This window comes from Clostridium sp. OM02-18AC (genome assembly GCF_003481825.1).
Lineage (GTDB): Bacteria > Bacillota > Clostridia > Lachnospirales > Lachnospiraceae > Brotaphodocola.
In genome coordinates this window covers 1-57,671 of sequence record NZ_QULW01000015.1, presented here as the reverse complement: position 1 = coordinate 57,671, position 57,671 = coordinate 1, and the positions used below count along the sequence as shown (strand labels likewise).

The following is a 57,671-nucleotide window of genomic DNA, read 5'->3' as shown; positions in this document are numbered from 1 at the left end:
CGGAGCGTAGGAAACGCCGTCTGCACCGTAGATCTCGGTGGCAATGGTCTTGACCTTATCCTTTAAGCTCATCTCATCCGGGTACAGGGCATGGTAATGGCTCTCCTTGTTTGCCAGAGTCTCCAGCACCTTGTTTGCCAGGGCTTCACCGCCCTCGCCGCCTTTTGCCCATACCTCAGAGAGCGCGAATTCACAGCCGCGTGCCTCGCAGAAATCGCGGATGAATGCGTACTCTGCCTCGGTATCGGTCACAAAGGAGTTTAAGGTTACTACAACCGGAACACCAAACTTCTGCAGGTTCTCGATGTGCTTCTCCAGGTTTACGATACCTTTCTTCAGCGCATCCAGATTCTCTGCCGCCAGTTCCGTCTTCGGCACACCGCCGTTGTACTTTAATGCACGCACGGTTGCCACCAGAACAACTGCATCCGGCTTTAAGTCTGCCTTGCGGCACTTGATATCCATGAACTTCTCTGCACCCAGATCTGCGCCAAAGCCTGCCTCGGTTACCACGATATCCGCCAGCTTTAACGCGGTCTTGGTCGCACGCACGCTGTTGCAGCCATGTGCGATGTTTGCGAACGGTCCGCCGTGTACCAGGGCACCGGTATGCTCCAGGGTCTGGATCAGGTTCGGCTTGATGGCATCCTTTAACAGCGCTGCCATTGCTCCTACTGCATGCAGCTGTGCTGCAGTAACCGGCTCTCCGGCATAATTATATGCAACGATGATCTTGCCGAGACGCTCTTTCAAGTCGTTCATATCGTTTGCCAGGCAAAGGATTGCCATGATCTCAGAAGCAACCGTGATCACGAAATGATCTTCACGCACAACACCATCTGCCTTTGCGCCAAGACCTACCACAACATTGCGGAGTACACGGTCGTTCATATCCAGGCAGCGTTTCCAGAGAATCTGTCTGGTATCGATCTGAAGGGCATTGCCCTGCTGGATATGGTTGTCTAACAGTGCTGCCAGTAAGTTATTCGCAGATGTGATCGCATGGAAGTCTCCGGTGAAGTGAAGGTTTAAATCCTCCATCGGAACGACCTGGGCAAAACCGCCGCCTGCTGCTCCGCCCTTAATGCCGAAGCACGGTCCAAGGGACGGCTCACGCAGGGCGATCATGGTCTTCTTGCCAAGTCTTGTAAGGGCATCTGCCAGACCAATGCTGGTCGTAGTTTTGCCTTCTCCGGCCGGAGTCGGGTTGATCGCAGTGACCAGAACCAGCTTTCCGTCCGGACGGTCCTTCACCTGCTGCCACAGCTCATCAGTGATCTTTGCCTTGTACTTGCCGTACAGTTCCAGATCATCCTCAACGATTCCATAGCTCTCTGCAACCTCTTTGATTGGAAGCTTTACCGCCTCCTGCGCGATTTCAATATCTGTCTTCATATCCAGTATCCTCCCTTTCTTTTTCCTGTGGTCTGAATGAAACTGTCCGCTGGTGATTTCCTGTCTGCGCACAATGCGCCCGGCAGCCTGTACCGTTTCATCCTGGGTTAAATGATCTGGTCAAATTCTTCCATAGTCATAAGGACTTTACGGGGCTTTGTTCCCTCTTCCTCGCCGACCACACCGGCCTCCGCCAGCTGGTCCATGATCCTTGCGGCACGGTTGAATCCGATCTTGAACATACGCTGCAGCATACCAATGGATGCCTTTTCTTTTTCTATTATGAAACGGCCAGCCTGCTCAAAGTACTCGTCCCGGCTGTTAGACGGGTCGGAGCTTGTCGCAGAAGGAGCCGCGTTCATACTGTTTTCTACTTCCGGACTGTACTGGGCTGTCAATCCCTGCTCGGTTAAAAAGTCCACTACCTGCTGAACCTCCGAGTCGGAGACAAAAGCGCCCTGCACACGCTGAGGTTTCGGGAACCCTGCCGGATAAAAGAGCATATCGCCCTTTCCGAGAAGTTTCTCTGCACCGTTCATATCGATGATGGTACGGGAATCCACGCCGGAAGAAACGGAAAATGCGATTCTTGACGGTACGTTTGCCTTGATCAGTCCGGTAATGACATTGACCGACGGTCTCTGGGTCGCGATGACCAGATGAATGCCTGCCGCACGCGCCAGCTGGGCCAGACGGCAGATTGCATCCTCCACCTCGCCTGGAGCCACCATCATCAGATCCGCAAGCTCGTCCACGATAATGACGATCTGCGGCATCTTCTTCGGTTTGTTTGCGTCACCAATATCCTGAATCGTCTCAATCTTTGCATTGTAGCCTTTTAAGTCACGCACACCGTATTTCGCGAATTTCTTGTAGCGGTCTGTCATCTCGGCTACTGCCCAGTTCAAGGCACCAGATGCTTTCTTCGGATCGGTCACAACCGGAATCAGCAGATGCGGAATGCCGTTATATACGCTCAGCTCCACGACCTTCGGATCCACCATGATGAGCTTGACATTCTCCGGGTCAGCCTTGTAGATGATGCTCATGATAATGGTGTTGATGCAGACCGACTTACCGGATCCGGTCGCGCCCGCGATCAGAAGATGCGGCATCTTGGCGATATCGGTTACCACGACCTGACCGCCGATATCCTTTCCGACTGCGAAAGCCAGTCTGGACGGATGCTTCTGGAACGTATCGGACTCCAGAAGATCGCGCAAGAATACGGATGTCTTCTCTTTATTCGGCACCTCGATACCCACTGCAGACTTGCCCGGGATTGGTGCCTCAATACGGATATCCTCTGCCGCCAGGCTCAGCTTAATGTCATCAGCAAGTCCGACGATCTTGCTGACCTTTACGCCCTGCTCCGGGTGCAGCTCATATCGGGTGACGGAAGGTCCGCAGCTGATATTGGTCACGGTAACGCCAACGCCAAAGTTGCGCAGCGTCTGCTGCAATTTCACTGCGGTTTCCCGGTATTCCTGTTCCGAATAACCGCCCAGATTGCGGCTGCCGCGCTTTAACAGGCTAAACGGCGGAAAGATGTATTCCTTTTTCGGTTCTTCTTCTTTTTCCTGAATCTGCTGCTCCACTGACACTTTGCTTTCGGCCTGCTCTGACTCGTGTTTTGCTGCTTCTGCCTTTTTGGCAGATTCCAATTTCTTCTGAAGCGCCTCGGTATCGGTCTCGATGACCTTGCCTCCCGCAGTGACCACACGTTTGCTTTCCTCCGGGATCGCAAAGTCGGTGTTCTGCTCCGTTTTTACGGTGTATGCCACATCCGGATCTGGGAGATACTCCTCCGGGGCAGGCTCCTGCATGTACGGAGATGGCTCCTGCATCTGCTGCACTGGCTCCGGCTGTGGTTCCTGCACGGTCTCCCACATCTGCTGCGCTGATTCTGTCTGCAATTCCCGCCCGGTTCCCTGTGCTGGTTTCTGCATCCGGTTCAGCGTCGCATTTTCTGCGGAAGCTGCCTGGACTGCTTTCGTCTGCTCCTGCTGCATATTCCGCCCGTTCTGCATTTCAGTCTGCTGCTGTACATAAGCATCTGCTGTATACTGATTTTCTTTATAAGGATTTTCTGTGTATGTATCCGGCTCATCCCACGGAGCCACATCCGCATAAACATCCGTGTTATCGGTCTGCCCTGCTTTTCCCTTTTCCGGCTCGTCAAGTTTCCTTGCACCGCCGGTGAAAACTTCTCCGGTTTCTTCAAAACGCCCAAAACCAGACTCAGTCAGTTTTCTGGCCGCAGCCTCCAGATCGTAATCATCCTCCGGCTCCGGCGGTACCACTTCCCCGGTCGGAAGATTGGTTGAATAAGCAGGAACATCCGGCTTTTCATTCCGGTATTCATCCGGCATGGAAATACTTCCGGTAAACAGATCTGCCTGGTCCGGTGTCTGCCGCTTCGGACGCGGACGGCTTGCAGCATGCTCTGCCCTTCCACGGGTGCCATAACTTTCATCATAGCTGCCGCTATCGCTGTCACCATAACCATAGCTGTCATCGTAATGTTCCGCATGACCGTCAGCATAGTTATCATGATAGCCACTGTCATGATTGTCGGCACTGCCATCATCATAGCCGTTATCATAATCATCCTCGTAACGCTCGCCGTAATCCGCCTCCGGATCTTCCTCCAGGTACTCGTCTTCTTTCGCCGGCAGATACGTGGAACCAAGATTCACACCGCGCACCCGCTGTTCTTCGCGAAGTCTCCTGCGCTCTTCCTGGCGCTCAGCATGGATTTCCCTGCGGCGCTCCATGTCCTCCCTGGCATACTGATAAGCCACATCGCTGTGCCGTTTCACTGCTTTCACAAACGAGCGTCCCGTGATGCACACCATACATAAAATCATGCCTACAGCCAGGATCAGAAATGCACCGATGCTTCCCAGCACAGAGCGAAGTACTCCAAATAAAAGTCCTCCTGCCAGACCGCCGCCCATACCGGATGCCGCAGACAGACGGTAATATTCCAATACACCCTTCCCGGCTTCCGGCTGCTGTCCAAATATCATCTGTGAAAAGCCGCAGAGCAGAAAAAAAGCTGCTGCAGAAGCAACTGTCTTGTGCAAAGCCACGCGATTTCCCCGGTTTGCCTGGTAAAAACAGGTCCCTACGAACAGGACCAGCGGAGCAATGTATCCTGGAAGACCAAACAGTCCCAGCTGAACACCGCGCAGAAAATCTCCGGCAAAGCCACAAAGATGAAAATTGCTTAAAAATAAAAGCACTGCGGCCGCAAACGATCCCAAAACGATCACTTCTGCGCGTACCAGGCTTTCCTCTTCCTGAACTGGCTCCGGTTCCTGGACCTTTCTCGGTCTTCCGGCTTTTTTTCTGCCGTCTGCCGCATTCTTCGCCCCGGTTCCTGCAGCTTTCCGGCTGCCCGTTGTTCTTGCTGTTTTATCTGAATTTACTTTGTTTTGTTGTTTCTTTGCTGCCACAAAAATTCAGCCTCCTCTTTCCCAATGTAGTTAGTATACAAAAAATTATCAGGAAATGCAAGACGCGGACATACTCCACAAATTCAAGATTCGTTCCTGTGCACACGTTGCGCAAACAGGAATGGATTTTGCCGGTTCTTCAGAACATTCCTACCTGTGTACCGTATCTTCTTCTCCTTCTTCAATTTTCCGGTACAAATACCCCAGTGCCTCCCGGATCCCCCCGACCTCATCGATGAGTCCGGCTTTTACGGTTTCACTTCCTACTAGCACCGTTCCCAGGTCCCGGGTCAGCATTTCCGTATTCAGCATCAGCTGCTTCACCTGGTCATATGCGATCTGCGCATGGTCGCTGACAAAGGTCAGGATCCGGTCCTGGATCATTTCAAAATACTCGTAAGTCTGCGATGCCCCGATTACCGTTCCGCTCATGCGCACCGGATGCACCATCATCGTCCCGGTCGGGACAATAAAAGAGTGATCGGTTGAAACAGCAAGTGGTACCCCAATGGAATGGCTGCCGCCCAACACCAAAGAAACGGTTGGCATGGAAAGGGAGGCGATCATCTCTGCAATGGCAAGCCCTGCATCCACATCCCCACCGGACGTATTCAGAAGAACCAGCAAGCCTTCCACACTGTCATCATCTTCCAGCTCGGCAAGCCTGGGCAGAATCTGATCGTATTTGGTAACCTTCGTATTTCCGGACAGATTTTCGTGCCCCTCTACTTCCCCGATGATGGAAAGCAAATGAATTTTATGTTTGCCATTTCCACCATCCAGCGTAGCCTGCGCATAGCCCAGACCAAACGCTTCATTTCCGCCGCCCTGAACCCGCTCGCCTCCATTTTGCATTCGTTCCGTTCCATTCACTGGCACATCTGTTTTTTCCCTTTTCCTGGCATTTTTTTCGTTCATGCGATTGACTTCAGACATTTGTTTTCCACCATCTTCCGCATTCCAATTTTCTGTCTGTTTGTTTCTATTTTTCATTTTCCGTTTGCCCATCTGTGATTTCATTCCTTTCTGCCTGCAAGCATTGATAAAATTCTTTTACACACCAACTGTGCTTGGAATTTTCCATACGGAACATCCTTGCTGCAAATTATTATCATAATCCAATATTCCCCATAACTCAGGAAGTATTCGCATTTTTACAGGAAATACGCTATACTAAACACAGTTCTGGCATTCCTGTTTCCATATTCAGATTTCACAGACTGCCGGAAAGCTTGACATTTCGAAACATATTCAGAATAAAACACGGAGGACTTTTTATTATGTCAGATTATACCGTCAGCAGAATATCTCCCACTGATAAACGCGCTGTGCGCCAGATGGACGCATTATTGGAAAAAGAAGGAATCGAACGCGACAAAAATCTCGATTACAGCATCGGTCTGTTCGACGATGACTACAACCTGGTCGCAACCGGTTCCTGCTTTGCCAACACACTGCGCTGCATGGCTGTATCCTCAGAGCATCAGGGCGAAGGCCTGATGAATCAGGTGATCTCACACCTGATCGAATACCAGTACAGCCGTGGCAACACCAGTCTCTTCTTATATACTAAGTGTAATACGGCCCGGTTTTTCAGTGATCTCAGTTTTTACGAAATCGCCCGTGTGGAAGGAAAAGTTGTTTTTATGGAAAACCGCCGGACTGGCTTTGCTGATTATCTGAAACAATTGCAGCAGGAAACCGCTGCTTTCTTAGCAGCTCAAACTGCCCCCGTTGTTCTGACACAGACAGAAAACCAGGACACACACAACGACAAAGACGGCGCGGATGCCTCTGTACCAACCAGCACACAAAAAACCGGCGCTGTCATCATGAATGCCAACCCATTCACACTCGGTCACCGTTATCTGGTTGAGCAGGCGGCTGCTTCGGTAGACTTACTTCATGTATTTGTAGTCTCAGAGGATGCTTCCCTGGTTCCATTCTCCGTCCGCAGACAGCTGGTTGCAGACGGCTGCGCAGACCTTTCCAATGTGATCTGCCACGAGACCGGTCCTTACATGATCTCCAATGCGACCTTCCCGTCCTACTTTTTAAAGGACTCCGACACGGTCATCCGCTCTCATGCCAAGCTCGATATCCAGGTGTTTCTGCGCATTGCCAATGCGCTTTCCATCACAGACCGTTTTGTCGGGGAAGAACCCTTCAGCCAGGTAACCGGCATCTACAACCAGGTCATGGCTGAGGAGCTGTCCGCCGCCGGCCTGACCTGCAATATCATTCCAAGAAAAGCCGACGCAGATGGTGCCATCAGCGCGTCCGACGTGCGCTGTCTGATCAAAGACGGAGATTTTGAGGCATTAAAAAAGAAGGTGCCAGCATGCACCTTCCAATATTTCACCTCCGCAGCCGCCGAGCCTGTCATTCAGAAGATCCGGGCAGCCGCCGAGGTACGGCATTACTAATAGAAGAAATCCTGCATCTCTGATACGCACTGTGCGATATTGCTGTTTTACATCAGGGGAGCAAACAGCCGCAGCACCTTTCCCGCGATTTTCTTCGGGATCGGATAATTTCTGCAGTCCTGCTGTGTGATCTCCTGGCACTGTTTTAAGGTTGCCTGGAAATCTGCCTCTGCCTGCTGCACGGCCGGATTCCGGTACAGATAAACTGCACATTCAAAATGCAGGTGCAGGCTCCGGTAGTCCATATTGATGGAACCAACCACCGCCTTGGTGTCATCGCTAGTAAATACCTTTGCATGGACAAAGCCCGGTGTATACTCATAAATCTTTACACCTGCCTGCAAAAGCTCCGCGTAGTAGGAACGCGCCAGCAGGTAGGCATAAATCTTATCCGGGATGTGCGGCATGATGATGATCGTCTCAATGCCGCGCTTCGCCGCAAAGGTCAGCGACGTGATCATATCACTGTCCAGGATCAAGTAGGGTGTCATCATATGCACATAGTAACGGGATTCATTTAAAATATCCATGTAAACATGCTGTCCTACCGGCTCATTATCCAGCGGACTGTCCCCGTACGGCATCGCAAAGCCCGAGCGGTCCAGTCCTGCCGGGTACTGGTAATCTGGCTTGCATAGATATCTGACATAATCATCCGCCTGGTGTTCCGTAATGTTCCACATCTGCAAAAACATCATCAGAAATCCGGTCACGGCATCGCCCTTTAACATGATCGCCGTATCCTTCCAGTGTCCAAAACGGACCTTCCGGTTGATATATTCGTCTGCCAGATTGATTCCTCCGGTGAATGCAGTATGTCCGTCGATCACCGTGATCTTTCTGTGGTCCCGGTTATTCTGTGCGGAAGAAAGGACCGGGCGCACCGGGGAGAACATCTTGCAGCGGATCCCATACTGCTCCAGCTGCTTCGGATACCCGTACGGTACTAAGGTCAGGCTGCACATCCCATCGTACATAAAGCGGACTTCCACACCGGATGCCGCCTTTTCTTTTAATATCTCCAGGATAGTGTTCCACATTTCTCCTTTTTCCACGATGAAATACTCCATGAAAATGTAGCGCTCTGCTTTTTTCAGTTCTTCCAGAAGCACCGGATACATATCATCGCCCAATGGAAAATACTGTGCACTGGTGTTTTCCCAGATCGGATACCCGCCATATTCGTTCATATAATAAGCCAGCCGCGCAGTTCCCCTGCTTTCCCGGTACAGACGTTCCATAACCTGTGTCTGCTGTTTTAAAAAAGGCCTGGTTTCTTCGATGTTCGCTTTCAGTCTCCGGTCGATCATTCTGGTTCCTGGCTGTGCTTCCACAAAAAGATAAAACAAAGCACCGAATACCGGAAATACCAGAACCGGGATGATCCAGGAAAGCTGATAAGACGGATTCTGGTTTTTATTGATGATGTAGATCACAACGACAGCACTTAAGCCTACAAAACCTCCATATAAGTAAAACACATGCTCACTCAGCCACTGAAAGCTGTACAAAAGCGTGATAAACTGGATCAGAAGTGCCGTAATCACAAACGTGGTACGACCAAATATGACCCGCAGGAATCGTCCCCAGGTTTTCTTTTTCGGCTTATGCAGCTCCCATTCTTCCTGAATATTCATCGTTTTATCGTCTCCTGTCTCTTTCTTGCTGTTCCCAGATGAATCTTATCACGTCCAACCTGCTGAACGGTAATTTCTTCTCCGTCTTTTTTGGAAACTCCCTTTGCAATCAGCCTGGTCTTTGAATAATACTGGGTATCCACCGCTTTTCCATCTATACAGATTTTGGAGTAGCTGTTAAAGGGGCCGCCAAATACAATAACCTGATCCGTATTGTGCAGCGTTGTTCTCTGAATGATCGGAGTGACGCCAAATTCCAGTTTTGTCGCCGGATAAGGCGATTCCCCTCCATATACTTCGTGATCCCCATAAAGAATGTCATACTGCAGGATCTGCATGGCATCCAGATATTCCTGCGTGTCTGTATCATACTGGTCTAAATGACGCTGGTGGAACCGGATCATGGTGCCCTCATGGATATCCAGCATATTCAGGACATGGGCAGCAAGCTGGTAAGCTTCTACATCGCGCTTCACAGCAGGAAGGTTGACATTGTTCCAGACAACATACTTGGTCTGGAAAAGTGAGCCGTTCTCCATCTCCTCTGCCGTCCATTCAAAGCCCGGCAAATGATCGCCATACATCACCAGAACCGTCGGCTCCATGCGTGTATTCAGCATATTGATCAGCTGTCCGATAAATTCATCCATCTCATGGATCTGCTCACAGTAATATTCAAACGAAGGATATTTGCCATGTCCCTGCACGGAAATCGTGTATACAAAGTCGCTTCCCATAGTGGAGTCCAGCACCTTTTCGATCTCTCCGACCAATACCTTATCTTTGCACCAGCCGGTTGGATTCCGCTCGATGTCATACATATACTCAATCGGCGTAAAAGTATCGAACCCAAGCTGGGAAAACACCTTGTGGCGATCATAAAACGTTGCTTCATTATTATGCACCGCATGCGCCTTATACCCCAGATTTTTCATATCAAATGCCATGCTCTCACAGGATGTCTTCTGGAGAATGGTCTTATACGGATACTCTCCCGGTCCGAAGAAATCCAGATTCATGGCGCTGTTACACTCAAACTCCGTATTCGCCGTTCCGGCACCCACCGAAGGAACACTCAAATAACCAGATGGGAAATTCCGCTCCAGGAAATGAAACATCGGGATGGGATCTCCCTGTACCGGATTGTTCTTCCACAAAAGCGGATCAAAAAAGGATTCCAGCTGCAACATAATGATATTCGGGTAGCGGCCTTCTATGTTTTTTGCATCTTCGGTCTGTGTCTGCTCTTCGCTTTCCAGTTCCTCCACAGCCGCCTGGTCATAGCTTTGCGGTTTCTCAATTCCGGTATTCAGAAGTGAATTGGAAAAACAATAGGCAAATCCATAATCCTTATAAGCCTGTCCGATATTTCCAAAATGAAGCGCCACTGCGCCTGTCGCAATGGAGAAATTTAAAACCCCCCAGATCACCAGCATGGAAACCGCCGATACACAGACAGATTCTGTCAGATTCACCTTTCCTGGATCCAGCGGCGCTTTTTTCCAGAGCACTGCACAAAATAAAATCGCGGCCACTGCAGCCACTGCCATCAGCACGATCTGCCACCAGGTCAGATACGTTGTCAGAAGTGTGGCTGCATACTTTACCAGGCGAAGGTCCGCTGCCGTAAACGGTGTAGTCCGGAATACCAGAAGAACACTGTTGGCAATCGCCATCGTCAGGCCGGTCACCACAAGCACAACCGCCAGAAACACCTTCCGCCTGGTAAAGAAAACCAGCAAAAACGGCGTCAGAAACAACAGACTGTTCAGCAAAAATACCAGCGGTGTATGCAAGGCAAATCCAATTGCACCGATCAGCGATTTCCGGTTCAATATTTCTGTTACTACGTTCAGTAAAATTGCCGTTGCAACCAAAATTCCCAGTATTTTCCACAGCCGTTTCATAACTTTATCTTCCGTTCCTTTCTATATCTGTCCTGTATCTATAACCGTACTTTTCATTTTAGCATACTCTGCGAGAAATCTACATAGTATTTTTTTATAAACGAGTAGGCAGAAGCAATTGAATTTTTTTGTGTTTTCTCCTATAATGAAGCGTATGTGGCTTTTTACGGTCAATGCAACAGTCCTGTTACAGTTCACGCATCGCGCAAACGCGATCACAATTGGCCGCAGAATTGTCACAAATTCATACAATTTTATACAGAAAAGTGAGGATATGTTATGACTGATACTCTGGTACAGGGTCTGGCTTCCCTTCTCGGTGGAAAAGTATCCGGGGAAGCCATCATCTTTATCATCTCCATGATCCCGATCCTGGAACTGCGTGGCGGACTGCTTGCTGCATCTCCCGCTCTTTTGAATGTTCCGATCTTAAAGGCAATTCCAATCTGCATCATTGGAAACCTGCTTCCAATCCCGTTCATCCTTCTTCTCATCGAAAAGGTTTTAAACGGTATGGAGCGTGTACCGGGCTTAAGCAAAGTAGCAATCTGGGTCCGCCAGAAAGCAGATAAAAACAAAGGCCAGATTGAGAAATTTGGTTTCTGGGGTCTCGTTCTCTTCGTAGGGATTCCGCTTCCCGGCACCGGCGCCTGGACTGGCTCCCTGATAGCCGCCCTGCTCCACATGAAATTCGGCAAAGCCATCGGCGCGATTTTCTGCGGAATCATCATGGCCACCGTAATCATGTCCCTGTTATCCTACGGACTGCTTGGCGCACTCTTCGCCTAGTGGTACAAAAAAGCTCCCGCACCTGCTTTCGCAGGCCGGGAGCTTTTTTTCTGTTACAGCACAAGCCATTCCATCCGGAACTGACCCGCTCACGTCCGCCCCGGCGAACCGGGGACAGTCATGAACGATTTATATTGATTTCTTCACGAACGATTACTCGTTGTCGTCACCGTACAGCTTAACCAACTTGGTCAGGTACTCGTAACGCTCCTTAGCCTCTGCCTCGTTTCTAGCGAACAGGGTAGCTGCTCTCTCCGGATTCTTCATAGCCAGAGATGCGTAACGAACCTCGCCCTTTAAGAAGTCCTGATAGCCTTCCATGTTCGGAGCCTTGCTATCCAGGGTGAACTTCTTCTCAGCAGCCGGGTTGTAACGGAAGTTGTTCCAGTAACCGGTCTCAACTGCCAGTTTCTCCTCGGTCTGTGCTTTGCTCATGCCCTTCTTGATACCGTGGTTGATACACGGAGCGTAAGCCATGATCAGGGACGGACCCGGATATGCCTCTGCCTCAGCGATAGCCTTAACAGTCTGAGCATAATCAGCACCCATGGAGATCTGAGCTACGTATACATAACCGTAAGACATTGCGATGCTTGCAAGGTCTTTCTTCTTGGTCTCTTTACCGCCAGCTGCGAACTGAGCTACAGCACCAGTCTTGGTAGCCTTAGAGGACTGACCGCCAGTGTTGGAGTAAACCTCGGTATCGAATACCATAACGTTGATGTCCTTACCGGAAGCAAGGATATGGTCTACGCCGCCGAAACCGATATCGTAAGCCCATCCGTCACCACCGAATACCCACTGGGACTTCTTAGCCAGGTAGTTCTTGTTTGCTACGATGTACTTGCAGGTCGGGCAGTCAATGCCTTCCAGAGCTGCAACTAACTTATCGGTAGCGGTACCGTTGGTAGCACCTACGGTGAAGGTATCTAAGTAGTCTTTGCATGCAGCCTTAACTTCCTCAGAAGCGTTCTCGTTTGCTGCAACCTGCTCAACCTTCTCCTTTAACTCATCACGGATTGCGTTCTGAGCCAGTAACATACCGTAACCAAACTCAGCAGCATCCTCGAACAGGGAGTTATCCCATGCCGGACCCTGACCCTTAGCGTTTACGGTGTAAGGAGTAGACGGTGAAGAGTTACCCCAGATAGAAGAACATCCAGTTGCGTTGGAGATGTACATTCTGTCACCGAACAGCTGGGTGATCAGCTTAGCGTACGGAGTCTCACCACATCCAGCACATGCGCCGGAGAACTCAAGTAACGGCTGTTTGAACTGGGAACCCTTAACGGTGGTCTCTTTGAATTTAGCAACAACATCCTCTTTGATCGGCAGGGTTACTGCGTAATCAAAGGTCTTCTGCTCGTCAAGGTGCTTGTCAAGCTTATCCATGGTAAGAGCCTTCTCGCCCTTCTTGCCAGGACATACGTTTGCACAAGAACCACAACCGGTACAGTCAAGTGCAGATACAGCGATGGTGAACTTGTACTGCGGCATACCGGTTAACGGTAAGGTAGCGCCCTCAACCTTAGCAGCCTCTTCCTCGGTCATAGCAACCGGACGGATTGCAGCGTGCGGGCAGACATAAGAACAGAAGTTACACTGGATACAGTTCTCGGAATTCCAAACCGGAACGTCTACAGCGATACCACGTTTCTCGAATGCTGCAGAACCGGACGGGGTATTACCATCTACATACTCTTTGAATGCAGATACCGGTAAGTTGTTACCTTCCTGAGCACTAACTTTGGTCTGGATGTTGTTAACGAAATCAACAACGTCTTTTCTGTCGCCGGAAACGGTCTTGTAATCAAGTCCCTCATCCTCGCAGTTCTTCCAGCTCTCCGGAACCTCTACCTTAACAACGCCGGTTGCACCAGCATCGATAGCAGCCCAGTTCTTCTTAACAACGTCCTCACCCTTACGGCCGTAGGTCTTCTGAGCAGCAGCCTTCATCAGGTCGATTGCTTTCTCCTCCGGAATGATACCGGTCAGTTTGAAGAATGCGGACTGTAAGATGGTGTTGATACGGGTCGGGCCCATGCCGGTCTCGATACCGATCTTAACACCGTCGATGGTGTAGAAGTTGATGTTGTGATCAGCGATGAATTTCTTCATCTGACCCGGAAGGTGCTTGTCCAGCTCCTCGTGAGTCCACGGGCAGTTTAACAGGAAAGTACCGCCGTCAACCAGCTCCTGAACCATGTTGTACTTACGAACGTATGCCGGGTTGTGGCATGCTACGAAGTTTGCCTGATGGATCAGGTAGGTGGATTTGATCTTCTTATGACCGAAACGAAGGTGAGACATGGTAACACCGCCGGATTTCTTGGAGTCATAATCGAAGTAAGCCTGAGCGTACATATCGGTGTTATCGCCGATGATCTTGATGGAGTTCTTGTTAGCACCTACGGTACCATCTGCACCAAGACCCCAGAACTTACAGTTAGTGGTTCCTTCCGGAGTGGTAACAAGCGGAGCACCTACCGGCAGGGACAGGTTGGTAACATCATCTACGATACCAGTGGTAAATCTCTTGATGGTGTTGTTCTCATAGATCGCAACGATCTGAGACGGGGTGGTATCTTTGGAACCAAGACCATAACGGCCGGAGAAGATCTCAACCTGGTCGAACTTGCTGCCCTTTAATGCTGCAACAACATCCAGGTATAACGGCTCGCCTAAGGAACCTGGCTCTTTGGTTCTGTCAAGAACAGTGATCTTCTTAACAGTATCCGGGATAGCTGCGATCAGAGCCTCTGCGCTGAACGGTCTGTAAAGACGAACTTTAACAACACCAACTTTAGCACCGGTAGACTTTCTCATGTAATCGATGGTCTCCTCGATGGTATCGTTAACGGAACCCATAGCGATGATAACCTGCTCAGCATCCTCAGCGCCGTAGTAGTTAAACAGTTTGTAGTCGGTACCGATCTTAGCATTTACTTTGTCCATGTACATCTGTACTACTGCCGGAAGAGCATCGTAGTAAGAGTTGCATGCCTCACGAGCCTGGAAGAAGATATCCGGGTTCTGTGCGGAACCTTTCTGAGACGGGTTGTTCGGGTTTAATGCTTTTGCACGGTATTCTGCAATTGCATCCCAGTCAGCCATCTCAGCCAGATCGTCGTAATCCCACTCTTCGATCTTCTGGATCTCATGAGAGGTACGGAATCCATCGAAGAAGTTGATGAACGGAACTTTACCTTTGATTGCAGACAGATGAGCAACCGGAGTTAAGTCCATAACCTCCTGTACGCTGGACTCACACAGCATAGCGCAGCCGGTCTGACGGCATGCATATACGTCGGAATGATCGCCGAAGATGTTCAGAGCGTGAGAAGATACTGCACGTGCAGATACATCGATAACGCCCGGTAACTGCTCACCAGCGATTTTGTACAGATCCGGGATCATCAGAAGAAGACCCTGGGAAGCGGTATAGGTAGTGGTCAGAGCGCCTGCTACCAGAGAACCGTGAACAGCACCAGCTGCACCAGCCTCAGACTGCATCTCAGTGATCTGTACTGTACGGCCGAAGATATTCTTTCTGCCTTCAGTAGCCCACTCATCCGTATGCTCAGGCATTACGGAAGACGGAGTAATCGGGTACATAGCTGCAACTTCGGTAAATGCGTATGAAGCATGAGCAGCGGCCTGATTACCATCCATGGTTTTCATTTTTCTTGCCATTTGATTATCCTCCTACAAATGTGAATATGCTTTAACCCGGGTAAAACCGGGAAGTTTCCAGTGAGAAAAATGCACCGGAAAGAGAAGTCTCCCCGCATAAGGAGACTGACCTGTGTATATTATAGCAACTTTTTATCGATTTGCAAACACGAAAACAGGAAATTCGCGTATTATTTTGCATACAATCTGTCCAAAATCCAAGTTAGCAATTGCTTATTTCTGGATTTTCCGTTGAAAAAAAGAAACAGAAGCGCTGTCAAAAAGCGCTTCTGTTTTGTTAATTTTTCTACAGATTTCAAAAACCCTTTTATTTTCTTTTTACACACCCGGATTCGGCGCAATCGTCGGTGCATTGCCGGAATCGGCTGCTGTCGGCGCATTTCCGGAGCTATTGCCACCGGAGCTGCTGTTGCCGGAATCGGCTACTGTCGGATGGGATACCGGCTGCTGGGATGCTGCAGTGGTAGCCTGGGCTGTCGTTTCAGCCGCAGTAGTCTTTTCTGCAGCTGTATGAGACGGTGCAACCGCCGTTGTCTCCCCTGCCTTATGACTCTCGCCCGCAGAAGAAGTTCCTGTTCCTGCATCGCCGGACGGTACCACAGTTGTTCCATCGGCTGCGGAAGCAGAACTGTCTGCCGCAGAAGATGCACCTGCCGCTGTTGTACCGGTACTGTTTCTTAATATAACCGGCGTGTGTCCTTTGTAGGTAACGCTGTGATCCACATTCTGACTGACTACTTCTCCGTTTTTCGTAACGATCAGACGGGTTTCCCACTTGCTTCCCTTGCTTCCCGCACTCTTGACTTTCTCCGTTCCCGGTGTAAGCGTCGGGTCCTCTTCATAGGTCGGTGCAGGCGGGTCAGTCTCACTGAGCTTCGTGGATTTCAAAGAATGGGTAACCCCATCCTCCAGGACCGGAATTCCATAAATGGATACCGTACAGGTCTGGTTGTAATAACTTGCGCGGATACCAATCGCTGCGCTGGAGTTATTTACAAATTTATAATCCGGACCGCCCCAGCTTACGGTTGCATCGGTTCCCGGTGTTACGTAAGAAGGCTCGAACGTATGGGAACGGCGCATGGTCGTTTTCAGTCCTGCCTTCACAACTGCATTGTACATGGTAGAGGAAACCTGACATACACCGCCTCCAATCTCTTGAACGACTTCACCATTGTTGTAAGCAGCTGCCGCCTGATATCCCTTTGCCTCGGTACGCTCACCCACCCGGTTGTTAAAGGAAAATTCCTCCCCCGGCTGAAGCACGATGCCATTGATTGCCTGGGCAGCCAGCTTGACGTTGGTGTTTCGCTTCTGGTTTGCAGTCGTATTGGTCGTGAAAGTGCCGATTGTTTTATATTTTTCCCGTGCGGTTGCCTCGGAAAACTCCGGCTCCACCTCATTTACCGTCGCTGCAATGGATGCACTGAAATCCTTGCGGTTTAAAGCTGCCTGAATGTCAGCCTTCAGCTGTTCCTGATCGACTGCCAGACCGTTTTCTGCCCCTTTAAATAAGAACTTATCATTCTGGGAATCGTATTCAGAAATAGAACCATTCTTTGCTTTTTTATTCCAGAGCGCTGCCACGCTCTCTGCTTCTTTCGCAACTGCATCCTCCAGACCGGTGGTATCCAGCGTATAGCTTTCTTTCGGTTCTCCGGTGTAGATTTCCTGCAAAAGTGCATCCACTTTTTCTGCCATCAGATCATTTACGCCGTAACTCTGATCCTGCCAGGTCACTTTCATGGCCCACGGAAAATCTTTCAGGATCGCAGCCTTTGCTTCATCCCTGGACATGCCGGTAATGTTGATGCCATCTACGGTTACTTTTTTTTCCAGTTCCGTCTCAGGAACAGTAATCTCCGTCTGAGCTTCTGTCTGATCCGGTTTTGATCCGGTCACTTTCTTCATTAAAAATGTGACACAGAAAATTGCAAGGATCAGGATCACACCGCCAACAGCAATCTTTACAAAATCCGGTCCTTTGCCGCCTCTTCTGCCTCCGCGTCTGCCCGAAGAAGTTCTTCTTGTTTCATTATAATAACGGTCCGTTCTGGAAGATGCCGATGTTCTGCTTCCCGAGCTGCGTCTTGCAGCGCCAGCCTCGGTTCCTCTTGCAGAACTGCTGCGCGAAGCAGCGCCGCTTCTGGAAGATGTTCCTGAGGTGCTTCTTCCACTGCCGGTTGTGGTTCTAGTCTGTCTTCCAGCAGAAGTACTTCTTCCACTGCCGGAATAGGAACTGCTTCTGGCCCTGGAGCGCCCCGTCCCGGAATTTTTGCCATTCTCATACTGATTCATGATTTCACCTGTGTTTCTTCTATAATAATCTTTACGCTCATAACGCACTCAAACAGTATAGCATATTCGTTCAAAAAAAGAACCACTTATTTTTATAAAAAACACAGAATTTTTTATTAGTTTTTTTGACGGTATTTTTCCTGTCTGCCAGTTATGCCTGTAGTCTTTCTGTATCGAATCAGGGTGATTTTCTGTCTAATTTTGGAAATTCTGGCAATTGAACGATTGTTAATTTTTTGTTATACTCTTGTTTGTCAAAAAGATAACTAACTTAATTTACGGATGCGCCCAAGGCGTCTCCCCGTATGCAATGAAATAGAACAAGGAGGAATCCCAAATGAAAATTCAGAACATCGATAACGTAGAAAGCTTTTTCAAAATCATTGATCAGTGCAAGGGGCCGGTTGAGCTGGTATCCCCGGAAGGTGACCGCATTAACTTAAAATCCAAACTGTCCCAGTATCTCTCCATGGCAACCATGTTTTCCAATGGTTACATCAAAGAACTTGACATCATTGCCCAGGACAAAGAAGATATCGAGCGTCTGATCAAATATATGTACCAGGGCGAATAATGTTTCAAAAAAAGGAACCGTTCTTCCATCGCGGTTCCTTTTTTTGTGAATCCGAAAAACCAAATTATTTTTCACAAAACCGGAAACAGTGACAGGCCACTTCTCATATGATGGATTGTAAATATCTTTTCGGAGGCTTTTCATATGAGCGATCTGGCTGCAACAAACTGTGGATGTGGATGCGACTGCAATTCAGGAGGAAACGGCTGCAATATGATCTGGCTGATCCTGATCTTGTGCTGCTGCGGCGGCAACGGATTTGGTTCCGGATGCGGATGCGAACATAATAACGGCTGTAACTGGATCTGGATCATCCTGCTGTTATGCTGCTGTGGCGGCAATGGCGGTGGATGCGGCGGCTTCTGCTGATCCTCTCACGTGCAAAACGTGTCTCATGGTCAGTATTTCGTATGCCAGTCCCAGGCAATGCCTGACAGGTATGCAGACACAGGACAAGAAAGAATGTGTCTTGGCACATTCTCGCGCCGAGGCGCGGTTGCCGAAGCAACCATCCACCCTTGCGCCGAGTGCGCATCCCCGCGGAGCGTTTTTGTTTCATAGGACGCACTTTCCTATGAAATAAAAAAATCCCCCTCACAGACCGAGGGGGAATTTTTTTTGCAGTTTTTCAGTCTTGTTTTTCTTTTTCATTCTGCTTTGGATTTTCGTTTTGTTTTCGATCCCGCCTGGAACCCTGTTTCAGATCCGGTTTGGGATTTTGCTCCGGATATTTGTTTCGTTCTTCCAAAAATGAATTTTGCCTGCGCAGACAGGCTTCACACTCCTCGTCAATCTCATATACTGCATTTCCATCTATGATCAGTCTTGTCTTCATTTCATCACTCCGGGGTTCTGAACCAGGTTTCCTGCTACCGTCTACAGCGAACGTGGACAGGGCTGTTTTATCCAGTTCAGGACAGTGTCTCTTCTACTTTATGATATGCGCACATCCTGCAGCATGATCTGAATTTTCGTCGCATATACTGTTTCAAAACAAACAAGGACAATGCTGTTTTCGCGCAGCGCAAACAGCAGCACAGGGACTTCGTCTATGAGTGAAAAAATGGAGAATCAGTTCAAAATGACGGACTTTGATTATTTAACCGCTGATCCAAAACTGCAGATGTTAAAAGCTGCCATTCCCTATCTTCCAGTTGCACAGCAGCGAATCTTTTCCCTCTTTGTAAAAGTTCAGGAAGTGAAACGGGCGCAATCCATCTTCGAAGGTGAAGAAGTTTCCGCCATGGGGCTTTCCCCCTCCACGCCAAAACCCGCAACGCCCATGCAGCTTCTGCAGATCATCAAACCGTATGCCAGTCCAAAGGAACGGGAAATGATCGAGATGCTGGAAAATTTTCAGATCATCAAGGAGGTATTATGAACACAGGTGAATGGAAAAATGACCCAAGACTCGCCAATATGGACCCGTTCAAGCTGCAGTACATAGAAACCCTTGCAAAGCAGATCTCTTCCCAGTCAAAAGAACAGCTGCTCCAAGCCCTGCTCTCCCTTCAGGCAGATGCAAAAAAGAATCACATTTCTTTCACCGACGCAGAGACGGAGCTTCTGGTTTCCACCATCACGGCAAATCTGCCTCCCGACGAAAAAAAGAAGATTGAAATGCTGCATATCCTTGCAAAAAAAATGGCTGCCAGGTCCTCCTGACAGTCATTTTCAAAATTCTTATTTGCAAACGATATTGATGATCTTGCCCGGTACGTAAATTTCTTTTACGATGGTTCCGGTGATCTTGTCTGCAACAGCCTCTTTTGCTGCTGCAAGGGCAACCTCTTTGGAAGCGTCTGACGGAATGGTCACAACGCCTCTTGCCTTACCGTTAACCTGAACACCGATGGAAATTTCATCATCCTTCATGGCTTCCTCATCGCACTCCGGCCACTGAGCATGGAATACGCTGTCGGTGCCGCCGAGCTCCTGCCAGATTTCCTCGCCAATATGCGGTGCAAACGGAGCAAGTAAAACAGTGAAAGTCTTTAAGGTCTCTTTATCGATACCGCCGGTTTTCTTCGCCAGCTCGATCAGCTTGTTGTTGTACTCCATGAAACCGGATACCACAGTATTTAAGCTGAACTGGTTGAAACGCTGCTCGATATCGAATACCAGTTTATGACGCAGACGAACCATCTCTTTGGTCTCAGCTACCTCTTTATCCTTGCTGTCCTGAACCAGGTTCCAGAAACGGCTTAAGAAACGGGAAACACCCTCGATGCCGCGGTCATCCCACTCTGCATCCAGTTCCGGCGGTCCTACGAACAGCTCGTACATTCTCAGAGCATCACAGCCGTAATCTCTTACCAGATCATCCGGGGAAACCACATTTCCTTTGGACTTACTCATCTTGATACCATTCTTACCATTGATCATACCCTGGTTGAAGAGCTTCTTGAACGGCTCATCGAAATCTACGACTCCGATGTCGTGCAGGAACTTGGTGTAGAAACGGGAGTAGAGAAGATGCAGAACTGCATGCTCTACGCCGCCGATGTACATATCAACCGGCAGATACTTGGCAGCTTTCTCCTTGGAAACCAGCTCTTTGTCGTTGTGGTTGTCCACATAACGCAGGAAGTACCAGGAAGAACCAGCCCACTGCGGCATGGTATTGGTCTCTCTCTTTGCCGGGCCTCCGCACTGCGGGCACTTGCAGTTTACCCACTCATCGATGGCAGCAAGCGGTGACTCACCGGTACCGGTCGGCTGATAGCTCTCAACCTCCGGAAGACGTAACGGAAGCTCCTCCTCTGGAACCGCTACGTTGCCGCACTTCGGGCAGTGAACGATCGGGATCGGCTCGCCCCAGTAACGCTGTCTGGAGAATACCCAGTCACGCAGCTTGTAGTTAACGGTCTTCTTACCAAAGCCCATCTTCTCGATCATTTCCGGAGCTTCTTTTTTCAGTACGGAAGACTCCATACCGTTCCAGTCGCCGGAGTTGATCATGGTGCCGGATGCCTCGGTATAAGCTTCGGTCATGTTCTCGATCTCTTTGCCGTCTTTTGCGATAACCTGGATGATCGGGATGTTAAACTTCTTAGCAAACTCGAAGTCACGGTCATCGTGAGCCGGTACGCACATGATCGCGCCGGTACCGTAATCTGCCAGTACATAGTCGGACAGCCAGATCGGAACCTTTGCACCGTTTAACGGGTTGATCGCATAGCTTCCGGTGAATACGCCGGTCTTCTCTTTGTCCTGCATACGGTCTACGTTGGAACGCATGGAAGAATCGAAGATGTATTTCTCAACAGTCTCTCTGGTCTCGTCGGTAGCCAGGCTCTTTGCCATAGCATGCTCCGGAGCCAGTACCATGAAGGTAGCGCCGTGCAGGGTATCCGGGCGGGTGGTGTAAACGGTGATCTTCTCATCTCTTCCCTCAACCTGGAAATCAACCTCAGCACCGTAGGATTTGCCGATCCACTCGCTCTGCATCTTTTTCACTTTCTCCGGCCAGTCAAGCTTGTCCAGATCGTTTAAGAGACGGTCCGCATAAGCGGTAATCTTTAACATCCACTGACGCAGGTTCTTCTTGGTAACCGGGGAACCACAACGCTCGCAGCAGCCGTTTACTACTTCCTCGTTTGCCAGACCGGTCTTACAGGATGGGCACCAGTTGATCGGGAACTCTTTCTCGTAAGCAAGGCCTTTCTTGAACATCTGTACAAAGATCCACTGGGTCCATTTGTAGAACTCCGGATCGGTAGTATTTACTTCCATATCCCAGTCGTAGATTGCTGCGATCTCGTTGATCTGGCGCTTGATGTTCTTGATGTTCTCGGCGGTAGATTTTGCCGGATGAACGCCCATCTTGATCGCATAGTTCTCTGCCGGAAGACCAAATGCATCCCAGCCCATCGGATGGATAACATAATGACCCTTTAACATCTGGTAACGGCTCCATACATCGGAGATAACGTAACCTCTCCAGTGACCTACATGAAGTCCGCTGCCAGACGGATACGGGAACATATCCAGGCAGTAATATTTCGGCTTTTTGCCGTCATTGACATTGATCGGGTTTTTCTCCCAGTTTTCACGCCACTTTTTCTCAATGGCGCTATGGTTGTAACTTGCCATGATTCTTCCTCCTGATTGCTTTTTAAGGAATCAAAGCAATAAAAAATGCGCCTCTGAACTTAGTGTCAGAGACGCAGGATATTCTTTCGCTTTTGATCCTTACGCGGTACCACTCTGCTTCATGCTTTCGCATGCGCTTTTGATCCGATAACGGCGGATGTCCGTCCCGGCCTACTTTCCATAGAAAACGCAACGGTATGAATAGAAAACCATTACAAAACGAAAAGGGTTCGGCGGGCTGCTCCGAGACCAGTTTCTGCGCACATTCTTACTGTCTTGCACCTTCCGGCAGCTCTCTGAAAAGTCCGTCACGCATACTTCTTCTCTTCTTTGCATTTACGCTGTTATCTAATTTAGCATAATTGGGAATCTGTGTCAAGGGTGGAATTCGCCTGTTGAGCACGCTTGCACCTTCGCAACGAAAATTTTCTCATGCTTTCGCATGTCCTTATTTTTCTTCGTACTGTCCCAGATCGATTTCGCCAGAGAACACCTCCACTGCCGGTCCGGTCATAAACACATGTCCGCTCTCACGGTCCCAGGTGATTTCCAGGTTTCCGCCGATCAGCTGGACCTCCACGGTATTCTCCACCAGTCCCAGCATCATGCTGGCAACTGCACTGGCCGTTGCCCCGGTTCCGCAGGCCCAGGTTTCCCCACTGCCGCGCTCCCAGACACGCATCTGCAGATGCGTCCGGTCGATCACACGGATAAACTCACTGTTCACCCGGTCCGGAAAGCGCTCATGCATCTCGTAAGCCGGTCCGATTTTCTCCAGATCCATGCAGTCCACATCATCAACATAATAAACCGCATGCGGATTTCCCACATCGATTCCGGTAAATTCCAGGATTCTTCCTTCGATCTGGATTTTCTCCGGCAGCTCACTGGTCAGTTTGGGAACCCCCATATCTACTTTTACGGTTTTGACTTTTCCGTTTTCCACCTGCATATCCAGATATTTGATGCCGCCAAGGGTTTCCACGGAGATCTGCGGCTTGTCTACGATTCCATGATCATACGCATATTTTCCGACGCAGCGGATGCCGTTTCCGCACATGCTGCCCTCGCTTCCATCTTCATTGAACATCCGCATGCGGCAGTCAGCCACTTCAGACGGGCAGATGAGGATCAGACCATCGGAACCAATGCCAAAATGGCGTTCGCTGACCAGTTCTGCCACGCGCGCCGGATCCTCCACATGCTCCTCAAAACAGTTCACATAAACGTAATCGTTTCCGATTCCCTGCATTTTTGTAAATTTCATAAACTCCTCCAACTGTATTTATCTAATTTTTCATGATTTGCATCCAACCGCAGACATCCGTAAGACATTTGCGGCAGCTGTTGTCTTCTCCCTACATCAGACTGATGACCATCTGCGCCGTCTCCAGCATATTAGTTCCACTGTCCATGCTGCACTTTTGTATGTACCGGTGCGCTTCCTCTTCTGTCATGTTGTTGCGCTCCATGAGAAGAGCTTTCGCCTGATTGATGATGGCCCGCTCCTTCTCATCTCTCTGTTTCGGCTGCTGCCGCAGTTTTTTTCTGCGTCTCGTCTGCGCCTGAACGATCATCTCCAGTGTTCCGATCAGGTCATGAACCTTTAGCGGCATCGGCAGACACACCACTTGTTCCGGCGTGCCAGATGACCATTTATTTGGGGATGAGATCATCAGCATACTGAATTCCGGACTCATGCAGTCATAAAGTTCTGAATACAGCATGTCTGTCAGACGGTAGCCGCACACGATAATTCCACTGTTCAGATCGTCTAACTGCGCCAAAATCTGTGCTCCGGAGGTACATACGGCGATAACCGGAAACCCATTTTTCATCAGTATGTTTTTTATGCTTTTTGCGTCTTCCGGCTTAGAAAATGCTACAATGATATTCGCCAAAATTCTCACCTCCAGGGGTTGTTGTCAGGTGACTTGAAAAGCTTCTTTTTTCCACAGCAGAAAATCATCAGAATTTATACAAATATTCCTGGACCTCCCAGTCTGTCACTTCTGCACGGAATTTTTTCCACTCTGTGTTTTTTGCCTCGAGGTATTTGTTATAAATATGATCTCCAAGCAGTTCTTTTACAAACGTACTGCCTTCAAACGCTTCAATCGCTTCCCCCAGTGTCTGCGGAAGCTGGGAAATGCCAAGTGCACGGATTTCCTCATCCGTCAACGCAAATACATTGCGGTCTACACTCGGCGGCGGGGTCATCTCTTTTTTGATTCCATCCAGTCCTGCTGCAAGACAAGCTGCCAGGGCAAGATATGGATTCACGGCAGAATCCGGGCAGCGCAGTTCAATACGGGTGCTGTCGCCCTTGGAACTTGGGATGCGGATCAGGGCACTGCGGTTTGCCAGAGAAGACCAGGCAACACAGACCGGAGCATCATATCCCGGAACCAAGCGCTTATAGGAATTGACAAGCGGATTGGTAAGCAGCGTAATCTCGCGGATATGAGCCAGGATTCCTGCCATAAACTGATAAGCTACTTTACTTAAACCAAGGCTGTCGCTCTCATCCACAAACATATTATTTCCATGTACATCACCCAGGGACATGTTAATATGCATGCCGGAACCATTTACCCCGGCCTTTGGCTTCGGCATAAAGGTTGCGTGAAGTCCATGGCGTTTGGCAATGGTTTTGACCGCCATCTTAAAGGTCATGATATTGTCTGCCGCCGCAAGACCTTCGGTATATTCCAGATCAATCTCATGCTGGGCCGGGGAAATCTCGTGGTGAGACGCTTCCACTTCGATATCCATATCCTCCAGATTCAAAACAATGTCCCGGCGGACATTCTCTGCCAGATCGATCGGTCCCACATCAAAGTAACCGGCATTTTCATGGGTATTGGTGGTTGGTCTTCCCTCCTCATCGGTATGGAATAAGAAGAATTCACACTCCGGTCCTACATGGAACTCATAGCCCATGTCTGCTGCCTCTTTTAATACCTTCTTCAGCACATAGCGCGGATCTCCCTCAAACGGTTCCCCGTTTGGGCGGTATACATCGCACATCAGGCGGGCTACTTTCCCCTGCTGCGGTCTCCACGGAAAAATTGCAAAGGTATCCAGGTCCGGATACAGGTACATATCGGATTCCTCGATTCTCACAAACCCCTCAATCGCAGAACCGTCAAACATACAGCGGTTGTTTAATGCTTTTTCCAGCTGACTTGCCGTGATTGCCACATTTTTCAGCATTCCGAAAATATCTGTAAACTGAAGGCGGATGAACTCTACGTCCTCTTCCTCCGCCATGCGGATAATGTCTTTCTTTGTATATCTGCTCATGTCAATCTCCCTTCCATGATATACATGATTCTATCAAAGAAACGAGGGCGTCAAGAAAACCGTTTTCACGGCTTTTCTGAAACGCCCTCGTCTCGCTACGTCCCATTGCACCAACAACAAAGGGATTTTCATGTTACTGATGATAACAGCTTCCCTCTTTTTTGTCAACACAGGAACGTTCCTGCAAGCTATGCCAAATTTGCTTATCAGGTATAACTTTTCCATATTTCCATGTCAAAAACAGCATTATTTTTTATAGTCCAGTGCCCGGATCGCATTGAGGATCGCCAGCACAGAAACACCAACATCGCCGAATACTGCCGCCCACATGCCAACAACACCAAGCGCTACCAGAATCAGGACTGCAATCTTCACCGCGATCGCAAAAATGATGTTCTGCTTTACGATTCCAACGGTTTTTCTGGCAATGCAGATCGCATCCACGATCTTGGACGGTTCATCGTCCATGATGACCACATCTGCTGCCTCTACTGCTGCATCGGAACCGATTCCGCCCATGGCAATGCCGACGTCCGCGCGGGCCAGAACCGGAGCATCGTTGATGCCGTCTCCCACAAAGGCCAGTGTCTTTCCTTCCGGTTTTTCTTTCAGAAGCTGCTCCACCTTTGCCACTTTATCGCCCGGAAGAAGATTTCCATATACGTGGGTAATCCCAATGGACTCTGCCACTTTCTTTCCGACCTCTTCTTTATCACCAGTCAGCATGACCAGTTTGCCCACACCCTGCTTTTTCAGTCCTGCCAGCATAGCCGGGACATCCGGGCGCACACTGTCGGAAATTACGATACAGCCTAAATACGTGCTCTTCTCTGCCAGATAAAGCGTAGTTCCAAGGACAGCTGCCGGAGTATCCACTTTTACATTCTGGCCGTCCATCAGCTTCTGGTTGCCAATGTACAGATCTTTCCACGCTCCATCGATCTGGATCTGCGCATGAATGCCATGACCGGAAATTTCTTCCACACCACCAATCCGGCTGGCATCAACCTCTTTTCCATAAGCATTCTTAACTGACAGGGCAATCGGGTGGTTGGAATGATACTCCCCAAGTGCTGCCAGTTCCAGAAGTTCTTCCCTGCTGCCATGCACCGGCGCAACGTCAGTCACTTCGAATCGGCCGGTTGTCAGGGTACCTGTCTTATCAAAGACTGCTGTATCCAGGCTGCCCATCGCCTCCAGATAGTTGCTTCCCTTCATAAGAATGCCCTGTCTGGATGATGCGCCAAGACCGCCAAAAAAGCTTAACGGAACGGAAATCACCAGTGCACATGGGCAGGAAACAACCAGGAAACTGCAGGCACGGTAAACCCAGGTACTCCAGCTACCGTCAAGAACGAGCGGCGGAACTACAGCCAGGAGAGCTGCTAAAATTACAACAGCCGGTGTGTATACACGGGCAAAACGGGTAATAAATGCCTCTGCCTTTGCCTTTCTGGAGCTTGCATTCTCCACCAGTTCCAGAATCTTTGCTACGGTTGAATCATCGAACAGTTTTGTCGTCTGTACTTTCAAAACACCGGTTAAGTTGATCGAACCACTCACAATATTCTGTCCTGCTTCCACCTCTGCCGGCATGGACTCTCCAGTCAGCGCCTTGGTATCCAGTGTGGATGTTCCTTCCAGGACAATGCCATCAAGCGGTACCTTTTCCCCCGGACGGATGATGATGGTGTCACCAATTTCTACCTCGTAAGGATCGACCTGCTCTTCTGCTCCGTCTCTTAACAGATTGGCATACTCTGGATTGATATCCATCAGATCGGTGATGGATTTTCTGGATTTGTTTACCGCATAATCGTTGAAGAGTTCGCCAACCTGGTAAAACAGCATAACTGCAACCGCCTCTTCGAGAGAACCAATCGCAAAAGCACCAAAGGTCGCAACTGTCATTAGGAAATTCTCATCGAACACCTGACCATTTTTTAAGTTTCTGCAGGCACGCAGCGGAATGTCATAGCCTGCGGCAAGATACGATAGTACAAACAGGATCCAGGCCCAGGAAACCTTTTTCTCCACACTCATAGCAATCACAAAGAAAATAGCACTGGTCACAAGGCGGATCACCATTTTTTTCTGTTTTTTTGTCATACAAGTTCCTTTCCATTAACGAAGCACTTTAAACTCTGCCTCCGGCTCGACCTTAGCAGCTACAGCTCTTGCTGCTTCCACCAGCTCGTCTTCTTTTCCATCTTCTACTTCCATAATGAGACGCTGGGTCATAAAGCTTAAGCTGGCGCTGTTCACACCATCTAATTTTTTGACACCTTCCTCAATTTTTGCAGCACAGTTTGCACAGCATAAACCTTCTAATTTGATGATCTTCTTCATGATAAAATCTCCTTTTTATTTTTTCTTTTATTATTGTTTTCTTTTTCTTCTTTTCGCTGCCGTGTTTTTGAATTATCCCTTTTCCAAAGCCGCTCTACTCGCTGATATGTTCCATACCCTGAGCCAGGATTGCCTGGATATGGGCATCTGCCAGTTTATAAAATACGGTTTTTCCATCGCGTCGGAACGATACCAGACGCATCTGCTTTAATACGCGCAGCTGATGGGAAATTGCCGACTGCCCCATCTGCAAAAGTGTTGCAATGTCACAGACACACATTTCCGACTGACTGAGAACATACAAAATCTTGATCCGGGTGGAATCCCCAAACACTTTGAAGAATTCCGACAGATCCAGAAGCTGCTGCTCGTCTGGCATAACACCTTCTACTTTTTTTACGATTTCCTCATGGACATGCATGAATTCGCAGGAGCCCTCTTCCACTTCCTGCTCGATCTGAATTTTCTCCGCCTCGGTCATAGCATTCCTCCGTTTTTTTCATTAAATGAACAACTATTCATATGTTTATATTACCACATATTGCAGTATTGTCAAGTACTTCTGCATATGATCGATCCCTTGCAAAAACAGCCTGCGATTTTTTCAAATCACAGGCTGTTTTCCTCAATTTTCATTCTTTACTTTTTCTGGATTTCATTTCCAATTTCATACCACTGATACTGCTTAGGGAAATGCTTTCATTCCCCTCACCATAGAAGATTCTTTTTTGGAGCTTAACCGTTTCTCTATTTCAGCGCATCTGCCATCGCTTTCATTGCTTCTCTGGTGTCTTCATGCACCGCAGATTTGATGGTTACCACCTGCTCCAGAACGTGGATGTCTTTCATCGGTTCTAAGATGCCGCGCATGATCTTTGCTGCCAATGGTGCCCAGGAACCGTTTTCGATGAGTCCGACAGTACGTTTCTGGAAGTTTTTGGATTTTAAGTGAAGCAGGAACTCTTCCATGCACGGGAATACGCCTCCGTCGTAGGTTGCTGCTGCCAGTACAAGACGGTCGTAGTAAAAGGCCTTGCGCACAGCCAGGGAAACATCGGTGCGGGACAGATCAAAGACTTCCACTTCTTCCCCGTTTGCACGAAGCAGTTCTGCCATTTCCTGTGCTGCCTGTGCCGTGTTGCCATGAATGGAAGCATAGGCAACCATAACGCCATGTTTTTCCGGCTGGTAAGTGCTCCAGGTCTGGTATTTCTCAATGTAATATCCAAGATTTTCTTTTAAGATCGGACCATGCAGCGGACAGATCATCTGAATATCCAGACCGGATGCTTTCTTTAACAGTCCCTGAACCTGCACGCCATATTTGCCTACAATATTCAGAAAATAGCGTGCTGCCTCTTCTGCCCATTCTTCTTCGGTATCCAGTGCACCAAACTTTCCAAAGCCATCTGCAGAGAACAGGATTTTTTCACTCTGCTCATACGTTACCATAACCTCCGGCCAGTGCACCATCGGCGCCATGAAAAACTGCAGGGTATGTGCACCAAGGCTTAAGATTTCTCCCTCTTTTACCACAACCTTGCGGTCTGTCAGATCCATCTCAAAGAACTGGTCCATCATGGCAAAGGTTTTTGCATTCCCTACGATTTTTGCTTCCGGATAACGGTCTGCAAAGTTTTTGATATTTGCGGCATGATCCGGCTCCATGTGGGATACCACCAGATAAGCCGGTTTCCGGTCACCCAGCACTGCGGCAAGGTTTGCGAACCACACATCAGTAGCGCGCTTATCTACGGTATCCATAACGGTTACTTTTTCGTCCATGATCACATAAGAGTTGTAGCTGACTCCGTTTGGGATCGGATACTGGCTCTCAAAAATATCCAGTGTTTTGTCATCGGCTCCGACATATAAAATAGAATCTGAAATAGAAATATCTCGCATTGTCTGTCTCCTCCTGTTTTCGATTGCTTTTATTATAATGCGGCTTAAAAATTGCGTCAACGAACATTTTCTTTCTGGAAGCGTTCTACCATCTTCGCGACATCATGGGTTGTATAAGGCTTTTCGATAAAGCCAAATGCCCGGATTTTCCATGCTTCCAGAGAAAAGCCCGGAATGCTGGACATCAGCACCACTGCCGGAGTATTTTTTAATTTTTGAAGTTCCGATGCCAGACTGATCCCGCTGATATCCGGCATCACAATATCCGTAAATACCATATCCACCGGGTTTTCTTTCACAAACTCTACCACAGCCACCGCTTCTTCAAAGGTGCCAAGCAGATTGACATCCTCCATATTTTGAAAAATACGCTCCATCTTTTCCAGAAGATCCGGCGCATTGTCCACCGCAACAACATTGACTGCCATTTCCCATCCTCCATTCCTGTAATGATCCATTTCTGCAACCATCTGCCTTTGCGCCATGTGCACGTGTCCGGCAACCGGATTTCCCAAATTTTCCGGATTTTTCGCTTTCCAGATCAGTAAATTCCATAATCACGGATTCCATCCCGGAAATTTCGGCATATCGCAAAGCGAATTCCCCGATAAAAGATTCTCCACTGCACTTTTGTATTCTTCCATACGCTGGGCTTTGCGGATTTTTTTCACAGGTTTTGCGCTGTCCGCAAATGCTTCTCCCAGATAGGTCCACAATTCTTTCATCTTAAAAAGAACATTTTTATCTCCAGGTATTGCCTTCCGGTAACCTTCCAATACATCCTCGTGAAATGCCCGAATCCGCTCTATGGTAAGAGCAGTCTCTCCGTTTTCTGCCATACTTCCTGTTTCTTTCTGATTGCAGATCTGCATTGCATCTTCCGCCAGCGCCGGATTTGTTAATAATCCCCTCCCGAGCATGATGCCAGAGACCGTCGGATAACGTTCCTGAAATGTTTTAATTTCTGCGCAATCAAACAGGTCTCCATTATAAAATACCTGGTTTTTGCTTTTTTTCAGCGCCATCTCAAATACTTCCCTATGTGGATGATTCTTATAATAATCTTTCTGTACCCGCGGATGAATGATCAGATTTTTCAGGGAATACCGGTTGTAGATGGCAAGCAGTTCCTCCCACTCGTCCGGAGTATTTTTTCCGATCCGTGTCTTGATCGACAGCTCCATTCCCATTTTCGCCATGCCCTCGCAAATCTGGTATAAAAATTCGTCCAGTTCCATGGGATATTCCAAAAATCCGGAACCGCGTTTTTTTGCCACAACAGTCCCGGAAGGACATCCTAGATTCAGATTCACCTCGCGGTAGCCAAATTCCTGCAAACGTCCGGCTGCCCATAAAAAGTCGTCTGCCTTATTGGTCAGAATCTGCGGAATAACCGGTACCCCTTCATTATGCGCAGGAAGCACATCGTTCAGTTCCCGTGGTGTCAGTTTTCTCGTCTGATTCGGAGAGAGAAACGGGGTATAATATTGTCTGATCCCATGAAAGTGCCGGTGATGGGCATTCCGGAACACATAACCGGTAATTCCCTCCATCGGCGCAAATAAATAATCCATATTTTATAACTCCTGTACTTTTTGTTGCTGTTTATGCATACATGCCCGCAATGGGATATGTCTATCCTTCTATGCAATAATTCTTTAGTTCTTCTCTTCGTTTTTTGTAATCCGGGCAGTACTTTTCCACTTCCGCCCAGAATTCCCTGGAGTGGTCCATATGCCTCCGGTGTGCCAGTTCATGGATCACCACGTAATCCAGTAACTCTTCCGGCATAAATGCGAGCTGATAGTTAAAATTCACGTTGCCTTTGGCACTGCAGCTGCCCCAGCGCGTTTTCTGATTTTTAACGGTAACCCGGCCTACTGTCACTCCCATAACCTCGCAGTAGTGCCGCACCCGTTTTCCGATTTTCAGCTGAATTTTCATCCGGTCTGTTTTTGACAGAGATTCCAGCGGAGGAGCCGGCGTCTTCTTCCTGTTTTCTTCCCGCTGTGCCGTGAGTTTTGTTTTTTCCAGAATCCATTCCCGGTGCGCCTCCACAAACTGTTTCAGTTCCCGATCTAAAAGACGGGCAGGTATCCGGGCAAAAACCGTATTCTGGTCACGCACCTCCAGCCCAAGGCTCTTACGTGCGGATCGGATGACCAGAATCCGGATTGTCTGATTGATACCCTGTACGTTTAGTTCCTGTATCATAGTTGTCTTCTATTTCCTTGTATTTTCTATGCCCTTGTATTTTCTACATCCTTATGTTTTGATATCTTTGTTTTCCGCATTGCACCTGTTTTCTGTCACCCAAGAATCCGCTGTAACGTCTCCTTCAGTTTTTCCATTTTCTGCTTCATCCACCTGAAATCCCAGATCTTCCAAAATGCAGCGTATAATTTCCATGTTGAGTTCATTATCCTCCGCCACAAGGATGCGCATTCCTGCATAATGTTCCAGTGAGATGGCTGCTTTTTCTTCTTGTTTTTCTTCCGGGCTGGCGAGTTCCAAAACTATCCGAAAGCTGAAAGTACTTCCTTTTCCAATTTCACTCTCCAATGCAATACTGCTTCCCATCATTCGTACCAGCTGGTTGCTGATGGTCAGTCCCAGACCCGTTCCCTGCTGTTTGATGGCACTGCGGTCAATCTGTGTTTCTTCTTCCTCTGCAAGTTTCTTCCACTGATAATCCAGACTGTTCACCTGAAAATCCGCATGAAAAGTCGTCAAAAACAGATTGCTTAATCCAAAATGACGTTCCAGGCGCAGTGCCAGCAGATCCAGTGCGGCAGCAAGCGAGCTGCTCCGGTCAAAAAGATTGAGCGCAAGTGATGCAAGTCCCATCTGTTCTACATAGCCAGCCGATACAATCCGCCCCAGTTTCTTTTCTTTTCCGGTATCACATGCCGCTTCTGTCCAGAACCACAGAAGCGTATCCTGAAGCTCAGCCTGCGCAGCAGCCCGTTTTACACGTTTTAACAAAAGATCCGTAGCATCCGTGCGGGTTCCAAAATATGCTCCGGCATGGAAACGCAATTCCAAATCATTTTTTGTCAGGGAAGTAAACTGCTGTGCCAGCTCATGTAAGAATGTTCTGGTCCCGGTTCCGCTCACGAACATCAAAATAGGAGTTGATGAGATAACTGGTCGAAACCTCCGTGCCAAGGATCCCATATACCACACCATTATGGATCAGAGGCAGCGAATAGGTAATCATGCGGTGGTCATCCATTTTATGGTCTTCGAGGATAAACGGCTCCGCCCAGTACCCAAGCTTGATTTTTTCTGAAGCTGTGCGCAAAAATCGTCATACCAGCTTTCAAATGCTTCTTCTGTCACGTAAGGTGCCACCGCATCCTCCCTTGGAGTCCCTGCTGTTTTACCACCTCATCCAACGCATCCATGGAATTCGCTTCCTTGCGGACCGGAAGATAAGCCGACTCACACACAAAGCGAAGATTAGCATGTCTTTTTGCTGAACAGCATATGCTGTATCCGCATAGGTAGAAAAAATATCCGGAAGCGGCTCTGCGCCCACAGTTCCGTTCACCGCATCCGATACCGCCTTTTCCAGATCTGAAATTGAGCCCTGGCTATATCCCTCGACATAAATGCCAAGATCCTTTCCTGTCGTTCCGTTAAACTCAGAAACCAGCTCATCAAACGCCGCCTGCTGTGCTCCATTGTAATAATGCCAGACAGTCAGGGAAACCGGATTGTCCGGATCCAGAATACTGCTGCTTTTTGTATTTTTTGTTTTTGCGCCGCAGGCAGAAAGCACAGCTGTAAGAGCTACCATACTGCCCGCCACCACAAATTTTCTTCACTTTCTCATATCGTTCCTCCCAAACAGCTCTGTTGTAATCCTTATCATCCATCATAGCACAGATTTCTGGCGCAGGCAATCGCAGAGCCCACTAAACAATATTGCACAGTAAATCAAAGGGGCGAAAGTTCCCGCAGCCGCCATGCATGGCGGCTGCGGGAATTTTCGCCCCTCGTTCGTTACTGTGCAATATTGTTTATTTTTTATTTGCGGAATGCTGCTACCAGTGCCTCGGCATCATTATAATTTTGTGCCTTCAGCTCACTGATGAACCAGTCGTCGATTCCGTCTACTGCATTTTTGAAGGAATCGATATCCAGATCTGCATACGGGGTGATGGTCACACCGTTTTTGCTGCTCCAGCGGCTCATGATCTCTTCGTCTCCGGCGCGGTTGATCTCACGCTCGTAGCGGGTAGCTAAAGCGCCACACTCGTCGATGACAGCCTGCTGCTCCGGAGTCAGCTTGTCGTAGATTTCCTGGTTGATGCAGAAGAACAGGCAGTCGTAGTTTGCGTTCCATAAGGAACAATACGGCTGTACTTCCTGTACACTTGCTGCGTCGATTGCCGGAAGCGGGTTCTCCTGACCTTCTACGGTCTTCTGCTGCAGGGCTGTGTAGGTCTCGGACCAGTTCATGTTGGTGGCATCTGCGCCCCATCTCTTATAGCACTCCATCAGCAGGTTGCTTCCTGCTACACGGATTTTTAAGTTCTTCATGTCATCCACGGACTTGATCTCGCGGACACTGTTAGTCAGTTCACGGAAACCATTCTCCGCGATGCCCATGCAGTGCAGGCCATACTCGCTTAAAATGTCTTTTAACATCTCACCGGCCTCACCGTCCAGCATGGCGTCTGCATCCTCAACGGAATCAAACAGATATGGAAGGGACACCACGTTAAAGCGCGGGTCAAACGCAGAGTAAATCAGGTTGCTGTGCATGGAAATCTGAACCGGATCCCCATCGATCAAAGCCTGGATCCCCTCAGACTGGTTTCCGTTGGTCAGCTGGTCTGCCGCGTATACATTCACCTTGATCTTTCCACCGGTTGCTTTTTCAACGAGCTCGCCGAACTTGCGTCCGCCCTCGGCCCAGGTACTGGTCTCGGTGGTGGAACAGGTAAAGTTCCAGGTCTGCTCTTTCCATCCAAGATTACTGTGATCCTCTACGGAATCCGCACCGATGCTGCTGTCTGATTTCTCGGTAAAGACTGCGATCAGGTCTGCTGCATCTTTGTAGCCCTGATTCTCCAGCTCTTTCTGATACCACTCAGCTACGCCGGAAACAGCATTTTTGAAGGAATCTACATCCATATCCTCGTATTTGGTAATGGTAACGCCGTTGGTGTTCTGCCAGCGGTCCATGATCTCCTCATCACCGGCACGGTTGATGTAACGCTCATAATCAACCGCTTTCTGGCCTGCCTCATCGACCACAGCCTGCTGCTCCGGTGTCAGAGCATCATAAATCTTCTGGTTGATGCAGAAGAACAGGCAGTCGTAGTTTGCGTTCCATAAGGAGCAATACGGCTGTACTTCCTGTACGCTTGCTGCGTCGATTGCCGGAAGCGGGTTCTCCTGGCCCTCTACGGTCTTCTGCTGCAGGGCCGTGTAGGTCTCGGACCAGTTCATATTGGTGGCATCTGCGCCCCATCTCTTGTAACACTCCATCAGCAGGTTGCTTCCTGCAACACGGACCTTTAAGTTTTTCATATCATCCACGGATCTGATCTCGCGGACGCTGTTGGTCAGCTGGCGGAAGCCGTTCTCTGCAATACCCATGCAGTGCAGGCCATACTCGCTTAAGATGTCTTTTAACATATCACCGGCCTTGCCGTCTAACATCGCATCTGCCTCTTCGACAGAGCCAAACAGATACGGCAGGGATACCACGTTAAAGCGCGGGTCAAATGCAGAGTAGATCAAGTTGCTGTGCATGGAAATCTGAACCGGATCTCCGTTCATCAGTGCCTGGATACCCTCGGACTGGTTTCCGTTGGTCAGCTGGTCAGCTGCGTAAACATTGACCTTTACCTTGCCTCCGGTTGCCTTTTCCATGAGTTCGCCGAACTTCCGTCCGCCCTCAGCCCAGGTACTGGTCTCGGTGGTAGAACAGGTAAAGTTCCAGGTCTGCTCTTTCCAGTCTAAGTCACTGTAATCGCCAATGGTGTCAAAGTCTGCGCTTCCACCATCTGCTGCTGTGCTCTGATCACTATCTGCCAAAGCAGTAACTGCCCCGCTGTAGGAATCCCCGGCCAGTGCCTTCGGCAGGAAGGTGGACACAACCGGCACATAGGTGATCAGAAGCAGGACAATCACGGATGCGCCGATCATCGGCATAACCGCACGGGAAATCTTCGGAATATCGACCTCCATACCCTTTTTCAGCTTGACAGAGATTGCAACAAATAAGTTTACGCCAACCGGCGGGGTTACCTGTCCGATCGCCAGGTTTACGGTTGCAACGATACCAAAGGCAACGACATCGTATCCGAGTGCCTTACATACCGGCAGCATGATCGGAATGAAGATGTACATCGCAGAGTTTGCATCGATGAAGCAGCCTGCGATCAGGAAGATCACGTTCACGATCAGAAGGAAGGTGAACTGGTTGTGTGCAATGCTTCCAAGCAGGTCGGATGCCGCCTGTGCGATACCAAACTTGGTACATACAAAAGAGAACAGAGACGCACTGGCTACGATCAGCATGATGCCGCCGGTGGTCTTTCCGGATTCTACCAAAAGTCCTCTTAAATCCTTAAAGGTAACTTCTTTATAAATGAAAATACCAACAAACAGACCGTATACAACAGAAACGGCTGCTGCCTCAGTCGGGGTAAAGATACCGCCGTAAATCCCCCCCAGGATGATGACCGGCATCAGCAGACCCCAGAATGCATCCTTAAATGCTTCCCAGCGTTCCTTGCCGCTTGCACGTTTCTGGCTGGACTGAATGTTATTTTTGCGCGCCTCGATCATAACCACGATGACCAGAGCCACACCCATTAAGATGCCCGGAACGATACCTGCAGTAAACATATCTGCGATGGAAACGCCGGTGATGGATGCATATACCACGAATGCGATACTCGGTGGAATGACGATCGCGATGGAGCTGGCGGTTGCCATAAGAGCCGCGGAGAACGGAGCGGAGAAGCCGCCCTGCTCGATCATAGCCGGGATCAGCACGGCGCCCAGTGCAGCCACGGTTGCCGGGCCAGAACCGGAGATCGCACCGAAGAAGCAGGCTACGATAACGCACACGATCGCGATACCGCCTCTTCTGTGTCCGACACAGGTATTCACGAATTTGATCAGACGTTTGGAAATGCCTGCCTTCGCCATAATGTTACCGGACAGTACAAAGAACGGAATGGCAAGCAGCAAAAACTTGCTGATACCGGAATACATGTTGGTTGCAACGATCGTTAAGGATGTCCCGGAATACAGGATCGCACAAACGGAGGAAAGTCCGAGGCAGATTCCGATCGGGATACCCATGATCAGGAAAATGAAAAATGAGATAAACAGTACCGCACTGATCATTTGTCATCGCCCTCCTTTCCACAGCTGTCCAGATAAAATTCGATAAAATGCAGGATCATGCAGGCTGCGCCGATCGGCACGAAGGACCAGAAGATCCACTCCGGCCAGTTCAGCACGAACGTGCGCTTGCCGTTCTGCATCTGGGTGATGACCTTATCCAGACCATACTTGAATAAAACTGCGGTGAAGGCTACAGAAAGGATCGTGCTCAGAAGCAGAAATCCCTTTCTTGCCTGTGCCGGAAGACGGTCAGTCAGAAGTGTTAAATTGACCAGTTCGCCGTCACGGCATGCCAGTGCTGCTGCAAGCAGCGTGATCAGTACAAAAACTGCAACAACCAGTTCCTCGGTAAAAGACCAGGACTGATGAATGACTTTTCGTGAAAATACATTTCCCACGGTCAGAACAAGAATGAGCACGGTTGCGATTTCCAGCACCAGTTTTTCCAGTCCTGCGAGGGCATTCATGAGTTTTTTGTAGGTTTTCATATACCTTTTAACCCCTTTCCCTTGTGATAAATGGTAACTGTCCTGCATACAAGTACAGACACAGTCACGATACCTGTTTTGATACTACCTGTTTTGTTTTGGAATTTTTGGCATACAAAGAACCTGCTGTCGGCAGACACCCTATGTATTAAGAGTTTTGGTAACTGTTCCGTATAGAGCTTCCCAGTTACAGATTTTGATTTTCAGACACCAAATGCATAAGACCTGCTGTCGGCAGTCGCCCTGTACATTCAGAAATCAGATCACCTTCAGATACGCGATATGCTCACTCTGATTTTACAGAAAAAAAAGGTCCATCCCATTCAGGGACGGACCTTCATTTCTCTTTTGAAACCACCCTGTTTCAAGTAAGAAACAGATACAAACACGTGTACCGGTATCTTTCATTATTACTTTTTCTCAGTAAAGTATGAACGAAATAATGATACACTATTTTAAAACTATCGTCAATTCTAAATTTTTCCTAAACTTTATAAAAGTTTCGTTCCTGTTCGCACATGCGTGCCCAGCCAAGGGATTTAGTTAAATCCGAAGAATTTCTGGCTGATCTTATAACCGGCAATGGATACGGTGCGTCCGCTCTTTCCAGGCAGATTCATGCTCTGACCTAAGAAGCCCCAGCGCAGGCGCATATAAAGGGCAAAATCCTGCTCCTTCAAATCCTTCCAAAGCTGTTTTTTCTTCTCCATATTTTCATCGGTTCCAGACTTAATGGCAAGAATGGAGCAGATCGTCATCATGATCTCGAGGTAGCGCACCATATAATGACGCAGCTTGTAATTTGTGATCTTCGCATCATGGTAATACCCCAGCATCAGACGGGTTACCAAAAGCTGCTGGTCGATACGCCCGATCATGACCTGCTCGTTGACTGACTGGTCCTGTCTTCCGATGAAATACCGGTAAAAATTTACATCCAGATAATAAAATGTCTTTACATACGGAAGCGGCTGGAATACGAAAATATTATCGACATAGAAGGTGTGCTTCGGCAGTTCCAGGCCACACTCCTTTAACATCTGCGTACGGTAAATGACCGAATGCATCAGAATATACTGACCCAGCATAAATACCTTTACATCTTTCCAGGTGCAAAGCTGACGCTTTGGAAGTGCCGTACGGTACTGCATGACCCGTTTGTGCTTTGCCCCCTGCTTCTCATAGACAAAGTTAGTGATAAGCATATCCAGGGTCTGGTTGCCCATGACAAAGCTTCTAAGCGTCTGCAGAACTTCTTTATATGCCTCCTCATTGACCCAGTCATCGCTGTCTACCACTTTAAAATAGACACCGGTCGCTGCCCTAAGACCGGCATTGACTGCCTCACCGTGACCTCCGTTTTCCTGGTGGATGGCCTTGCAGATACCAGGATAACGTGCCTCGTACTCGTCTGCGATCTGAGCCGTATTGTCCTTCGTGGAGCCGTCATCCACGATCAGGATTTCTACCTCGTCTCCGCCCGGAAGCAAAGACTCGATACAGTTTCTCATATAGCCTTCAGAATTGTAACATGGAATTGCTATCGATAATAATTTCATACTTTTTCAAAAACCTCCTTGGTTTTATATAACGATGTGACAGCCACCAAAAAGCCAGCTGCTGCCAAAATTACCGCTGTCTGGGTCTGCAGGACCGGCAGATTTCCAAAAGAAAGCCTGTCCGGAAGCGATGGAATTTGGGATACCTGCCTTACATAAGCGGCTGCCACGGAAAATGCCGCTGCAGCCATATTTGCTCCTGCATGCAGAAATACCGCCGGAGCCAGCCTGCCGCTCCAGACCGTCACCAGTTCCAGGCAAATACCCAGCAAAAAAGCATACACTCCCTGACCGAGATTTCCATGATACAGTCCAAACAGCAAGGCACAAAAAATCACGGACAGGCGCGTCCCCATATACATGCACAGTCCCTTATGGATAAATCCCCGAAATATCAGTTCTTCCGTCAATGGCGTAAGCACCACCGTGATCAGGATCCGGAGCGCACCTGGTGTGCGGTATATGGTTTCCTGCACACGGCTCCAGCCTGTTGACGGTGCAAAAAGTACCTGCAGCACCATATTCAGGCACAGACATGCCCCAATCCCGGTCAGTGCAGCAAAAAAACAGCCTTCCATAAAGCGATTTCTCCCGTCAGACCTGTTTTTTTCTGTTTTCTGCAGTGTTTCACCCGCTGTTCTCTGCGTTGATTTCTGCAGCTGCAGCATTCCTGCGTTTTGTGCCAGAACCTGCATTTTTGTCAGATTCCGGTATACGGAGAACAAAACGGGAAATGCCAGAAGCGCACCTGCCCCAGTCACCACAAGACCGGCTTCCGATCCTGACAGCAGGGAACGGATCTGTGCATTTTTCGCATGTTCCGCAAACAAAGAACAGCCTGCCATGGCTGCCTCTGTACACAGTTCATAAAAGACAAGCGGTCCAAGCAGCAAACATGCAGTCTGGAACGCTTCCATTTTCAATCGTTTCTTCCGTGTTTTCTTATACATATTTCATTGGATTGCGTATCCGTAAGGCACCAATGGCGCATCCACGGACTAATTTTTCAACAATGTCATCCTTTTTCCTATAACTATTTCACTATACCACAAACCGGTTGCAATTTTCAAGCAGAAACACTATAATGAATCCAAACAGGGACTACCTAAATAAAAAACTACATACAGAAAGGGTTCAATCATATGGCAAAGAAAAGAATTGTTATTGCGCTTGGTCACGACGCTCTTGGTACCAATCTCCCGGAGCAGAAAAAAGCAGTAGCTTCCACCGCAAAATTAATTGCGGATTTCATCCAGAATGGCTGGCAGGTCGCTGTCGTTCACAGCAATGCACCTCAGGTAGGCATGATCCACACCGCTATGAATGAGCTTTGTTTTAACCATGAAGGAGAAGGTTATACTCCTGCTCCCATGTCTGTCTGCTCTGCCATGAGCCAGGGCTACATCGGCTACGACCTTCAGAATGGGATCCGTTCCACGCTGTTAAAACGTGGTATCTATAAGCCGGTATCCACCGTACTTACCCAGGTTATGGTTGACCCTTACGATGAATCCTTCTACAATCCAATCAAGAAGGTAGGTCGTTATATGACCAGAGAAGAGGCCGATGCGGAAGAGGCAAAAGGCAATTATGTTACCGAAATTCCAGGCAAGGGCTGGCAGCGTATCGTATCTGCACCCAAACCAGTTGGTATTGTCGAGATCGATACCATCCGCACCTTAATGGATGCTGATCAGATCGTCATTTCCTGCGGCGGTGGCGGTATTCCGGTTCTGGAACAGGGCAGTGAACTGCGCGGTGCCAGTGCTGTCATCGAAAAAGATTCCGTCAGCGGACTCCTCGCAAAAGAGATCGATGCCGATGTTCTCATGATCCTGACCGATGTTGCACAGGTAAGCTTAAACTATGGAAAAGCGGAAGAGGCCCCACTCTCCCACCTGACTGTGGAAGATGCAGAGAAATATGCTGCTGAAGGTCAGTTCGGTGAAACTTCCATGCTTCCTAAGATTGATGCTGCTGTTTCTTTCATCAAGTCCGGAAAGGGCCGCAGTGCCATCATCACAACCATGGCAAAAGCGGAAGAAGCCGTAAACGGTAAGGCCGGAACTACCATCGAGTAATCTGATATCTGATCCAAAAAATATTTGTTGCTGTTCACGCATGCATGCCCAGCAACATGAACAACCATTTCAAATTGGAAACGTGCTCCGCCAGGCACACACGATGAAAAACGGAGTTTTGCAAAACCGCAAAACTCCGTTTTTTAAATCCGTTATCTGTTATCGTCCATACTTTTATGACCCATATATCTTGCATCCGCTCCAGAAGCAAGACGTTCATTTGCAGCGGCAATCTTGTCTTCGATCGTATAGTTTAAATCGCTGGTCATTTCCACCATGACAATTGCAAACTCATTCCCGCCGATCCTGCATACATAATCAATGCTTCGAAATGCTTTCTGCAGGGTGTCTGCTACCTTTTTCAGGATTTCATCCCCTGTTGCATGCCCATAAGTATCATTCACCGATTTAAAGGTATCTACATCTACCAGAATCAGGGCAATTCCATATAGGTGCGCTGACCGGTCATGGCATAAAGCCGAACCTGCTCCGTCAGGTAATCGGAACCATCCTGCAGCTGCTTTGCTGCCCGCTCACATTGGATATACGGTTCCGTCGTGTCATGCAGAATCAAAAACTCCCGCTCACTGATCATGGAAATAATCAGAAACAGAGCCGCCACAAACACGGTAATGCCTATACTCCAGGAGCTTACTCTTCTGATCTTAATTTTTTTGCCCATCCCCATTCTTCTTTTTTGCAGCAATAAAAGACTTTGAGGTTTTAGTCGCTGTCCTGGTCATCATGGTTATCCAAATTGTACTACATCTTTGATCGGCTGTGCCGGAACAACTTCCTCTGCATAAAGCACCGGTCCCTCGCCATTATAATCCTGCCAGTACTCAATCTCAACTCTGGCCCGTACAGTGACCCATTGTCTGGTTTCCAGGTTTCTGGCTTCCTTGGACTTGCAGATGTAACCCAGAAATGTCATATCCTCTGCACAGCAGGTCATAGCCATACGTCCCGGCACAAAATAGTTCTTCGGAAAATTCGGAGATTTCATGACCATAGCAGTAAATTCCACAACTTTGCCCTTATAACGTTCTGGCTTGTCCATACAGTCAATATACCAGATGCCATAAGCCTCCGGACTGATCTTGATGACATCAGCCTTCATATCATACGGAAGATCTTCTTCCGAAATCTCATCGATCTCGCCATTTTCATCCTCAAAAACAATTTCACACTTGGTGTTCATGGATTTGAGCATGCGCTTATAACGTTCCAGATCATCAATGCCGTCGCAGCGGTTACAGATGATAAGTTCAGAATTTTTCACCATCGCATTTAACAGAGACTTCATATTCTTCACATACAGATCTAACGTAGACATATCGATGATGGTGATCTGCTGATAAATGGTCCAGTCTTTCGGGAGCTTTAAATCATCCTGATTCCACATGCCATTCCACTCGATCAGCACACGCTCCGGCTGATGCAAAAGTTCCAGATCGGTTAACTGCTCTGGTGTGATCTGGTCTAAACTGTCTACATATACAACGGAAGTCTTTGTATCTTTTAAAAGGGCATCATCGTATTCCGTGTCGCCTTCCTCACAAACGATCAAAAGGGTCTTTCCCTCTGTCTGGAAATAATCCTGTTCCATTGTGAAGGACAAAAACTCGGTTTTTCCGGCTTCCAAAAATCCATTGATCAAGAATACCGGCGTTACTTCATCGTCAATCATTGGTCCCATATTTTGTACCTGTCCTTTTTTCTTTTTAAGAAAGCGCTGATGCATTCAGCGCCTTCTTCTGATCTATTTGGGCAATTAGTTTCTTCCAAATGCTTTCTTTAATTCGTCTTCCTTTAAGTTGGCACCGATGACACATACCTTACCGGTATAATCCGGTGCTCCGGTGCGGATCTCATACTGCTCCGGCACCATATCAAAATAGTACCACTCGCCTTCCTTCTCGCTCGGAAGCATGCCTTTTGCACGGAGAACATCACCGTATTCATTGCCGTAAGCCAGTTCTTCCAGAATTGCAGTCAGATTTTCCTTGCTGCAGGCATCGATGGTCTCAAGCCCCCAGCTGCTGAATACCTCGTCTGCATGATGATGATGGTGATGGTCGTGGTCATGGCAGCCGCATCCGCATTTCTCATCATGGGCGTGATGATGATGCTCATGATCGTGGTCATGGTCCTCACAGCCGCACTCCTTATCATGGTCGTGATGATGGTGCTCATGATCGTGGTCATGATCGTGGTCATGGTCCTCACAGCCGCACTCCTCGTCATGGTCGTGATGATGGTGCTCATGATCGTGGTCATGATCCTCGCAGCCACAGCCGCAGTGCTCGCCATGCTCGTGGTGATGGTGGTGTGCGTGCTCCTCCTTTACCTGGGCCAGCAGTTCTTCCATCATGGTGTCCGGCTTTTCAATCAGCTCTAAAAGCTGTGCACCGGTCAGCTGGTCGATCGGAGTGGTCACGATGCTTGCATCCTTATTGTGCTCGCGAAGCAGATCAACATCGGCTAAAACCTTCTTGGAATCTGCCACATCGGTACGGCTCATAACGATGGTTCCTGCATTTTCGATCTGGTTGTTGAAGAACTCACCAAAGTTCTTCATATACATTTTGCACTTGGTTGCATCTACGATGGTTACTGCACTGTTCAGTTTTACATCCAGGTTCTTTGCCACATCGCGCACTGCGTTCATAACGTCAGAAAGCTTGCCAACACCTGACGGCTCGATGATAACACGCTCTGGTTTGTACTTGGTCAGTACCTCTTCCAGGGATTTTCCGAAATCTCCTACCAGAGAGCAGCAGATACAGCCGGAGTTCATCTCACGGATCTCGATGCCGGAATCCTTTAAGAATCCGCCGTCAATGCCGATCTGACCAAACTCGTTCTCGATCAGGACAACCTGCTCACCCTTGATGGCCTCCTGTAAAAGCTTCTTAATAAATGTTGTTTTTCCTGCGCCTAAAAAGCCGGAAATAATATCAATCTTTGTCATGATGATCCCTTCTTTTCTTTATGCTCTGTCAAGCAGCTGTTAGCAGCTGCTATCGCTATCGTTTCCCATTCTGTCACAAAATGTCCAGAATGTCAATATGCCGGGCAGGTTGTGCCCGGCATATCATGTTATTGCTGGTTACTGGTTATACATATGGGACCGGTAACCTTTATTTTCTTTTTTCCATATAAGCACTGATGCCGTCAACCACTTCCTGATCCAGGATGTGCTCCATGCGGCAGGCATTCTCCTCTGCCATTTCCTCAGAAACACCCGTTACCTCCTGCAGGAATGCAGTGAGGAGCAAATGGCGTGCGTAAATAGACTTTGCCTTGACAAGCCCTTCCTCGGTAAGCTGGATGTCGCCACCCTGCTCCATGGAAATGAAACCCTGGTCACGTAAAAGTCCCATGGCCCTGCTGACACTCGGCTTACTAAAATTCAGCGCACGTGCCACGTCAATGGAACGCACAACTCCTTTTTTTTCTTTGATCATCAGTATTGTTTCCAGATAGTTCTCCCCTGATTCGTGCATACAACAACAACCTCCTGTCCCATCATGGGATACCGCAGCAAGTCTGACAAACGAAAAAACGGGCTGCGAATACTATAATCATAAACGATAATCCCATGCAAGTCCAGCACTTTTCCGAAGTTGTACGAATTGTTTCTATAAAAAAATTCTCAATACATCTTTTCATTCTGACGTTGTTCGAATTTCTCCATATAAAAAACTTCTTCTCCGGAAAAGCAGACACCCGCTTTATTCCGGAAGCAGATTCCGCATGCTCTTTAAGCTGATCAGAAGTGTCGAAGTATTGTGCAAAAGCGCAGAGGTGGCAGGCGGCAGAATGCCAAGAACGCCAAGCGCGATCAGACCTGCATTAAACCCTACGATCGTGCGGTAGTTCCAGTTGATCCGCTTCATCAGATGATTGCTGATCAGTTTTAATGTTACCACCTCGTAGAGGTTGTCCGCACCAATCGTTACATCTGCGATCTCTCTCGCAAGCTCCGCACCATCGCTGATGGCAATACCCACATTCGCTGCGGAAAGTGCCGGGGAATCATTGATTCCGTCACCGATCATGATGACCTTGCGACCTGCATTCTTTTCTTTCTCCACAAAGCTTGCCTTATCCTCCGGAAGCACCTCGGAATAGTACTCATCGACTCCTGCCTTTGCAGCGATCGCTTTTGCCGTACGTTCACTGTCGCCCGTCATCATGACAACCTTGCTGATGCCTGCCTCTTTTAAGGAAGCAATGACATCGCGCGCCTCCTCACGCAGCGGATCCTGAATGCAGATCACGGCTGCCAGGGCACCGTCGATTGCCAGATACAGATGGGAATATTCCGGCGGAAGGGCATCGAATACGTCCTGTTTTCCTTCCGGTATGGTACATTTCTCGTCTTCAAAGACAAAATGAGCACTTCCGATGATGGCTTTCTTCTCGCCATTTTTATCCTCCAGGGTTGTGGAAATGCCATGTGCCACAATATACTCCACCTTGCTGTGAAGTTCCTCATGAACCAGGTTTTTCTTCTTCGCTGCATCAACCACTGCCTTTGCCATGGAGTGCGGGAAATGCTCCTCCAAGCATGCCGCGATCCGGAGCAGTTCATCGCCGCCCATCTCGTTAAAGGATACTACATCCACAACCGTCGGCTGCGCCTTGGTCAGGGTTCCAGTCTTATCAAAGACAATGGTATCTGCCTCGGCCATCGCCTCCAGATACTTGCCGCCCTTTACCGTAATGTCATACATATTGGCCTCACGGATTGCGGAAAGAACAGAAATTGGCATAGCCAGCTTTAAGGCACAGGAGAAATCAACCATCAGAATCGACAGTGCCTTCGTGGTATTTCTGGTGATGAGCCAGGTAAGACCCGTGCCGAGCAGGCTGTACGGAACCAGCGTATCAGCCAGATGCTCTGCCTTGCCCTCCAGGGAGGATTTTAATTTTTCTGATTCCTCGATCATGGTAACGATCTTGTCGAACTTGCTGGAACCACCGGTTTCTTTGACGCGGATGGTGATCTCACCTTCCTCGACAACAGTGCCTGCATAAACAGAGGCACCTGCTGTCTTGGCTGCCGGAACCGACTCGCCGGTTAAGGATGCCTGGTTGACCATGGCTTCTCCTTCGACCACTTCGCCATCGAACGGGATCACATTGCCCATGTGAACACGGACAAGGTCTGCTTTCTGGATGGTATTGGTCGGAACCAGTACCTCCTGTCCATCGCTCACCAGCCATACTTTGGTGATGTTTAAGGACATGCTGCGTGCCAGATCTCCCACCGATTTTTTGTGCGTCCACTCTTCCAGGATTTCACCAACACCAAGCAGGAACATGACGGAACCTGCCGTATCGAAGTCGCTTCTTATAATCGAAACGCCAATCGCGGTCGCATCCAGAACCGGAACTTCAATCTTTCTGGCTGCCAGTGTACGGATTCCTTTCCATATATATTTCACGGATTTCACCGACGTGATCACTGCCCGGATGCTGGCCGGAAGGAACATGATATTTCCTGCACGCAGGATCACGCGGGTCATCAGCTTGTCCCAGTATTCACTGTTTAAGGCACGACCGGAATTCTGCAGATAAGACTCCGGGACCTCTGCCTTCTCATAAGAGAATGTCTGCAGATCGCGGACAACCTCATTCCGGTCTCCGTCAAAATGAATGACCATTTCGCCAAGACGTTCCCGTACTTTTACAGAAATCGCATATGGCTTCGCGTTGAAGTAATACTGCAGAGTGTCAGCCTGCTCGAAGCTCATGCGGCCCTGCAGGATCTGGACACGGATTCTGCCGCGGATTTCATGTTTGATTACAAATTTCATGAGATATCCCTCTTTTCACTACGGATATGTATTTTGTATGTATTTCAAAGGAAAAGGGATGCAATCACTTCTGCTGCATCCCCCCATTTTCCTGTTTTCACGTTACGATTCTGTATCATCCAACACCGTAACATTCCTGCAAAAACCGGGCGGCAAGTCACAGATACCGCCCTAAAACACAAGCATTACTCAGCGTCTGCTGCTGCCTCGGTTTCTTCTGCTTCAGCCTCAGCTGCCTCATCTGCAAATGCAGCTGCCTCAGCTTTCGCTGCACGCTCCTCGTTGATCTGCTGAGCCTCAGCGTAGATGTCCTCTGCGTTTGCCTGTACGCTTGCTGCTACGTTCAGAACACATGTCTTTGCACGAAGAACAGCTGCAGTACAGTTGGTATAAAACTTCTTTGCATCCTCACTTGCAAGAACTTTTACGCCTGCGGTGCCAAACAGAACACCTGCTGCAAAAATTCCGGATTTCTTAACATCGAAAGCTTTTAAACATTTTAACATGACTGGATTCCTCCTCATATGTAATTTTTTTGTTTATCGGGTATTCTAACGCATTCTTTTTCAAAATTCAAGAGTCTTTTTGATAAAAATTATTAATAATGGAAGAAAAGGAATGTTAATGATAATCTTTCTCATTAACACTCCTTTTCACGATTCTCCGCCCGGAAAATGAACTTCCTGTTTCAGTCCGGAGGCAGAACCGTCTTCTGCATTTCATGCGAACGCCATATGTTCTCCCATACCGTAATCAATCCGATACATGTTTTTTCTCTGAATCAGACCAGCTTCTTCCAGCGTTTTCACCATACGGTAAACCGTAGCCATGCCAATGCTTGGGTCACGTTTTGCTGCCTTATAATAAATTTCCTTGCAGCAGCTGCACTCATCCTGTAAAATCACATCAATCAAAAGTTTTCTCTGGCTGGTAATCCGGCAGCCATTCTTCTTCAATTCCGAAATAATAAATCCTTTTTTTGCCTCAGCTGACATATGATACCTCCTCTTGGTTGTTTGCTCTTTCCGGTTGATTTTGGTTAGTTTTTGCTAACTTATGGTTTTACAGAAAGGGCAGACAAAACTGCCCTGATCTGTTTGTTTCTTATTTTGTTTTTGGTTTCGGAGTGGAAGGATGACAGCTTGCACAGCCGGAACAGCCGGCACAGCTTCCAGAACATCCACCTGATTTTTTCTGCTGGTGACGCTTTCGGATCACATAGAAACAATATCCGGCGATGACGGCCACTACGATAATATCTGCTAACACTTCCGTTCCCTTCTTTCTATGCTGTTCACAGGTTGTGTAGACAGCAGCACTTTTTAGCTGTTCTGTAATTCCAGTGTATCATAATGTCATGGACAAACAGCTTTTCATTTTAGCACCAGTTCCTGTATTTGTACAGTATCCATGCTATGAATGCAGCTCCGGCCGGTGAAAGCCGGAGCTGTAAAGATCTTATGTATCATTTGTTTTCAGAGCTTCTTACAACGTTATGAAGCAGCCTGTACTGATCTCTTTGCGTAGGTCTTCTGGTCTTTATACGGATCCGGACGGAACAGCATGAAGAGCATGAAGAGTAATACAACGAATCCAACTACAGTACCAACACCGAAGGTGCCATACAGTAAGAAGGAACCAACCTGATAAATAACCAGGGTTACTGCGTAAGCAAATACATTCTGGAACACAATTGCAAACCAGAACCATTTGCGGCTCTGCATCTCTTTTGCCATGGTAGAGATTGCTGCCAGGCATGGAGAATCAAGCAGGTTGAACAGCAGGAAGCTGAAACCAGCCAGAGCAGTTGGGAACCACATGCCAACACCAGCTGCAACGGTATCTGCATCCTCGACATCGCCTGCAACGTTTGCAAGAACGCCCATGGTAGAAACGATACCCTCTTTTGCACTGAAGCCGGAGATTGCTGCTGCAACCGGCTGCCACTCGCCCCAGCCAAGCGGTGCGAACAGCGGTGCGATCGCGCCGCCGATGATAGCCATTAAGCTGTCTGCGGAATCCTCAACCATACCAAATGCGCCATCCTGTACACCAAAGGTGCTTAAGATCCACATAACTACACATGCTAAGAACAGTACGGTACCTGCTTTGATGAAGAAGCCTTTCAGTCTCTCCCAAACGTGAAGCAGGACAGTTCTTGCAGACGGAATGTGGTACTGTGGCAGCTCCATAACGAACGGAGCCGGCTTACCGGAGAACGGTTTGGTTTTCTTTAACATGATAGCTGCGATCAGAACTGCTGCGATACCGATGAAGTACATCAGCGGAGTGATCATGCCAGCGACATCCCAGCCGGTTACGTAACCAGCCATAACACCGCCCATAAGAGCGATAACCGGAAGCTTTGCACCACACGGAACAAAGGTTGCAGTCATAATGGTAAGACGTCTGTCGTTATCCTGCTCAATGGTCTTGGAAGCCATGATTCCAGGAATGCCGCAGCCAGAAGAAATCAGCAGCGGGATGAAGCTCTTACCGGAAAGTCCGAAGTGACGGAACACACGGTCCATAACGAATGCGATACGTACCATGTAGCCGCAGTCCTCAAGGATAGACAGGAATAAGAACAGGATTGCCATCTGCGGCATGAATCCAAGGACGGCACCCAGACCACCGATGACGCCGTCAACAGCCAGGCTGATGATGAAATCGCTTGCGCCTGCATTAGTAAGGAAGTTGGTTGCAACATCCTGAATGGCACCTACAAAAGTATCGTTGGTCCAGTCGGTAACAAAGGTACCAACGGTGGATACGGAGATGTAATAAACAACCCACATGATCGCGATGAAGATCGGAATACCAAGAATACGGTTGGTTACGATCTGGTCGATCTTATCGGACACGGTCATCTTGTCTTTGCCCTTCTTTACAGAAGAGGAAACAACCTTCTGGATGAATTTGTAACGCTCATCGGTTACAATGCTCTCCATATCATCATCATGCTTTTCTTCGATTTCTTTTCTGGTTGCCTCAACGATGCTTGCAGCGGAAGCCGGAAGTGCGATGCTCTCAACAACCTTGCTGTCGTTCTCGAGGAACTTGACTGCATACCATCTCTTCTTGTCAGCAGTGATGCTGTCCGGAAGAACCTCTGCAACCTTGGCAACTGCTTTTTCCATCTCCTCGGTGAAGATTTCCTTCGGCAGTGCTGCCTCTTTCTTGTGGGCAACCTCAACTGCCTTATCGATCAGCTTGTCAAGACCGGTCTGCTTTAATGCGGAGGTCTCAACCACCGGGCAGTTCATTAACATGGAAAGTCGCTCTACATCGATCTTCATGCCTCTCTTCTCGAGAAGGTCGGTCATGTTTAATGCGATGACAACCGGAACACCAGTCTCGATGAGCTGGGTGGTTAAGTACAGGTTACGCTCGATGTTGGTGGAATCCACAAGGTCCACAATCACATCCGGGTTCTCTTTCAGCACATAATCACGGCTGACAACCTCCTCCAGTGTATATGGAGACATGGAGTAAATACCCGGAAGGTCGGTTACGATTACATCCTCATGTTTTCCTTTTGTTTTTAATTTGCCTTCTTTTTTCTCTACCGTAACGCCCGGCCAGTTACCTACATACTGGTTTGCACCGGTGAGGGCATTGAACATGGTTGTTTTACCACAGTTCGGGTTTCCGGCAAGTGCAATCTTAATTGCCATTTTCTTCCTCCCTGAAGCCAGATCCTGGCTTTCATTCTTCAATGTTGTCCTATGTATGATTCGTTGTTTGTCACAAAAACTGTATCGCGCAGAATTTTCAATCCCAAAGTTTCCTGCCGCGTACAATAACTATTTTACCTCTACGCACTGGGCATCGTCTTTTCTGACAGACAGCTCATAGCCTCTGACGGTAATCTCAACCGGGTCTCCAAGAGGAGCAACTTTTCTGATGTAAAGCTCGCTTCCTTTCGTGATACCCATGTCCATAATACGACGCTTGTAAGCACCATCACCACTGATTTTGGTTACCACAACGGTACTTCCAACTGCTGCATCACCTAAAGTCATCGTCTTAAATCTCCTTTCCCAAAGATCACTGCCTGATCACCGCCCTGGGTCTTCGTGGCTTCCGTTCGAATTCTTAATAGTTTTATGCCCTGATTCTTTGCGTTCTCCGTTCCGGCCCTCTGCAGCCATTTGATCCTGGCAGATATGTTTTCATTTGTATATAGTTACGTACCTCACGGAAACTTACGCTACCATGATGTGACGTGCCATATCCTGGTTAATTGCGACTCTGGAATCCTTGATGTTCACGATCACATTGCCTCCGATCGCTGAGATCACGGTAACCTCGGTTCCTGCCACGAAACCAAGATTCTCCAGAAAACGTCTGCACTCCTCATTTCCTCCAACCTTGTGGATTCTGCTCGCCTGTCCAACCGGCGCCATAGTAAGTGGCATCATAACTCATCTTCTTTCTTTTCTTATAGTATATAAATGAAGCTGCATTGTAACTGATGTAATAATTTAATCTGACACTTACACCAAATACAGTCAGGCGGAAGCATTAGCGCCCGCTAACTTTAAATTAGTATAGGCTAACTTCGGTTAGCAGTCAATAACTTTGCAGCAATTTTGTCATTTTTGTTAGTTGTTGCTAACCGCAAGTTTCCTTATTGAGAAATTTTTATTACTATTGTAAGCTTGACAGATTTTTCCAGGAAAATATGGTATGATAGGCATATCTTAGACGTGTTTTGGAGAGGTTATCGATATGATTGAACTGGTTTTTAATGAATTTCTCAGCACATTTCCATTTTTTATATTGGCTTATCTGCCGGTCTGCGACCGCATGCGTTTTGCATTCAAAAAATCCTTCCTGATCATGTGCGTCTGGGAATCCGTTTATCTTTGCCTGTTTTCCCTGCTCGTGATTTTCGGATCGCCCAGTGTTTCCGCCCAGTATCTGGCAATACCAGTCCTGTTTGCCCTGATGGTATTTTTGGTTGAAACGGATATTGGCATTGCCGCATTTCTTTTTTTATTTACAATCGATTATCTTCTGGTTATCCGGGCTGCAACCTTTTGTCTCTGCCAGAAAATTTTTCATTTTTCATTTCTTACCTGGCAGGCCGGGATCATCACCCTGGTGCTCACCCTGATGACTGTATTTTTCATGTCAAAGTTTTTGAGAGGGATTCTTTCTGACCTACTCTCTGTGCAGCTGCCGGAATTCTGGAAAACTGCCTGGCTGCTCCCATGCTCTGCAACCGTCATAGTCCTGCTCCTTACCGGGAACATCCGCAGCGGGGTCATAAAAAACAATGCACTTATGGCAAGAATCCTGCTTCTGGTCTGCATGTTTCTCATCAGCCATCTGATTCTTTTGTTTATCCGGAATCTACAGGAACAGATCATGGAACAGGAACGAAACAAAGCGATGGAAAATCTGTTAAAAATTCAGAGGAAACAGTCCGAAGAGCTCCAGACACGCATCAAAGAAAACCGCAGGGCAAGACACGATTTCCGTCAGCACAGGGCCGTGATCCGTGACCTGGTAAGCCGCGGGGACTTAGATTCCTTAAAAAATTACCTGGAGGAATATGAACAGCAGTTTCCCGATTCATCCGACCAGCTGTATTGCGGAAACCTTGCCTTAAATGCTGTCCTCTCCTATTATGCAGACCAGGCAAAACAATATTCCATACCCATAACACTCAAAATCGAACTGCCGGAAAAACTGCCCATCCCGGAAACCGACTTTTGCGTCCTGATCGGAAATCTTCTGGAAAATGCCCTCGAAGCCTGCAAAGCGCAGGTCAGCGATCCCTTTATCCGCGTTCTGATCCAGCAAAACCAGATGTCTTCGATCACGGTCGCAGTCGACAATTCCAGCTTCTATCGTCCAGTCTGGGATGGACAAAAGCTTCTCTCCAGCAAACACCCTGGAAACGGAATCGGAACGGAATCCGTGCGTTATATTGCGAAACGCTACAAAGGCGATGCACGCTTTGAGTGGAAGGGCGGAGTGTTCTACGCATCGGTTATGCTGAACCTGCAATAATTCTTTTCCTGTAAAAATTATTGGACACGTCACTGACGCCTCCTCGACATGCAATACACCAAAAACGACTGCCCTTTCATGTCAAACCACATGAGAAAGCAGTCGTTTTCGTTTTTCATGACCTGTGTATTAAGAATACACTTCTTCTATTGTTCGTCAGAGCCCATATTTTTCTTTTGATAAAGCTCCATTACTTTTTCAACATCATAATCCGGTGCCATTTGTTTTGCAATCTGGCAAATAAGCTGCACAAAGGCTTCGTCCAATTCCAGAGTTTCTGCGATCCGTAATACGGAATCGTTTTTCTGCATTTTCTTTACAATAAGCCGAACCTGTTCCAGAAGCTGCCCCTCTTCCAGTCCAGCTTTATGACCCTCCGCAAGACCAGCTTCCCGACCCTCTGCTAATCCAGCATTTCTGTATTGTTTTTGCAGTAATTGATAATTTCGCTCTTCATCGTATTCATAGATGCTCACTTTTAACACCTCCGCACGATTTTTTCGCAGGAAATCTGCCAGCACATCATTTTTGATACATTCCTCCATTGCATCATTCACTGCCAGAACCAGCGGGAGACCGCTTTTCTGCTTTTCGCGTACCAACGCTACAAACGTTGAATAATCATGAAGCTCCCTGCATTTTTCCATTAATGCCACATTATGCCCTTTGTTGATGTTTAACACAATTGTTTCCAGGTGAGAATTCCAGCTTTTTCTGTTCTTCTCTTCTGGAATTCCCTGTTTGATTGTTTCGTGGTTTCTCAAGCATAGAAAAATTCCAGTAGATTGTTCAGAATGGCAATGCCATAGAAAATAGATAAACCGCACGGTGAAATAGAGGTTCCCATGCTGTGGCTAAAAGAATGTTCCTGCTTTGCTTATAACATACCATTTTTATGCTGCATTGGCAAGGGAAATCTTCTTTATATAAACAATATTGCACAGTAAGTCTCTGTAGATACGGAAACACAAGCCAGCCGGTACAGGATAAGCATTTGGGTGAAAATCCTTTTGCTCGTAGGCTGCGCCGCCTATTGTTGGAACTGCGACCCAAACTCGCACGCGCTGCGTGCTCAAACAAGGGTCTCCGTTCCAACGCTATGCTCGCCCACTCACGGATTTTCAAACAAATGCTTATCCTGTACCGGCTGGTTTGCGTTTCCTGTGTACTGGCTTTACTAGAATAAAAACCTGTAACCATTACTGATTCGGCAGATAGTTAGCCTATCTCTGCCATTTCAGTAGTGGCTGCAGGTTTTTCGTATGTAGTGGAGCCAGTACAGTAGAAAGCACCCGCCCCGCCATGCGTAATAAGCATTCGTTAGCGAATTTTGCCCGTTTTGTGAGTATAGCGATCGTTTCAGAGCTCTGTCTGAGCGAACGCAGTGAGCGAGTTAGCGGAGGAACGATCTATAGGCAACGGAGCAAAACGGGCGAAAATTCGCGTGAATGCGTTTACGTATGGCGGGGCGGGGGCTTTCGGACTTACTGTGCAATATTGTTTATTTCTTTACAACGCGCATAAGCACACTCTGTGCGATCGTAAACAACACAAATGTAGCCAGATTCACCATGACGACGCTGGCACCTGCCGGGGTGGAAAATCCGTAGGAAAAAATAATTCCAAGGAGGAAACATACAACAGCCAGAACTCCGGAGCAGATGACTACACCGCGGAAGCTTTTAAAGATTCTCATGGAGGTCAGTGCCGGGAAAATGATCAGGCTGGAAATGAGCATGGCGCCCATCATCCGCATGCCGAGTACAATGGTGACCGCCGTTAAAACAGCGATCAGAACATTGTATAACTCCACCCGCACGCCGGTCGCTTTCGCAAAGTTTTCATCGAAAGTTACAGCAAACAGTTTGTTGTAGCAGAATACAAACAAGCATAGCACAATGATAGAAAGTACTGCGCTTAAGATAACGTCCTCACGGCTCATCGCAAGAATGCTTCCGAACATGTAACTGCTGACATCGGTTGTCATACCAGTTGTCAGGGAAGTGACAATAATGCCAAGGGCAAGGGAGCTTGCGGAGATCATGGCAATGGCTGCATCGCTCTTCACTTTTCCGTTTTCAGTGATGCGGAGCAGGAAAAAGGCTGCCAGCACAACAAGCGGGATTGATACCTTAAGCGGAGACCAGCCCACGGCAATGGCGATGGATAACGCACCAAAGGAAACGTGGGATAAGCCGTCTCCGATCATGGAATAGCGCTTTAACACCAGACTGACACCCAGCAGGGCGGAGCAAAGCGATACCAGGATTCCGCCTACCAGGGCGCGAACCACAAACGGATAGGAAAGCATTTCCAGAATCATACTCATGCCTCTTCACCTCCCAGAAATTCTTTGCCGGCCACACTTTTTTTGTATTCTTCTGCTGTTCCGCAGAATACAACGTTCCGGTGAAGATGCAGGATCTTGTTGGCCTGGCTGATGACATTGCCAATATCGTGGGATACCATGATGATGGTGATCCCGTCTTCTTTATTCAGCTTCTTAACGAGATGATAAAAGTCCTGGATTGCGGACGGATCAAGACCAGTGATCGGCTCGTCCAGGATCAGAAGCTGTTCCGTGGCACAGAGGGCACGCGCGATCAGGACACGCTGCTGCTGACCTCCGGAAAGTTCCCGGTAACATTTATTTTTCAGATGTTCAATGCCCAGGCGTTCCAGATTATGCGCTGCAAGTTTCCGTTCCGCCATAGAATAGAATGGACGGTTTCCCCTGCGGCTTAAGGTTCCGGACAGTACAACTTCCTGCACGGTAGCCGGGAAATCCTTCTGAGCCGCGGTCTGCTGGGGAAGATAACCAATCCCGCCACGTTTCAGATCATCTGCCACAGTAAGCGTTCCGCCCGTTGGCTTTAAAAGGCCCAGCATGCCCTTAATGAGCGTACTCTTTCCCGAGCCGTTTTCCCCTACTACGCAGAGATAATCTCCCGGATAAATTTCCAGATTCAGATCAACAACCGCGTCCTGGTTTTCATATCCAAAATCAGCATGTTCGCATTTGATAATCGGATTCATCAGTCAATTCCTTTTCTTAAATTTTCGATATTCTGGCGCATCAGTTCCGCGTACGTAATGCCGGAATCAAACTGCGCCCTGGTAACATTGTGACAGGAGTGAAGAAGCAGCGGCTCTGCCCCGGTTTCTTCTCCAATGATTTCAGATACCCGGTGACTGCTCAGTTCCAGGTAGTATACCACTGGAATCTGTTCTTCTTTTACCTTGTCGATCAGATAGGCGATCGTTTTTGCGCTCGGCTCCGTGTCGGAACTGCAGCCCGAGAAAGCCGCCCGGTAATCCAGCTGGTATTCATCCGCCAGATAGCGGAATGGGAATTTATCACCCATCACGATCATGTTTCGTTTGCGATTTCTGGACACCTCACGGAAGCCTGCATCGATCTCTTCCAGTTCCTTTTTGTAATTTTCAGCCCCCAGCCGAAATACCTCTGCATGTGCCGGATCTGCCTCTGCCAGTGTTTCTCCGATCACATCCACCAGCTTCATGGCATTCACCGGCGAAGTCCAGATGTGCTCGTCGTACTCAATCGTTTCTTCATGACCATCGTGATCCACGTAGTCACTATGATCATGATCGTCGGTCTCCTGGGCATGCGCTGCATGCTCCTCCGGTGTCTCTCCACTGTGGTCGTGATCGTCAACTTCCTGTGCATGCGCCGCGTGTTCCTCCGGCGTCTCGTGACTGTGGTCGTGATCATCACTGTCTGTATGGGAATGCACATGATCATGGTCGTGATCGTGCCCGGCATCTTCCATGCCTTCCACGATTTCCTCTTCTACGGTATCTACATAATCCATCATAGTAACAATCGTCATGTTGGAGGTATCCAGGGCCCCCAAGGTATCCTCCAGCCAGTGTTCCATGGTTCCGCCGTTGCTGATCAGCACATCCGCATGCTGGATTGTCCGGATGTCAGCCGGGGTTGGCTCAAATGAGTGACTGTCCATGCCTGCCGGAATGACCATCTGAAGGTCTACCTGGTCACCAGCAATCTGCCGCACGAAATCATAGTACGGAAACAGAGTCACCGCCACCTTTAATTTCCCATTTTCTTCCGAAGAAGCATCAAAGGCGCCCTGGCTTCCTTCAGCCGGTCCGCATCCACTAAGAAACACGGATGCACCAAGAAATACTGCCAGCAGACATTTCGGCAGCCTGTGGCTTTTCCAAACTGTATTGTGTCTGTTTAATTTCATGTTCATTTCTTTCTGTTGCTGTCTCACCGCTGCAGACAAACCTGCACAGTGATATGTCTCTGTAACATCAGACAGCTTCAGTCATCATGCATTGTGACTGAAGCTGTCTCATTTGGTTGCATAGTTAGTTTAAGTATACCACATTCTTTTTATTATGAAAAGAATCATTATTTACAGATTTTCTCGCCTAAAATGAAAATTTAAATTCCACTTCTCCAAAGGGCGGTGGAGTTTACTCTTGCAC

Annotated in this window: 50 protein-coding genes and 1 other annotated feature (1 of these 51 running past the window's edge); of the genes, 8 read left to right on the top strand and 42 right to left on the bottom strand. The window is 48.3% G+C overall.

Features of this window, described 5'->3' with window-relative positions; genetic code table 11:
• From DXB18_RS11230 to DXB18_RS11220, 3 genes are all read right to left on the bottom strand, one after another.
• Nucleotides 1-1,395 carry the 5' portion of a formate--tetrahydrofolate ligase gene (locus DXB18_RS11230; RefSeq protein ID WP_118540981.1) on the bottom strand. The gene continues 276 nt to the left of window position 1, outside the view, so the window shows 1,395 of its 1,671 coding nt (coding positions 1-1,395); its start codon is at nucleotides 1,393-1,395; the stop codon falls past the left edge of the window.
• A 107-nt stretch (nucleotides 1,396-1,502) separates the two neighbouring features.
• Nucleotides 1,503-4,688 (bottom strand): DNA translocase FtsK 4TM domain-containing protein, encoded by a 3,186-nt coding sequence (locus DXB18_RS11225; RefSeq protein WP_118707933.1) that lies wholly within the window; start codon nucleotides 4,686-4,688, stop codon nucleotides 1,503-1,505.
• Between the two features lie 318 nt (nucleotides 4,689-5,006).
• Nucleotides 5,007-5,792, bottom strand: a complete 786-nt coding sequence (locus DXB18_RS11220) for an ATP-dependent Clp protease proteolytic subunit (protein ID WP_347560883.1) — start codon at nucleotides 5,790-5,792, stop codon at nucleotides 5,007-5,009.
• A gap of 344 nt (nucleotides 5,793-6,136) precedes the next feature.
• On the opposite strand from DXB18_RS11220, the gene DXB18_RS11215 reads away from it, so the two are divergent.
• Nucleotides 6,137-7,282, top strand: a complete 1,146-nt coding sequence (locus DXB18_RS11215; protein ID WP_118707865.1) for an adenylyltransferase/cytidyltransferase family protein — start codon at nucleotides 6,137-6,139, stop codon at nucleotides 7,280-7,282.
• Between the two features lie 47 nt (nucleotides 7,283-7,329).
• Here the strand turns inward: DXB18_RS11215 and cls are convergent, their stop codons facing one another.
• On the bottom strand, nucleotides 7,330-8,919 hold the full coding sequence (cls, locus tag DXB18_RS11210; protein ID WP_118707863.1) for a cardiolipin synthase: 1,590 nt from the start codon (nucleotides 8,917-8,919) through the stop codon (nucleotides 7,330-7,332).
• Complete coding sequence (locus DXB18_RS11205) at nucleotides 8,916-10,826, bottom strand: alkaline phosphatase family protein (RefSeq protein WP_118707861.1); 1,911 nt, start codon at nucleotides 10,824-10,826, stop codon at nucleotides 8,916-8,918. Before DXB18_RS11205 ends, cls begins: the two co-directional genes overlap by 4 nt.
• Nucleotides 10,827-11,105: 279 nt before the next feature.
• Between DXB18_RS11205 and DXB18_RS11200 the strand changes: the two genes are divergently transcribed.
• Nucleotides 11,106-11,615: a small multi-drug export protein gene (locus DXB18_RS11200; RefSeq protein WP_118707859.1), complete on the top strand. Its 510-nt coding sequence runs from the start codon at nucleotides 11,106-11,108 to the stop codon at nucleotides 11,613-11,615.
• A 153-nt stretch (nucleotides 11,616-11,768) separates the two neighbouring features.
• Here the strand turns inward: DXB18_RS11200 and nifJ are convergent, their stop codons facing one another.
• Nucleotides 11,769-15,308, bottom strand: a complete 3,540-nt coding sequence (nifJ, locus tag DXB18_RS11195; RefSeq protein ID WP_118540991.1) for a pyruvate:ferredoxin (flavodoxin) oxidoreductase — start codon at nucleotides 15,306-15,308, stop codon at nucleotides 11,769-11,771.
• A 318-nt stretch (nucleotides 15,309-15,626) separates the two neighbouring features.
• Nucleotides 15,627-17,606, bottom strand: a complete 1,980-nt coding sequence (locus DXB18_RS11190; RefSeq protein ID WP_118707857.1) for a VanW family protein — start codon at nucleotides 17,604-17,606, stop codon at nucleotides 15,627-15,629.
• A 337-nt stretch (nucleotides 17,607-17,943) separates the two neighbouring features.
• Here DXB18_RS11190 and DXB18_RS11185 point away from each other — a divergent pair, with 337 nt between their 5' ends.
• Both DXB18_RS11185 and DXB18_RS11180 read left to right on the top strand, forming a co-directional pair.
• Complete coding sequence (locus DXB18_RS11185; protein WP_118540995.1) at nucleotides 17,944-18,180, top strand: polya polymerase; 237 nt, start codon at nucleotides 17,944-17,946, stop codon at nucleotides 18,178-18,180.
• 144 nt (nucleotides 18,181-18,324) lie between these two features.
• Nucleotides 18,325-18,549 (top strand): chorion class high-cysteine HCB protein 13, encoded by a 225-nt coding sequence (locus DXB18_RS11180; RefSeq protein WP_118707855.1) that lies wholly within the window; start codon nucleotides 18,325-18,327, stop codon nucleotides 18,547-18,549.
• Between the two features lie 259 nt (nucleotides 18,550-18,808).
• Here the strand turns inward: DXB18_RS11180 and DXB18_RS11175 are convergent, their stop codons facing one another.
• A complete protein-coding gene (locus tag DXB18_RS11175) occupies nucleotides 18,809-19,015 on the bottom strand; it encodes a hypothetical protein (RefSeq protein ID WP_118707853.1) in 207 nt (68 codons plus the stop codon).
• A 216-nt stretch (nucleotides 19,016-19,231) separates the two neighbouring features.
• Between DXB18_RS11175 and DXB18_RS11170 the strand changes: the two genes are divergently transcribed.
• Together DXB18_RS11170 and DXB18_RS11165 are read left to right on the top strand one after the other, a co-directional pair.
• A complete protein-coding gene (locus tag DXB18_RS11170) occupies nucleotides 19,232-19,561 on the top strand; it encodes a hypothetical protein (protein ID WP_118541001.1) in 330 nt (109 codons plus the stop codon).
• On the top strand, nucleotides 19,558-19,845 hold the full coding sequence (locus DXB18_RS11165; protein WP_118541003.1) for a hypothetical protein: 288 nt from the start codon (nucleotides 19,558-19,560) through the stop codon (nucleotides 19,843-19,845). Before DXB18_RS11170 ends, DXB18_RS11165 begins: the two co-directional genes overlap by 4 nt.
• 18 nt (nucleotides 19,846-19,863) lie before the next feature.
• On the opposite strand, the gene leuS is transcribed toward DXB18_RS11165, so the two are convergent.
• The 18 genes from leuS to DXB18_RS11075 all read right to left on the bottom strand — a co-directional run bounded on the left by leuS (nucleotide 19,864) and on the right by DXB18_RS11075 (nucleotide 40,209).
• Nucleotides 19,864-22,275 (bottom strand): leucine--tRNA ligase, encoded by a 2,412-nt coding sequence (leuS, locus tag DXB18_RS11160; protein WP_118541005.1) that lies wholly within the window; start codon nucleotides 22,273-22,275, stop codon nucleotides 19,864-19,866.
• A gap of 64 nt (nucleotides 22,276-22,339) precedes the next feature.
• Nucleotides 22,340-22,615: a binding site (T-box leader), on the bottom strand.
• Between the two features lie 108 nt (nucleotides 22,616-22,723).
• A complete protein-coding gene (gene dapF / locus DXB18_RS11155; RefSeq protein ID WP_118541007.1) occupies nucleotides 22,724-23,542 on the bottom strand; it encodes a diaminopimelate epimerase in 819 nt (272 codons plus the stop codon).
• Between the two features lie 91 nt (nucleotides 23,543-23,633).
• On the bottom strand, nucleotides 23,634-24,176 hold the full coding sequence (locus tag DXB18_RS11150; protein WP_118707851.1) for an ANTAR domain-containing protein: 543 nt from the start codon (nucleotides 24,174-24,176) through the stop codon (nucleotides 23,634-23,636).
• Between the two features lie 67 nt (nucleotides 24,177-24,243).
• Nucleotides 24,244-25,581, bottom strand: coding sequence for a type I glutamate--ammonia ligase (gene glnA, locus DXB18_RS11145; RefSeq protein ID WP_118541011.1), 1,338 nt, complete (start codon nucleotides 25,579-25,581; stop codon nucleotides 24,244-24,246).
• 246 nt (nucleotides 25,582-25,827) lie between these two features.
• Entirely contained in the window at nucleotides 25,828-27,690 is a 1,863-nt protein-coding gene (locus tag DXB18_RS11135) for a heavy metal translocating P-type ATPase (RefSeq protein WP_118707847.1), read from the bottom strand.
• A gap of 15 nt (nucleotides 27,691-27,705) precedes the next feature.
• Nucleotides 27,706-27,930, bottom strand: a complete 225-nt coding sequence (locus DXB18_RS11130; RefSeq protein ID WP_118533398.1) for a cation transporter — start codon at nucleotides 27,928-27,930, stop codon at nucleotides 27,706-27,708.
• Between the two features lie 94 nt (nucleotides 27,931-28,024).
• Nucleotides 28,025-28,411, bottom strand: a complete 387-nt coding sequence (locus tag DXB18_RS11125; protein ID WP_118541015.1) for a metalloregulator ArsR/SmtB family transcription factor — start codon at nucleotides 28,409-28,411, stop codon at nucleotides 28,025-28,027.
• Nucleotides 28,412-28,677: 266 nt separating this feature from the next.
• Entirely contained in the window at nucleotides 28,678-29,835 is a 1,158-nt protein-coding gene (locus DXB18_RS11120) for an FprA family A-type flavoprotein (RefSeq protein ID WP_118707845.1), read from the bottom strand.
• 56 nt (nucleotides 29,836-29,891) lie between these two features.
• A complete protein-coding gene (locus tag DXB18_RS11115; RefSeq protein ID WP_118707843.1) occupies nucleotides 29,892-30,263 on the bottom strand; it encodes a response regulator in 372 nt (123 codons plus the stop codon).
• 129 nt (nucleotides 30,264-30,392) lie between these two features.
• The gene (locus DXB18_RS11110; protein ID WP_118707841.1) at nucleotides 30,393-31,409 is read right to left on the bottom strand and encodes a tRNA-dihydrouridine synthase family protein; all 1,017 of its coding nucleotides are present in this window, start codon (nucleotides 31,407-31,409) and stop codon (nucleotides 30,393-30,395) included.
• A gap of 61 nt (nucleotides 31,410-31,470) precedes the next feature.
• Complete coding sequence (locus DXB18_RS11105) at nucleotides 31,471-32,049, bottom strand: M48 family metallopeptidase (RefSeq protein WP_118707839.1); 579 nt, start codon at nucleotides 32,047-32,049, stop codon at nucleotides 31,471-31,473.
• Between the two features lie 51 nt (nucleotides 32,050-32,100).
• The gene (locus DXB18_RS11100) at nucleotides 32,101-32,952 is read right to left on the bottom strand and encodes an ATP-binding protein (RefSeq protein WP_207665784.1); all 852 of its coding nucleotides are present in this window, start codon (nucleotides 32,950-32,952) and stop codon (nucleotides 32,101-32,103) included.
• A complete protein-coding gene (locus DXB18_RS16205) occupies nucleotides 32,918-33,139 on the bottom strand; it encodes a hypothetical protein (RefSeq protein ID WP_182430555.1) in 222 nt (73 codons plus the stop codon). Before DXB18_RS16205 ends, DXB18_RS11100 begins: the two co-directional genes overlap by 35 nt.
• Before the next feature lie 78 nt (nucleotides 33,140-33,217).
• Nucleotides 33,218-33,637 carry a hypothetical protein gene (locus tag DXB18_RS16200; protein WP_182430554.1) on the bottom strand — a complete coding sequence of 140 codons (420 nt, stop codon included), beginning with the start codon at nucleotides 33,635-33,637 and terminating at the stop codon, nucleotides 33,218-33,220.
• Between the two features lie 230 nt (nucleotides 33,638-33,867).
• Nucleotides 33,868-37,212 carry a TRAP transporter large permease subunit gene (locus DXB18_RS11090; RefSeq protein ID WP_118707835.1) on the bottom strand — a complete coding sequence of 1,115 codons (3,345 nt, stop codon included), beginning with the start codon at nucleotides 37,210-37,212 and terminating at the stop codon, nucleotides 33,868-33,870.
• A complete protein-coding gene (locus DXB18_RS11085; RefSeq protein WP_118541029.1) occupies nucleotides 37,209-37,700 on the bottom strand; it encodes a TRAP transporter small permease in 492 nt (163 codons plus the stop codon). The genes DXB18_RS11090 and DXB18_RS11085 overlap by 4 nt, the downstream gene beginning before the upstream one ends.
• A gap of 539 nt (nucleotides 37,701-38,239) precedes the next feature.
• On the bottom strand, nucleotides 38,240-39,259 hold the full coding sequence (locus tag DXB18_RS11080) for a glycosyltransferase family 2 protein (protein ID WP_118707833.1): 1,020 nt from the start codon (nucleotides 39,257-39,259) through the stop codon (nucleotides 38,240-38,242).
• Nucleotides 39,256-40,209: a CPBP family intramembrane glutamic endopeptidase gene (locus DXB18_RS11075; protein WP_118707829.1), complete on the bottom strand. Its 954-nt coding sequence runs from the start codon at nucleotides 40,207-40,209 to the stop codon at nucleotides 39,256-39,258. The genes DXB18_RS11080 and DXB18_RS11075 overlap by 4 nt, the downstream gene beginning before the upstream one ends.
• 192 nt (nucleotides 40,210-40,401) lie before the next feature.
• Between DXB18_RS11075 and arcC the strand changes: the two genes are divergently transcribed.
• Nucleotides 40,402-41,340: a carbamate kinase gene (gene arcC / locus DXB18_RS11070; RefSeq protein ID WP_118707827.1), complete on the top strand. Its 939-nt coding sequence runs from the start codon at nucleotides 40,402-40,404 to the stop codon at nucleotides 41,338-41,340.
• Nucleotides 41,341-41,492: 152 nt separating this feature from the next.
• On the opposite strand, the gene DXB18_RS11065 is transcribed toward arcC, so the two are convergent.
• The 12 genes from DXB18_RS11065 to DXB18_RS11010 all read right to left on the bottom strand — a co-directional run bounded on the left by DXB18_RS11065 (nucleotide 41,493) and on the right by DXB18_RS11010 (nucleotide 51,592).
• Nucleotides 41,493-41,744, bottom strand: a complete 252-nt coding sequence (locus DXB18_RS11065) for a diguanylate cyclase (protein ID WP_243103367.1) — start codon at nucleotides 41,742-41,744, stop codon at nucleotides 41,493-41,495.
• Between the two features lie 29 nt (nucleotides 41,745-41,773).
• Nucleotides 41,774-42,022 carry a hypothetical protein gene (locus DXB18_RS11060; RefSeq protein WP_118707823.1) on the bottom strand — a complete coding sequence of 83 codons (249 nt, stop codon included), beginning with the start codon at nucleotides 42,020-42,022 and terminating at the stop codon, nucleotides 41,774-41,776.
• A 66-nt stretch (nucleotides 42,023-42,088) separates the two neighbouring features.
• Entirely contained in the window at nucleotides 42,089-43,039 is a 951-nt protein-coding gene (locus tag DXB18_RS11055) for a GTP-binding protein (protein WP_118707929.1), read from the bottom strand.
• A 75-nt stretch (nucleotides 43,040-43,114) separates the two neighbouring features.
• Nucleotides 43,115-44,314 (bottom strand): CobW family GTP-binding protein, encoded by a 1,200-nt coding sequence (locus DXB18_RS11050; protein ID WP_118707821.1) that lies wholly within the window; start codon nucleotides 44,312-44,314, stop codon nucleotides 43,115-43,117.
• A gap of 169 nt (nucleotides 44,315-44,483) precedes the next feature.
• On the bottom strand, nucleotides 44,484-44,849 hold the full coding sequence (locus DXB18_RS11045) for a metal-dependent transcriptional regulator (RefSeq protein WP_118541041.1): 366 nt from the start codon (nucleotides 44,847-44,849) through the stop codon (nucleotides 44,484-44,486).
• 228 nt (nucleotides 44,850-45,077) lie between these two features.
• The gene (locus DXB18_RS11040) at nucleotides 45,078-47,168 is read right to left on the bottom strand and encodes a heavy metal translocating P-type ATPase (RefSeq protein ID WP_118707819.1); all 2,091 of its coding nucleotides are present in this window, start codon (nucleotides 47,166-47,168) and stop codon (nucleotides 45,078-45,080) included.
• A 185-nt stretch (nucleotides 47,169-47,353) separates the two neighbouring features.
• Complete coding sequence (locus DXB18_RS11035) at nucleotides 47,354-47,674, bottom strand: DUF6110 family protein (protein WP_118541045.1); 321 nt, start codon at nucleotides 47,672-47,674, stop codon at nucleotides 47,354-47,356.
• 213 nt (nucleotides 47,675-47,887) lie between these two features.
• On the bottom strand, nucleotides 47,888-48,163 hold the full coding sequence (locus tag DXB18_RS11030; RefSeq protein ID WP_118541047.1) for a transcriptional repressor: 276 nt from the start codon (nucleotides 48,161-48,163) through the stop codon (nucleotides 47,888-47,890).
• 109 nt (nucleotides 48,164-48,272) lie between these two features.
• Entirely contained in the window at nucleotides 48,273-48,437 is a 165-nt protein-coding gene (locus DXB18_RS11025) for a FeoB-associated Cys-rich membrane protein (RefSeq protein ID WP_118541049.1), read from the bottom strand.
• A 224-nt stretch (nucleotides 48,438-48,661) separates the two neighbouring features.
• Nucleotides 48,662-50,845, bottom strand: coding sequence for a ferrous iron transport protein B (gene feoB, locus DXB18_RS11020; protein ID WP_118541051.1), 2,184 nt, complete (start codon nucleotides 50,843-50,845; stop codon nucleotides 48,662-48,664).
• 129 nt (nucleotides 50,846-50,974) lie between these two features.
• Nucleotides 50,975-51,193: a ferrous iron transport protein A gene (locus DXB18_RS11015; RefSeq protein ID WP_118541053.1), complete on the bottom strand. Its 219-nt coding sequence runs from the start codon at nucleotides 51,191-51,193 to the stop codon at nucleotides 50,975-50,977.
• Nucleotides 51,194-51,376: 183 nt separating this feature from the next.
• On the bottom strand, nucleotides 51,377-51,592 hold the full coding sequence (locus DXB18_RS11010) for a FeoA family protein (RefSeq protein ID WP_347560041.1): 216 nt from the start codon (nucleotides 51,590-51,592) through the stop codon (nucleotides 51,377-51,379).
• Between the two features lie 310 nt (nucleotides 51,593-51,902).
• Here DXB18_RS11010 and DXB18_RS11005 point away from each other — a divergent pair, with 310 nt between their 5' ends.
• Nucleotides 51,903-53,192: a sensor histidine kinase gene (locus tag DXB18_RS11005; protein WP_118707817.1), complete on the top strand. Its 1,290-nt coding sequence runs from the start codon at nucleotides 51,903-51,905 to the stop codon at nucleotides 53,190-53,192.
• Between the two features lie 146 nt (nucleotides 53,193-53,338).
• Here DXB18_RS11005 and DXB18_RS11000 read toward each other — a convergent pair whose 3' ends face one another.
• The 4 genes from DXB18_RS11000 to DXB18_RS10985 all read right to left on the bottom strand — a co-directional run bounded on the left by DXB18_RS11000 (nucleotide 53,339) and on the right by DXB18_RS10985 (nucleotide 57,427).
• On the bottom strand, nucleotides 53,339-53,875 hold the full coding sequence (locus DXB18_RS11000; RefSeq protein ID WP_147355242.1) for a hypothetical protein: 537 nt from the start codon (nucleotides 53,873-53,875) through the stop codon (nucleotides 53,339-53,341).
• A gap of 818 nt (nucleotides 53,876-54,693) precedes the next feature.
• Nucleotides 54,694-55,521, bottom strand: a complete 828-nt coding sequence (locus DXB18_RS10995) for a metal ABC transporter permease (protein ID WP_118541059.1) — start codon at nucleotides 55,519-55,521, stop codon at nucleotides 54,694-54,696.
• Nucleotides 55,518-56,228, bottom strand: a complete 711-nt coding sequence (locus DXB18_RS10990; RefSeq protein WP_118541061.1) for a metal ABC transporter ATP-binding protein — start codon at nucleotides 56,226-56,228, stop codon at nucleotides 55,518-55,520. The genes DXB18_RS10995 and DXB18_RS10990 overlap by 4 nt, the downstream gene beginning before the upstream one ends.
• Nucleotides 56,228-57,427 carry a metal ABC transporter substrate-binding protein gene (locus DXB18_RS10985; protein WP_118707813.1) on the bottom strand — a complete coding sequence of 400 codons (1,200 nt, stop codon included), beginning with the start codon at nucleotides 57,425-57,427 and terminating at the stop codon, nucleotides 56,228-56,230. The genes DXB18_RS10990 and DXB18_RS10985 overlap by 1 nt, the downstream gene beginning before the upstream one ends.
• Between the last annotated feature and the right edge of the window lie 244 nt (nucleotides 57,428-57,671).

Excerpts from the sequence above, each read along its gene's own strand:
- DXB18_RS11165 (WP_118541003.1), top strand. The coding sequence starts at position 19,558 with ATGAACACAGGTGAATGGAAAAATGACCCAAGACTCGCCAATATGGAC.
- DXB18_RS11075 (WP_118707829.1), bottom strand. The coding sequence starts at position 40,209 with ATGTATAAGAAAACACGGAAGAAACGATTGAAAATGGAAGCGTTCCAG.
- DXB18_RS11005 (WP_118707817.1), top strand. The coding sequence starts at position 51,903 with ATGATTGAACTGGTTTTTAATGAATTTCTCAGCACATTTCCATTTTTT.
- DXB18_RS11200 (WP_118707859.1), top strand. The coding sequence starts at position 11,106 with ATGACTGATACTCTGGTACAGGGTCTGGCTTCCCTTCTCGGTGGAAAA.
- glnA (WP_118541011.1), bottom strand. The coding sequence starts at position 25,581 with ATGAGCAGATATACAAAGAAAGACATTATCCGCATGGCGGAGGAAGAG.
- DXB18_RS11045 (WP_118541041.1), bottom strand. The coding sequence starts at position 44,849 with ATGCACGAATCAGGGGAGAACTATCTGGAAACAATACTGATGATCAAA.
- nifJ (WP_118540991.1), bottom strand. The coding sequence starts at position 15,308 with ATGGCAAGAAAAATGAAAACCATGGATGGTAATCAGGCCGCTGCTCAT.
- DXB18_RS11015 (WP_118541053.1), bottom strand. The coding sequence starts at position 51,193 with ATGACTTTAGGTGATGCAGCAGTTGGAAGTACCGTTGTGGTAACCAAA.
- DXB18_RS11010 (WP_347560041.1), bottom strand. The coding sequence starts at position 51,592 with ATGATGCCACTTACTATGGCGCCGGTTGGACAGGCGAGCAGAATCCAC.
- DXB18_RS11120 (WP_118707845.1), bottom strand. The coding sequence starts at position 29,835 with ATGCGAGATATTTCTATTTCAGATTCTATTTTATATGTCGGAGCCGAT.
- DXB18_RS11090 (WP_118707835.1), bottom strand. The coding sequence starts at position 37,212 with ATGATCAGTGCGGTACTGTTTATCTCATTTTTCATTTTCCTGATCATG.
- DXB18_RS11190 (WP_118707857.1), bottom strand. The coding sequence starts at position 17,606 with ATGAATCAGTATGAGAATGGCAAAAATTCCGGGACGGGGCGCTCCAGG.
- DXB18_RS11220 (WP_347560883.1), bottom strand. The coding sequence starts at position 5,792 with ATGTCTGAAGTCAATCGCATGAACGAAAAAAATGCCAGGAAAAGGGAA.
- DXB18_RS16200 (WP_182430554.1), bottom strand. The coding sequence starts at position 33,637 with ATGGTAGCTCTTACAGCTGTGCTTTCTGCCTGCGGCGCAAAAACAAAA.
- DXB18_RS10995 (WP_118541059.1), bottom strand. The coding sequence starts at position 55,521 with ATGAGTATGATTCTGGAAATGCTTTCCTATCCGTTTGTGGTTCGCGCC.
- DXB18_RS11080 (WP_118707833.1), bottom strand. The coding sequence starts at position 39,259 with ATGAAATTATTATCGATAGCAATTCCATGTTACAATTCTGAAGGCTAT.
- arcC (WP_118707827.1), top strand. The coding sequence starts at position 40,402 with ATGGCAAAGAAAAGAATTGTTATTGCGCTTGGTCACGACGCTCTTGGT.
- DXB18_RS11035 (WP_118541045.1), bottom strand. The coding sequence starts at position 47,674 with ATGTTAAAATGTTTAAAAGCTTTCGATGTTAAGAAATCCGGAATTTTT.
- DXB18_RS11175 (WP_118707853.1), bottom strand. The coding sequence starts at position 19,015 with ATGAAGACAAGACTGATCATAGATGGAAATGCAGTATATGAGATTGAC.
- DXB18_RS11135 (WP_118707847.1), bottom strand. The coding sequence starts at position 27,690 with ATGACAAAAAAACAGAAAAAAATGGTGATCCGCCTTGTGACCAGTGCT.
- DXB18_RS11105 (WP_118707839.1), bottom strand. The coding sequence starts at position 32,049 with ATGATACAGGAACTAAACGTACAGGGTATCAATCAGACAATCCGGATT.
- DXB18_RS11215 (WP_118707865.1), top strand. The coding sequence starts at position 6,137 with ATGTCAGATTATACCGTCAGCAGAATATCTCCCACTGATAAACGCGCT.
- feoB (WP_118541051.1), bottom strand. The coding sequence starts at position 50,845 with ATGGCAATTAAGATTGCACTTGCCGGAAACCCGAACTGTGGTAAAACA.
- DXB18_RS11060 (WP_118707823.1), bottom strand. The coding sequence starts at position 42,022 with ATGGGCAAAAAAATTAAGATCAGAAGAGTAAGCTCCTGGAGTATAGGC.
- DXB18_RS11130 (WP_118533398.1), bottom strand. The coding sequence starts at position 27,930 with ATGAAGAAGATCATCAAATTAGAAGGTTTATGCTGTGCAAACTGTGCT.
- DXB18_RS11205 (WP_118707861.1), bottom strand. The coding sequence starts at position 10,826 with ATGAAACGGCTGTGGAAAATACTGGGAATTTTGGTTGCAACGGCAATT.
- dapF (WP_118541007.1), bottom strand. The coding sequence starts at position 23,542 with ATGAAATTTACAAAAATGCAGGGAATCGGAAACGATTACGTTTATGTG.
- DXB18_RS11085 (WP_118541029.1), bottom strand. The coding sequence starts at position 37,700 with ATGAAAACCTACAAAAAACTCATGAATGCCCTCGCAGGACTGGAAAAA.
- DXB18_RS11185 (WP_118540995.1), top strand. The coding sequence starts at position 17,944 with ATGAAAATTCAGAACATCGATAACGTAGAAAGCTTTTTCAAAATCATT.
- leuS (WP_118541005.1), bottom strand. The coding sequence starts at position 22,275 with ATGGCAAGTTACAACCATAGCGCCATTGAGAAAAAGTGGCGTGAAAAC.
- DXB18_RS11040 (WP_118707819.1), bottom strand. The coding sequence starts at position 47,168 with ATGAAATTTGTAATCAAACATGAAATCCGCGGCAGAATCCGTGTCCAG.
- DXB18_RS11110 (WP_118707841.1), bottom strand. The coding sequence starts at position 31,409 with ATGGATTATTTATTTGCGCCGATGGAGGGAATTACCGGTTATGTGTTC.
- DXB18_RS11170 (WP_118541001.1), top strand. The coding sequence starts at position 19,232 with ATGAGTGAAAAAATGGAGAATCAGTTCAAAATGACGGACTTTGATTAT.
- DXB18_RS10990 (WP_118541061.1), bottom strand. The coding sequence starts at position 56,228 with ATGAATCCGATTATCAAATGCGAACATGCTGATTTTGGATATGAAAAC.
- DXB18_RS11125 (WP_118541015.1), bottom strand. The coding sequence starts at position 28,411 with ATGACCGAGGCGGAGAAAATTCAGATCGAGCAGGAAGTGGAAGAGGGC.
- DXB18_RS11180 (WP_118707855.1), top strand. The coding sequence starts at position 18,325 with ATGAGCGATCTGGCTGCAACAAACTGTGGATGTGGATGCGACTGCAAT.
- cls (WP_118707863.1), bottom strand. The coding sequence starts at position 8,919 with ATGAATATTCAGGAAGAATGGGAGCTGCATAAGCCGAAAAAGAAAACC.
- DXB18_RS11030 (WP_118541047.1), bottom strand. The coding sequence starts at position 48,163 with ATGTCAGCTGAGGCAAAAAAAGGATTTATTATTTCGGAATTGAAGAAG.
- DXB18_RS11050 (WP_118707821.1), bottom strand. The coding sequence starts at position 44,314 with ATGACAAAGATTGATATTATTTCCGGCTTTTTAGGCGCAGGAAAAACA.
- DXB18_RS11115 (WP_118707843.1), bottom strand. The coding sequence starts at position 30,263 with ATGGCAGTCAATGTTGTTGCGGTGGACAATGCGCCGGATCTTCTGGAA.
- DXB18_RS11055 (WP_118707929.1), bottom strand. The coding sequence starts at position 43,039 with ATGGGACCAATGATTGACGATGAAGTAACGCCGGTATTCTTGATCAAT.
- DXB18_RS10985 (WP_118707813.1), bottom strand. The coding sequence starts at position 57,427 with ATGAAATTAAACAGACACAATACAGTTTGGAAAAGCCACAGGCTGCCG.